The 55,946-nt window shown below is 73.8% G+C and carries 50 protein-coding genes, 1 rRNA gene and 2 pseudogenes (1 of these 53 running past the window's edge); 13 read left to right on the top strand and 40 right to left on the bottom strand.

Features of this window, described 5'->3' with window-relative positions; all coding sequences use genetic code 11:
* The 4 genes from AC067A_RS32725 to AC067A_RS32710 form a co-directional block, all read right to left on the bottom strand.
* Positions 1 to 530 carry the 5' portion of a helix-turn-helix transcriptional regulator gene (locus tag AC067A_RS32725; protein ID WP_479246582.1) on the bottom strand. It extends 457 nt beyond the left edge of the window, so only the first 530 of its 987 coding nucleotides appear in the window; the start codon lies at positions 528 to 530; its stop codon lies off the left edge, out of view.
* 74 nt (positions 531 to 604) lie between these two features.
* The gene (locus tag AC067A_RS32720; protein WP_479246580.1) at positions 605 to 1,879 is read right to left on the bottom strand and encodes a glycosyltransferase family 4 protein; all 1,275 of its coding nucleotides are present in this window, start codon (positions 1,877 to 1,879) and stop codon (positions 605 to 607) included.
* 73 nt (positions 1,880 to 1,952) lie between these two features.
* Positions 1,953 to 3,245, bottom strand: a complete 1,293-nt coding sequence (locus tag AC067A_RS32715; protein ID WP_479246579.1) for an ABC transporter substrate-binding protein — start codon at positions 3,243 to 3,245, stop codon at positions 1,953 to 1,955.
* Complete coding sequence (locus tag AC067A_RS32710) at positions 3,223 to 3,741, bottom strand: MTB12 C-terminal domain-containing protein (protein WP_479246578.1); 519 nt, start codon at positions 3,739 to 3,741, stop codon at positions 3,223 to 3,225. The genes AC067A_RS32715 and AC067A_RS32710 overlap by 23 nt, the downstream gene beginning before the upstream one ends.
* A 106-nt stretch (positions 3,742 to 3,847) precedes the next feature.
* On the opposite strand from AC067A_RS32710, the gene AC067A_RS32705 reads away from it, so the two are divergent.
* Genes AC067A_RS32705 through AC067A_RS32695 form a run of 3 tightly spaced genes read left to right on the top strand, consistent with a single transcriptional unit; the run spans position 3,848 to position 7,568 of the window.
* Entirely contained in the window at positions 3,848 to 4,249 is a 402-nt protein-coding gene (locus AC067A_RS32705) for a hypothetical protein (protein ID WP_479246577.1), read from the top strand.
* Positions 4,237 to 6,924: an ABC transporter permease subunit gene (locus AC067A_RS32700; protein WP_479246576.1), complete on the top strand. Its 2,688-nt coding sequence runs from the start codon at positions 4,237 to 4,239 to the stop codon at positions 6,922 to 6,924. The genes AC067A_RS32705 and AC067A_RS32700 overlap by 13 nt, the downstream gene beginning before the upstream one ends.
* Positions 6,921 to 7,568: an ABC transporter ATP-binding protein gene (locus AC067A_RS32695; protein WP_479246574.1), complete on the top strand. Its 648-nt coding sequence runs from the start codon at positions 6,921 to 6,923 to the stop codon at positions 7,566 to 7,568. Before AC067A_RS32700 ends, AC067A_RS32695 begins: the two co-directional genes overlap by 4 nt.
* A 16-nt stretch (positions 7,569 to 7,584) precedes the next feature.
* Here the strand turns inward: AC067A_RS32695 and AC067A_RS32690 are convergent, their stop codons facing one another.
* Positions 7,585 to 8,292 (bottom strand): LysM peptidoglycan-binding domain-containing protein, encoded by a 708-nt coding sequence (locus tag AC067A_RS32690; protein ID WP_479246572.1) that lies wholly within the window; start codon positions 8,290 to 8,292, stop codon positions 7,585 to 7,587.
* Between the two features lie 228 nt (positions 8,293 to 8,520).
* Here AC067A_RS32690 and AC067A_RS32685 point away from each other — a divergent pair, with 228 nt between their 5' ends.
* Entirely contained in the window at positions 8,521 to 9,303 is a 783-nt protein-coding gene (locus tag AC067A_RS32685) for a hypothetical protein (protein WP_479246570.1), read from the top strand.
* Positions 9,304 to 9,524: 221 nt separating this feature from the next.
* Positions 9,525 to 9,809, top strand: a complete 285-nt coding sequence (locus AC067A_RS32680) for a hypothetical protein (protein ID WP_479246569.1) — start codon at positions 9,525 to 9,527, stop codon at positions 9,807 to 9,809.
* A gap of 77 nt (positions 9,810 to 9,886) precedes the next feature.
* Here AC067A_RS32680 and der read toward each other — a convergent pair whose 3' ends face one another.
* From der to AC067A_RS32645, 7 genes and pseudogenes are all read right to left on the bottom strand, one after another.
* The gene (gene der, locus AC067A_RS32675) at positions 9,887 to 11,335 is read right to left on the bottom strand and encodes a ribosome biogenesis GTPase Der (protein ID WP_479246568.1); all 1,449 of its coding nucleotides are present in this window, start codon (positions 11,333 to 11,335) and stop codon (positions 9,887 to 9,889) included.
* 70 nt (positions 11,336 to 11,405) lie between these two features.
* Positions 11,406 to 12,050, bottom strand: coding sequence for a lysophospholipid acyltransferase family protein (locus AC067A_RS32670; protein WP_479246567.1), 645 nt, complete (start codon positions 12,048 to 12,050; stop codon positions 11,406 to 11,408).
* Positions 12,047 to 12,721 (bottom strand): (d)CMP kinase, encoded by a 675-nt coding sequence (gene cmk, locus AC067A_RS32665; protein ID WP_479246566.1) that lies wholly within the window; start codon positions 12,719 to 12,721, stop codon positions 12,047 to 12,049. Before cmk ends, AC067A_RS32670 begins: the two co-directional genes overlap by 4 nt.
* Before the next feature lie 960 nt (positions 12,722 to 13,681).
* On the bottom strand, positions 13,682 to 14,770 hold the full coding sequence (locus AC067A_RS32660) for a prephenate dehydrogenase (protein ID WP_479246564.1): 1,089 nt from the start codon (positions 14,768 to 14,770) through the stop codon (positions 13,682 to 13,684).
* Complete coding sequence (aroH, locus tag AC067A_RS32655) at positions 14,767 to 15,129, bottom strand: chorismate mutase (RefSeq protein ID WP_479246562.1); 363 nt, start codon at positions 15,127 to 15,129, stop codon at positions 14,767 to 14,769. The genes AC067A_RS32660 and aroH overlap by 4 nt, the downstream gene beginning before the upstream one ends.
* Positions 15,130 to 15,368: 239 nt before the next feature.
* Positions 15,369 to 15,473 (bottom strand): annotated as a pseudogene (locus AC067A_RS32650) (YidB family protein); the annotation flags it as partial.
* 101 nt (positions 15,474 to 15,574) lie between these two features.
* Entirely contained in the window at positions 15,575 to 15,787 is a 213-nt protein-coding gene (locus AC067A_RS32645) for a hypothetical protein (RefSeq protein WP_479246561.1), read from the bottom strand.
* Positions 15,788 to 15,917: 130 nt separating this feature from the next.
* Between AC067A_RS32645 and AC067A_RS32640 the strand changes: the two genes are divergently transcribed.
* The 3 genes from AC067A_RS32640 to AC067A_RS32630 are packed head-to-tail and all read left to right on the top strand — an operon-like array spanning position 15,918 to position 17,553.
* The gene (locus AC067A_RS32640) at positions 15,918 to 16,262 is read left to right on the top strand and encodes a DUF952 domain-containing protein (RefSeq protein ID WP_479246559.1); all 345 of its coding nucleotides are present in this window, start codon (positions 15,918 to 15,920) and stop codon (positions 16,260 to 16,262) included.
* 45 nt (positions 16,263 to 16,307) lie between these two features.
* Positions 16,308 to 16,793 carry a Rieske (2Fe-2S) protein gene (locus tag AC067A_RS32635; protein ID WP_479246558.1) on the top strand — a complete coding sequence of 162 codons (486 nt, stop codon included), beginning with the start codon at positions 16,308 to 16,310 and terminating at the stop codon, positions 16,791 to 16,793.
* A 10-nt stretch (positions 16,794 to 16,803) separates the two neighbouring features.
* The gene (locus AC067A_RS32630; protein ID WP_479246556.1) at positions 16,804 to 17,553 is read left to right on the top strand and encodes a nucleotidyltransferase domain-containing protein; all 750 of its coding nucleotides are present in this window, start codon (positions 16,804 to 16,806) and stop codon (positions 17,551 to 17,553) included.
* 12 nt (positions 17,554 to 17,565) lie between these two features.
* Here AC067A_RS32630 and AC067A_RS32625 read toward each other — a convergent pair whose 3' ends face one another.
* The 14 genes from AC067A_RS32625 to AC067A_RS32560 all read right to left on the bottom strand — a co-directional run bounded on the left by AC067A_RS32625 (position 17,566) and on the right by AC067A_RS32560 (position 34,052).
* A complete protein-coding gene (locus tag AC067A_RS32625) occupies positions 17,566 to 18,321 on the bottom strand; it encodes a nucleotidyltransferase domain-containing protein (RefSeq protein WP_479246554.1) in 756 nt (251 codons plus the stop codon).
* A 3-nt stretch (positions 18,322 to 18,324) separates the two neighbouring features.
* Positions 18,325 to 19,347: an ADP-ribosylglycohydrolase family protein gene (locus tag AC067A_RS32620; protein WP_479246553.1), complete on the bottom strand. Its 1,023-nt coding sequence runs from the start codon at positions 19,345 to 19,347 to the stop codon at positions 18,325 to 18,327.
* A complete protein-coding gene (locus AC067A_RS32615) occupies positions 19,344 to 20,081 on the bottom strand; it encodes an NUDIX hydrolase (protein WP_479246551.1) in 738 nt (245 codons plus the stop codon). Before AC067A_RS32615 ends, AC067A_RS32620 begins: the two co-directional genes overlap by 4 nt.
* Positions 20,078 to 21,157, bottom strand: coding sequence for an AAA family ATPase (locus AC067A_RS32610; RefSeq protein ID WP_479246549.1), 1,080 nt, complete (start codon positions 21,155 to 21,157; stop codon positions 20,078 to 20,080). The genes AC067A_RS32615 and AC067A_RS32610 overlap by 4 nt, the downstream gene beginning before the upstream one ends.
* Complete coding sequence (pnuC, locus tag AC067A_RS32605; protein ID WP_479246548.1) at positions 21,154 to 21,804, bottom strand: nicotinamide riboside transporter PnuC; 651 nt, start codon at positions 21,802 to 21,804, stop codon at positions 21,154 to 21,156. The genes AC067A_RS32610 and pnuC overlap by 4 nt, the downstream gene beginning before the upstream one ends.
* Before the next feature lie 137 nt (positions 21,805 to 21,941).
* Entirely contained in the window at positions 21,942 to 23,321 is a 1,380-nt protein-coding gene (locus AC067A_RS32600; RefSeq protein WP_479246546.1) for a pseudouridine synthase, read from the bottom strand.
* Positions 23,321 to 23,887 carry an SMC-Scp complex subunit ScpB gene (gene scpB / locus AC067A_RS32595; RefSeq protein ID WP_051034245.1) on the bottom strand — a complete coding sequence of 189 codons (567 nt, stop codon included), beginning with the start codon at positions 23,885 to 23,887 and terminating at the stop codon, positions 23,321 to 23,323. Before scpB ends, AC067A_RS32600 begins: the two co-directional genes overlap by 1 nt.
* Before the next feature lie 32 nt (positions 23,888 to 23,919).
* Complete coding sequence (locus AC067A_RS32590; protein WP_479246545.1) at positions 23,920 to 24,909, bottom strand: segregation and condensation protein A; 990 nt, start codon at positions 24,907 to 24,909, stop codon at positions 23,920 to 23,922.
* A 199-nt stretch (positions 24,910 to 25,108) separates the two neighbouring features.
* Positions 25,109 to 25,612, bottom strand: coding sequence for a hypothetical protein (locus tag AC067A_RS32585; protein WP_479246543.1), 504 nt, complete (start codon positions 25,610 to 25,612; stop codon positions 25,109 to 25,111).
* Positions 25,597 to 26,622 (bottom strand): ParA family protein, encoded by a 1,026-nt coding sequence (locus AC067A_RS32580; protein WP_030212665.1) that lies wholly within the window; start codon positions 26,620 to 26,622, stop codon positions 25,597 to 25,599. Before AC067A_RS32580 ends, AC067A_RS32585 begins: the two co-directional genes overlap by 16 nt.
* A 449-nt stretch (positions 26,623 to 27,071) precedes the next feature.
* A complete protein-coding gene (ald, locus tag AC067A_RS32575) occupies positions 27,072 to 28,187 on the bottom strand; it encodes an alanine dehydrogenase (protein WP_479246541.1) in 1,116 nt (371 codons plus the stop codon).
* Between the two features lie 146 nt (positions 28,188 to 28,333).
* Positions 28,334 to 30,319: an AAA family ATPase gene (locus tag AC067A_RS32570; RefSeq protein WP_479246540.1), complete on the bottom strand. Its 1,986-nt coding sequence runs from the start codon at positions 30,317 to 30,319 to the stop codon at positions 28,334 to 28,336.
* Between the two features lie 1,348 nt (positions 30,320 to 31,667).
* Positions 31,668 to 32,294, bottom strand: coding sequence for an NUDIX domain-containing protein (locus AC067A_RS32565; RefSeq protein WP_479246538.1), 627 nt, complete (start codon positions 32,292 to 32,294; stop codon positions 31,668 to 31,670).
* Between the two features lie 99 nt (positions 32,295 to 32,393).
* Entirely contained in the window at positions 32,394 to 34,052 is a 1,659-nt protein-coding gene (locus tag AC067A_RS32560; RefSeq protein ID WP_479246626.1) for a CTP synthase, read from the bottom strand.
* A gap of 541 nt (positions 34,053 to 34,593) precedes the next feature.
* On the opposite strand from AC067A_RS32560, the gene AC067A_RS32555 reads away from it, so the two are divergent.
* Both AC067A_RS32555 and AC067A_RS32550 read left to right on the top strand, forming a co-directional pair.
* The gene (locus AC067A_RS32555; protein WP_479246537.1) at positions 34,594 to 36,396 is read left to right on the top strand and encodes a glycoside hydrolase family 15 protein; all 1,803 of its coding nucleotides are present in this window, start codon (positions 34,594 to 34,596) and stop codon (positions 36,394 to 36,396) included.
* Between the two features lie 72 nt (positions 36,397 to 36,468).
* Entirely contained in the window at positions 36,469 to 37,851 is a 1,383-nt protein-coding gene (locus AC067A_RS32550; protein WP_479246536.1) for an FAD-binding oxidoreductase, read from the top strand.
* Here the strand turns inward: AC067A_RS32550 and AC067A_RS32545 are convergent, their stop codons facing one another.
* Together AC067A_RS32545 and AC067A_RS32540 are read right to left on the bottom strand one after the other, a co-directional pair.
* Positions 37,852 to 39,495, bottom strand: coding sequence for a flavin monoamine oxidase family protein (locus tag AC067A_RS32545; RefSeq protein ID WP_479246534.1), 1,644 nt, complete (start codon positions 39,493 to 39,495; stop codon positions 37,852 to 37,854). It abuts the gene before it with no gap.
* Positions 39,496 to 39,538: 43 nt separating this feature from the next.
* Entirely contained in the window at positions 39,539 to 41,053 is a 1,515-nt protein-coding gene (locus AC067A_RS32540) for an APC family permease (protein WP_479246532.1), read from the bottom strand.
* Between the two features lie 161 nt (positions 41,054 to 41,214).
* Between AC067A_RS32540 and AC067A_RS32535 the strand changes: the two genes are divergently transcribed.
* Complete coding sequence (locus tag AC067A_RS32535) at positions 41,215 to 42,843, top strand: PucR family transcriptional regulator (RefSeq protein WP_479246530.1); 1,629 nt, start codon at positions 41,215 to 41,217, stop codon at positions 42,841 to 42,843.
* A gap of 865 nt (positions 42,844 to 43,708) precedes the next feature.
* Here AC067A_RS32535 and AC067A_RS32530 read toward each other — a convergent pair.
* From AC067A_RS32530 to AC067A_RS32500, 7 genes are all read right to left on the bottom strand, one after another.
* Positions 43,709 to 44,806 (bottom strand): glycosyltransferase family 4 protein, encoded by a 1,098-nt coding sequence (locus AC067A_RS32530; protein WP_479246527.1) that lies wholly within the window; start codon positions 44,804 to 44,806, stop codon positions 43,709 to 43,711.
* A 137-nt stretch (positions 44,807 to 44,943) separates the two neighbouring features.
* The gene (locus tag AC067A_RS32525; protein WP_479246526.1) at positions 44,944 to 45,228 is read right to left on the bottom strand and encodes a hypothetical protein; all 285 of its coding nucleotides are present in this window, start codon (positions 45,226 to 45,228) and stop codon (positions 44,944 to 44,946) included.
* A gap of 8 nt (positions 45,229 to 45,236) precedes the next feature.
* Entirely contained in the window at positions 45,237 to 45,539 is a 303-nt protein-coding gene (locus AC067A_RS32520; protein ID WP_479246524.1) for a hypothetical protein, read from the bottom strand.
* Between the two features lie 118 nt (positions 45,540 to 45,657).
* Positions 45,658 to 47,409, bottom strand: a complete 1,752-nt coding sequence (gene recN / locus AC067A_RS32515; protein ID WP_479246522.1) for a DNA repair protein RecN — start codon at positions 47,407 to 47,409, stop codon at positions 45,658 to 45,660.
* An 86-nt stretch (positions 47,410 to 47,495) separates the two neighbouring features.
* Positions 47,496 to 48,419 (bottom strand): NAD kinase, encoded by a 924-nt coding sequence (locus AC067A_RS32510; RefSeq protein ID WP_479246521.1) that lies wholly within the window; start codon positions 48,417 to 48,419, stop codon positions 47,496 to 47,498.
* Complete coding sequence (locus tag AC067A_RS32505; RefSeq protein ID WP_479246519.1) at positions 48,416 to 49,231, bottom strand: TlyA family RNA methyltransferase; 816 nt, start codon at positions 49,229 to 49,231, stop codon at positions 48,416 to 48,418. Before AC067A_RS32505 ends, AC067A_RS32510 begins: the two co-directional genes overlap by 4 nt.
* A gap of 7 nt (positions 49,232 to 49,238) precedes the next feature.
* Positions 49,239 to 49,499 carry a hypothetical protein gene (locus tag AC067A_RS32500; protein WP_479246517.1) on the bottom strand — a complete coding sequence of 87 codons (261 nt, stop codon included), beginning with the start codon at positions 49,497 to 49,499 and terminating at the stop codon, positions 49,239 to 49,241.
* A gap of 42 nt (positions 49,500 to 49,541) precedes the next feature.
* On the opposite strand from AC067A_RS32500, the gene AC067A_RS32495 reads away from it, so the two are divergent.
* The gene (locus AC067A_RS32495) at positions 49,542 to 49,889 is read left to right on the top strand and encodes an SCP2 sterol-binding domain-containing protein (protein WP_479246515.1); all 348 of its coding nucleotides are present in this window, start codon (positions 49,542 to 49,544) and stop codon (positions 49,887 to 49,889) included.
* On the opposite strand, the gene AC067A_RS32490 is transcribed toward AC067A_RS32495, so the two are convergent.
* On the bottom strand, positions 49,878 to 50,741 hold the full coding sequence (locus tag AC067A_RS32490) for an ABC transporter ATP-binding protein (protein ID WP_479246513.1): 864 nt from the start codon (positions 50,739 to 50,741) through the stop codon (positions 49,878 to 49,880). The genes AC067A_RS32495 and AC067A_RS32490 overlap by 12 nt on opposite strands.
* A 95-nt stretch (positions 50,742 to 50,836) precedes the next feature.
* Positions 50,837 to 51,922, bottom strand: coding sequence for an HAD hydrolase-like protein (locus AC067A_RS32485; protein WP_479246511.1), 1,086 nt, complete (start codon positions 51,920 to 51,922; stop codon positions 50,837 to 50,839).
* A gap of 82 nt (positions 51,923 to 52,004) precedes the next feature.
* Between AC067A_RS32485 and AC067A_RS32480 the strand changes: the two genes are divergently transcribed.
* The gene (locus tag AC067A_RS32480; protein WP_479246509.1) at positions 52,005 to 53,300 is read left to right on the top strand and encodes a DUF1015 domain-containing protein; all 1,296 of its coding nucleotides are present in this window, start codon (positions 52,005 to 52,007) and stop codon (positions 53,298 to 53,300) included.
* 65 nt (positions 53,301 to 53,365) lie between these two features.
* On the opposite strand, the gene AC067A_RS32475 is transcribed toward AC067A_RS32480, so the two are convergent.
* From AC067A_RS32475 to rrf, 3 genes and pseudogenes are all read right to left on the bottom strand, one after another.
* Positions 53,366 to 54,205, bottom strand: a complete 840-nt coding sequence (locus AC067A_RS32475) for a tetratricopeptide repeat protein (protein ID WP_479246624.1) — start codon at positions 54,203 to 54,205, stop codon at positions 53,366 to 53,368.
* Between the two features lie 354 nt (positions 54,206 to 54,559).
* Positions 54,560 to 55,324: pseudogene (locus AC067A_RS32470) on the bottom strand (hypothetical protein); the annotation flags it as partial.
* A 531-nt stretch (positions 55,325 to 55,855) separates the two neighbouring features.
* A 5S ribosomal RNA gene (gene rrf / locus AC067A_RS32465) occupies positions 55,856 to 55,946 on the bottom strand; the annotation flags it as partial.

Genomic DNA, 55,946 nt, shown 5'->3' with positions numbered 1-55,946 from the left:
AGGCGGTGCGGCTCGACGGTCCTGCGGGTGCTCGCTCCGCCGTGGTCCCGATAGGCGAAGCGGAGCCGCTCACCGTCCCGGCAGGCGTTGGCCAGCTCGGTGAGGACCGCCGGGTCGACCCGGTCCTTCGGCGTGCGCATCATCGGGACCGTGAAGGTGTTGAGCGCCGAGATCCGCCGCCGCAACCGGCACGGCAGGACCTGCTCCAGCTTGGCCAGGGCGCGTACGGAGCTCTCGCCGATGCCCTCGACGCCCTGGCCCGCGGCGGCGCGCAGGCCGACCGCGACCGCCACGGCCTCCTCGTCGTCGAGGAGCAACGGCGGAAGCTCGGCCCCGGCGCCGAGCTGGTAGCCGCCGCCCGTGCCGGGAGTGGCGTGCACCGGGTAGCCCAGCTCGCGCAGCCGGTCGACGTCCCGCCGCACCGTGCGCGGGGTCACCCCGAGCCGGTCGGCGAGATCGGGCCCCGACCACTCCCGGTGGGCCTGGAGCAACGAGAGCAGGCGCAGCAGCCGCGCGGAGGTCTCCAACATGTCCCGAGTCTGTCAGCCCTCGCGGACAGCCACGGTCCGCGATGAGCCTCCCGCCCGCCGGGCGGGGGGCCGCGTCAGCGGAAGCGGCGGACGATCCGGCCGGCCCTCGCCTTCTGCGTGTAGACGGCGTCGACGACCCGGCCCACCGCCCGGTGGAGCGTCACCCGCCCCGCGGAGTACGTGCGCCGGCTCGCGCCCCGCTCGACGAGCTCCGACCAGAGCGCCTCGTGCCGGGCGGCGATCCGGCCCGGGTCGAAGCGCTCGGAGGCGGCCAGCGCCGCCCGCGCCGTCTTGGCGCGCAGTTCGTCGTCCTCGACGAGGCCGCGCAGCGCCCGCGCGAACGCGGCGACGTCGTCGACCGGCACCAGGCGCCCGTCGACCCCGTCCTCGATGATCTCGCGGGGCCCGTTCGGGCAGTCGGTGGAGACCACCGGAAGGCCGCAGCGCATCGCCTCCACGATCGTCATCCCGAAGGACTCCCGCTGCGAGGTCACCGCCGCGATCGAGCCCTTGGCCCACTCCGGTTCCATCGGGGTCACCGACCCCATGAGGAAGACCTGTTCGCCGAGGCCCCGCTCCTTGATCTGCCGGGCCAGCGGGCCCTTGAGGTCCTGGACGGCGTCGCCGGTGCCGTAGATCCGCAGCTTCCAGTCGGGGTGGTCGACGGCCACGTCCGCGAAGGCGTCGATCAGCACGTCGTACCGCTTGACCCGGGTCAGCCGGCCCGCCGCGACGACGATCTTCGCCGCCGGGTCGGCGGGCGGCACCGACGGCACGGGCACGCTGTTGGGCACGGACTCGACGCGTACACCCGGCAGGTCCAGCTTCCGGTAGGCGCGGGCGTCCGCCTCGGTGACGGTCGTGACGGCGTCGAGGAGCGCGTACTCGTGGGCGATGTCCCGGCGCAGCCGGTAGCTGTGGCCGTCGAGGATGAGGTGCTCCTGCCCCACGAGGACCGGCCCCCGCCGGGCCTGCCGGGCGAGGTGCACGTTGAGCCCGGGGCGGGTGCCGACGAGGACGTCGGCCTCGACCCCCCGCAGGTGTTCGCCGATCCGGGCGTCGGTCAGCGCGCTGTACTGCTTCCAGCGTCCGTCGCCGCGCGGGAAGACCTCGGCGGGGCGGTGGTGGTCGGGGTGGTCGCCGTCGTATCCGGGACCGTCCTCGCGCAGGTCGACGAGGTGGCGCAGTGTCACCCCCGCGGGCAGGCCCAGGAGTGGACGGTCGCGGTGGCGGAACACCGAGACGATCTCGACCTCGTGGCGTTCCGCCAGTTCCTCGGCGAGCGTGAACGTCGTCCGGATGGTGCCGCCGTAGTGGTAGCCGTTGTGGAGCAGGAAGGAGATACGCATGACGCCGCCGGTTCCCCCCGGTCAGTCGTTTCTTTCGGTCGCCCGACTGTACTGCCGGTACGGGGGGCCACCGTCACGGGCGATAGGGGAGCTGGGGCACGGTCGCGCAGTTCCGCGTCATCTCGCCCTGGCTCACCCAGCCCCGGCCGTCCTGCCAACGGGCCACGGACAGACAGGTGTTCCGGGTGGCCGGCGGCCGCTCCAGCCGCTCGAACCGGACGGGGAGCAGCAGTCCGCGCGCGGTGTACGGTTCCGGCCGGTTCATGAACTCCTCGACGCACGCGCGCGTGAGGCCGTCCCCGGCCAGGCAGGAGCGGGCCGCGTCGGTGAACCACATCGCCGCCGCCCATCCCTCCAGCTGCCACTGGGAGAGCGGCCGTTGCCCCATGCCCGTACGGAACTCGCGGACGGCGGGGTGGCCGGTGTCCATGTGGTTGCGGCTGGAGCCGGTCGCCCACAGGGCGCCCAGGCAGCCGGGGGCTCGGGCGTAGTCGCGGGCGACGGACGAGGACCAGTTCTGCACGTTGGTGACCTTGGCGGCGACCCGTACCCCGAGCGTCTCCATGGCCTCGCAGAGCCGCACGTTCCCGTGGGTGTCCATCGCGTCGAACAGGACGTCGACGTGCCGGTCGCGCAGATCGGCGGCGACCGCGCGGAAGTTGGGCAGCGCGAAGTCCACCTGCTCGTCGACGACCCGGTAGCCCTCGGCGCGCAGCCCGTCCGCGACCAGCCGGGCGTACGCGGCGGAGGCGGCCTGGTTGTACGAGACGACGGCGGCGGTCTTCGCCCCCTTCTCCCGCGCGAACCAGCGGTAGACCTCGGTCCCGCCGTACAGCGTCCCGTTCCAGCCGGGCTCGCCGCCGGTGCGCGGGGCGGAGCTGCCGTAGATCCCGTAGAGGTGCGGATACGTGTCGTACGCGGGTGTCAGGGGCTGACCACCGACGTCGGGGACCCCGGCCCGGGCGACGAGGGGCGCGCCCGCGTAGTGCAGGGCGGTGGTGGCGACGAGGGCGAAGACCCGGCGCTCGTCGACGAGCCGGTGCACGCACGCGTTGTTCCCGACTCCGCTGCCGCCGTCGTCGCAGGTCTCGACCTCGACGCGGCGCCCGTCGAGGCCGCCCCGTGCGTTGAGCGCGTCGAAGTAGGCGCGGGCTCCGTCGCGCGGGCCGGTGAACGCCTGGCCGCCGACCGGGCTGGTGGCGCTCGTGATGATCCCGACGCGGAGCGGCTCACCACCGGAGGGGGCGGCGGAGGGCCGCGTCTCGAAGGCGCGCTCGGGGAGCCGGCTGCCGCACGCCGTCAGGAGCGCGAGCAGCGCGGCCAGGAACAGCGCCGCGACCGCCTCAGCAGCCCGGGACGGTGACACCGCTCAGCTCGACCAGGCCGCACAGCGTCTTCACGGAGACCTTCCAGGTGCCGTCCTGGAGGACCGAGGTTCCTCGGGAGTCGGGGAGGGCGACGTTGCCGTCGACGAGCAGGTCGTAGGTGACGTTCGCCCCGCTGGGCGAGGTGAAGTCGACGTTGTCGACCTTCGCCGAGGTCGCGGCGGCGTTCTTGTCGCCCGCGAAGGCCGCGAGCACGGGCGCCATCTGTTCGCCGTTCTCCAGGAGCCCGGTCTTCTCCGCCGTCGGGGTGTCCGGGTCGAAGAAGGCCGTCCAGTTGTCGGTGATCTCGGCGCGCGCGGCGGCGGGGTCCTCCGGCTGGGCGGCGCCGCCGGGTGGCTCGGCCGTCTGCCCGGGCGGCGCCGTCGTGGTGGCCTGCTCCCCGGACGCGTTCCCGTCGTCCGAGCAGCTCGCGAGGGCGGGGGTCAGGGCCAGGACCGCGGCGGCCGCGAGTGCTGCCGCACGTCGACTGAGAACCATGTGGCTCACCACCGGGTGTCCGCGCAGGCCGGACGGCCTGATGATTCCAGGGTGGGACTATTCAGAACATAGCGCAAGAAAGAGGGCATCTCGCAGGGAGGCTGCCGTGGCGTCGACATCCCGGATCCTGCTGTGGGGCGGTCTCGCGGCGGCCGCCGCCGGCGCGGTGCTGTGCGCCCTCGGCTGGTACGGGATCTCCGGCGAACGCTTCGCGGAACGGCAGCTGCCCTACCTCGCCTCGTGCACGCTGCCCGGGGCGGCGCTGATCGTGGCGGGCGCGGTGCTCGCCGGGGCGGCCGCGCTGCTTCCCGTACGCCCCGGGGAGCCCTCCCCGCCCGCACCGGAGGAGCCTCCTCCGCCCTCCTCGGACGATCCGCCGCTGCGGGTGCCCGGCGGCACCCTCGCGCACCGCCCGGACTGCCCCCTGGTCGCGGGCAAGGCGGAGGCGACCGAGGCGGGGGCCGCCGCGCTCGACCCCTGTCCGGTGTGCGAGCCGTGGCCTCCCTGACGTACGAGCTGACGCTCGCCGGCCTCGCGGTCGGCAGCGCGGCCGCCCTCACCGGCATCGGCCTGGTCGTCACCCACCGCGCGACCGGGGTCCTCAACCTCGCCCACGGCGCCGTGGCGATGATCTGCGCGTACGTCCTGCGGCAGCTCGTGGTCGAGTGGGGCTGGCCGCTGCCCCTCGGCGCCCTCGTCACGCTCCTCGTGGTCGCGCCCGGCATCGGGCTCGCCCTGGACCGCGGGGTGTTCCGGCCCCTCGCCCTCCTCGGCCCGAACCCGGCGCGGACCCTGGTGGCCTCCCTCGGCGTCTTCGTGCTCCTGGTGGGCGCGGCCGTGCTGCTGTGGGGTCCCGGCGCACGGGACGACGCGCCCGTCCTGCTCGGCGACGACCCGTGGGCCCAGCTCGCGGCGGTGGTGGCGCTCGCCTGCCTGGTGGGGGCGGTGACCCGGTGGACCCGGTTCGGGCGTGAACTGCGGGCCGTGGTCGACAACCGGCCGCTCGCGGTGCTCTCGGGGATCGACGCGGACCGGGTGGCGGCGGCCGGCTGGGCGTTCGGCTCGTTCACGGCCGGGCTCACCGGGGTGCTCCTCGCCCCCTACGTACGGCTCGACCCGTACGGGATGCCGCTGCTCGTCATCGAGGTGATCGCGGTCGCGGTGATCGCCCGGATGCGGTCGCTGCCGGTCGCGGTGGCGGCGGCGCTCGCCATCGGCGTCGCCCAGGCCCAGCTGACCCGGCTGCACCCGGAGGGCTGGGCCGGACCGCTCGTGCAGGCCGTCGGGGCGAACCTGTTCGTGGTGGCGCTCCTGGTGGCGGCGCTCGTCCTGCCGGGCATCGGCGGCAAGGGCCGCGACGCGCTGCCGCCGCCGGTCCGCGAGGCACGCGTGCCCGGCGGTCTGTGGGTCGTGGTGGGCGTCCTGTTCCTCCTCCCCCTCGGCCTCGCCGGCTCCGACCTGCACACGGCGGTCCAGGTCCCGGCGCTCGCCGTGATCCTGCTGTCCCTCGTCGTGGTGGCGGGCCGGGGCGGCCAGATCGCGCTCGGCCAGGCGGCGTACGCGGGCCTCGGCGCCCTGTTCACGGCCCTGCTCGCGACGGGCGGGGTGCCGGCCCTGGTCGCCCTGGGCCTCGCGGTGCCGATGGTGGCCGCCGTGGGCCTGGTGACGGGCCGGCCGGCGATCCGGCGGCACGGCCTCGCCCTGGCCCTCGCGACCCTCGCCGTCGGGGTGGCCGTCAGCCGCTTCGTCCTCACCCAGCCGTACGCGACGGCGGGCCTCTCCCTCGGCCGCCCGGCGGGCTTCTCCGACGACCGCGCCTTCTACGCCCTGGAGCTGGGCGTCCTGGCCTGCTGCCTGGCCCTCGTGGCCGCCCTGCGCCGGGGCCGCACGGGCCGCGCCCTCGCCGCGCTCCGCGACCACGAACCGGGCGCCGAGGCGGCGGGCGTCCCCGTGCCCGGCCTCAAGCTCCTCGCCTTCGTCCTGGGCTCCGCCCTCGCCGCCCTCGGCGGCGGCCTCCTCGGCATGGGCCTGCGCGCCTTCGACCCCGAGGCGTACGACCCCGTCCGCGGCCTCCTCTGGTTCGCCGCCGTCCTCGCCCTCGGCGCCGACAGCCTCCTCACCCCCCTGGCCGGCGCCGCCCTCCTCGTCACCCTCGACGCCGGCCCCCACGCCGGCGTCGCCGCCGTCCTCATCGGCCTCCTGGCCATGCTCACGGGCCGGATCCCCCCGCTGACGACCCTCCTGCCCGCCGGCCCGCCGACCCGCCCCCGGCCACGCCGGACGCTCGCGAAGGGGACCCGCCGGAGGGCGGTCGCGACCCCCGCGACACCGCCGACGACACCGCCGCCCACCGGCGCCACGCCCCGGCGGCCCCCCGCCGACGGGACCCGCCGGACGCCGGTGGCGGGCCCGGTGGCACCGCCGACGGAGCCGCCGGCCCCCGGTGCCACGGCCCGGCGGATCCCCGCCGACAAGAGCCGCCGGACGCCGGGCGCCGACGGCCCCGTGCGCCCCGCGAGGGACTCCGCGCCCGCGCCGCGGCTGCGCGCGCACGACCTCACGCTCACCTACCCCGGCGGGACCACCGCCCTGTCGCACGTCACCCTCGGCCTCGGCCCCGGGCGCGTGACCGCCCTGGTGGGGCCCAACGGGGCGGGCAAGAGCACCCTCTTCGACTGCCTCGCCGGAACACTCCGGCCCCGCGAGGGCCGGATCACGCTCGACGGCGCCGACATCACGGCCCGCTCCGCCCACGCCAGGACCCGCCTCGGCATCGCCCGCACGTTCCAGCGGCTGGCGGTCTTCCCGTCGCTCACCGTGGAGGAGAACGTCCGGCTGGGCGAGGAGCGGGGCCATGTGCGGGGCGGCCCGGCGGCGGTGGAGCGCAGCCTGCGGCTGGTCGGACTCGCCGGTGCCGTACGGCACCGGGCGGCGGCGGACCTGCCCACCGGGACCCTGCGCCGGGTGGAGCTGGCCCGCGCGCTGGCGGGGCAGCCGCACACGCTGCTCCTGGACGAACCGGCGGCCGGCCTCGACGCCACCGAGACGGCGGCGCTCGCGCGGATCCTCGCCGCCCTCGCCGCGGACGGCCTGACGGTCCTGGTGGTGGAGCACGACCCGGACCTCGTCCGGGGGATCGCCCACACGGTGCACACCATGGAGGGGGGCCGGATCGTGTCATGAGCGTCGAGATCGCGCTCCGCGCCGCCCGGGTCCGCTACGGCCCCCTGGAAGCCCTGCACGGGGTCGACCTGCCCGTGCCGGCCGGGGCGGTGACCGTGCTCCTCGGCCGGAACGGCGCCGGCCGGACCACCGCCCTGCGCGCCCTCGCCGGCACGGTGCGGCTCTCCGCGGGCCGGGTGCTGTGGCGTGGCGCCGACGTGACGCGGCTCCCCGCGCACGAGCGGGCCCGCCGCGGGCTGTGCTTCGTACCGGACCTGCGGGCGGTGTACGAAGGCCTCACGGTCGCCGAGAACCTCGCGCTCACCTCCCCCGGCCCCGCCTCCCCCGACCCGTACCCCGAGCTCCTCCCCCTGCTGTCCCGCACCGCGGGAACGCTCTCGGGCGGGGAGCGCCGGATGCTGGCGCTCTCACGCGCCCTGACGGCGCCCGCGCGCGTGGTGCTGGTCGACGAGCCGTCCCTCGGCCTGGCCCCGGCGATCGCGGCCCGTACGTACCGGCTGTTCGCCGCGCTCGCCGTACGGCACGGCGCGGCGGTGGTGCTCGCCGAGCAGCACGTGCCGGACGCCCTTCCGCCGGGCTCGCTCGTCCACGAGCTGCGGCGCGGCTCCCTCGCGTGGAGCGGGGAGCCGGCCGAGCTCGCCTGACGCCGGCCCCGGGACGTCAGAGCGGTGCGATCCGCAGCATGGTGCCGACGACGATCCGGTTCGGGTCGGGCCCGATCAGGCTCCGGTTCGCCGCGTACAGCGCCTGCCAGCCGCCCTTGATCGCGAACCGGCGGGCGATCGAGCCGAGGGTGTCCCCGACCTGCACGGTGTGGACGCGCCCGCTCAGCCCGTACCGCTTGGAGCAGACGGGCCAGGCGCTCCACCCCTGGGTGCGCAGCACCTCCTCCGCGACCGTGATCTGCTGCGACCGGGTCGCCAGGTCGGCGCGCGGGGCGTACCGCAGTCCGCCGTGCTCGACCCAGGTCGGCTGCCAGAACTGGAGGCCGCCGTAGAAGCCGTTGCCGGTGTTGGCGTCCCACTGCCCGCTGGACTCGCACGCGGCGACGCAGCCCCACGGCCACTGGTCCTTGGCGCAGGCGTAGGACGGCACCGAGGCGGCGCCCCGGAGCGCGTCCGACACCTCCAGGAGGACGGCGGCGGCCTCCCGGGCGGCGACGGAGGCCTCCCGGGCCGCGTCGGGCACGTCCCGGAGGCCGCCGGGCCCGTCCCCGACCGCCTCGGCCCCGGCCGCGACCGCCTCGGACCGGATCCCGGCCGTCTCGGGCCCGTCCTGGGCCCGGGCGGACGCCGGGGCCGGCGTCAGGAGCGCGACCGCGGACGCCGCCACGAGGGAACCGGCTGTCCAAAATCGGATCTTCGACATCGCCGCAGGCTAGGCAGCCGCCCGGCACCCCCGGTCCGTGCCGCGCGGAACACTGTTCACACCCCACCCGGTCGGAGGCACCGGCCTCCCGGAGGCCGCCCCGCCGGAGCAGGCGGCAAGTTGCCTCGCTTCCACGCGTGACCCCGGCCGAGCCTGACCCGTTGAAGTCGTCATGAGGCGCCCGGGAACGGCCCGGCGTCCCCCCGTACCGAGTCCAGGGAGCCCCCCGTGCCGCGCATGCTCGACGTCAGCGAGGACGTACGCGCCGAGATCGGCGACGAAGAAGCGGACCGGCTGCTCGCCGGCGACAACGCCCCGGGCAGCTACGACTGCACCTCCTGCCGCACGCCGGGCGACTCCGACCAGGAGCGCACCAGCACGGTGCTGTTCGTCGGCGACGAGACCGCGGTCCTGGCGTTCGCCCACGCCAGTTGCATTCCGTCGCAGGTCGTCCGGGTCGCCGAGGAGCAGCTCCAGGGCGCCGTCGCCTCCATCACGGCCTCGGACACCGCCGACGCGCTGAGCGCCGCCCACCCCGAGCAGGCCGTGCTCGGCGTCACCAGCGGCCTCGTCCTGATCGACGGCGAGCTGCACCCGGCGCTGGTCGTGGAGCCGACCGCGCCGGTGGCCCGTCCGGGTTCGGACGGCCTCACCGACGAGTTCCTGCCGCTCCTGGCCGACCAGGGCTTCCAGCAGGTCATGGACCTCCACGAGAAGCCCGCCGTGCTGCCGGGCTGGTCGGTGCTGGTCGCCATGGGCCAGCTGCACTCCGTGCTCCAGCCGGGGCCGGGCGGCGCCGGTCAGGCCGCCTGGTGGCAGGCGCACCAGCCGCTCCAGGTCACCGACGGCTGGCGCGCGGCGGCCAACAAGTCGCACACGGTCCTCGTCTTCGCCGCCCCGGTCGGCTCGATCGGCCAGCAGCCGCGCGAGGACCTGCTGCGCGACGCCCTGGAGAAGGCGGCGGCGAACGGCCGCCTGGTGGCCGCCGCCATGCCGCTGGCCGGAACCTGATGGAGGACGGCCGGGCGGCCATAGGGCGGGCACGGGTGCCCGGCCCATCGACGGGTCCGGCGGGCACCGGCCCGACGGGGGCCGGGAGCCCCATCGTGCCGCGCCCCCGGCGGGCGCCTCTTTCGGAGAGCCGCCCGCATCCGACGGGCGGCAGGGTCGTTGGCACGTACGTGCACGCATACGACCCCTTCCTCCAGCCGCATCCGAGTCAGATCCCGGCCATGCGCCCCGCGCAGGACGTCACGGCGGGCGCTTCGCCCACGCCGATCTACGACGCCCTGTACTCGGAGTACCGCAGGTCGTTCCGCACGCTGCCGGGTGACCGCAGCGGCGAGGAGGAGCTGACCTTCCGGGCCTTCGGCGCGGGCGGGTACGGGCACGGGCAGGGCCACCGCCCCGCGTCGGCGCATCCGACGGCCTGGTCGGCGCAGCATCCGCAGCCGTACCCCCAGGGACTCGCACACCCGCAGGCGGCGCTGCCACCAGGCCCGCGCAGGGGCCTGTAGGGGCGGGGCCGGTGGGAACGGCGGAGGGCCGGGGCTTGTCGAAGCCCCGGCCCTCCGCCGTTCCCACCGCGTGGGTGCTACTTCTTGCGGCCGCGCTTCTCGCGCACCCGGACCGAGATGTGGATCGGAGTGCCCTCGAAGCCGAACTCCTCGCGCAGGCGGCGCTCGATGAAGCGGCGGTAGCCGGCCTCCAGGAAGCCCGAGGCGAAGAGCACGAAGCGCGGCGGCTTGGTGCCGGCCTGCGTGCCGAAGAGGATGCGGGGCTGCTTGCCGCCGCGGACCGGGTGCGGGTGGGACGCGACGATCTCACCCAGGAAGGAGTTGAGCCGGCCGGTGGGGACGCGGGTCTCCCAGCCGGCGAGGGCGGTCTCGATGGCCGGGACCAGCTTCTCCATGTGGCGGCCGGTCTTGGCGGAGACGTTCACCCGGGGCGCCCAGGCGACCTGCTGCATCTCGGTCTCGATCTCGCGCTCGAGGTAGTAGCGGCGCTCCTCGTCGAGCTCGTCCCACTTGTTGTAGGCGATGACGATCGCGCGGCCCGACTCCACGGCCGTCGTGATGATGCGCTGGTCCTGGACCGAGATGTTGTCGGTGGTGTCGATGAGGATGACGGCCACCTCCGCCTTCTCGATGGCGGCCGCGGTCCGCAGCGAGGCGTAGTAGTCGGCGCCCGCCTGGAGGTGGACCTTCTTGCGGATGCCGGCGGTGTCGACGAACTTCCACGTCACGCCGCCGAGCTCGATGAGCTCGTCGACCGGGTCACGGGTGGTGCCCGCCAGCTCGTTGACGACGACGCGGTCCTCGCCCGCCACCTTGTTGAGCAGGGAGGACTTGCCGACGTTCGGGCGGCCGATGAGGGCGATGCGGCGGGGGCCGCCCACCGCGGTGCCGAAGCGCTGCTCGGGGGCCTCGGGCAGCTTGCGCAGGACCTCGTCGAGGAGGTCGCCGGTGCCGCGGCCGTGCAGCGAGGAGACGGGGAACGGCTCGCCGAGGCCCAGGGACCACAGCATCGCGGCGTCGGCCTCGCCGGACTGGCCGTCGACCTTGTTCGCGGCCAGGACGACCGGCTTGCCGGCGCGGCGGAGCAGTTTGACGACGGCCTCGTCGGTGTCGGTGGCGCCGACGGTGGCGTCCACGACGAAGAGGCAGGCGTCGGCCGCTTCGATGGCGTACTCGGCCTGGGCCGCGACGGAGGCGTCGATGCCGAGGACGTCCTGCTCCCAGCCGCCGGTGTCGACGACCTTGAAGCGGCGGCCGGCCCACTCGGCCTCGTAGGTCACGCGGTCGCGGGTGACGCCCGGCTTGTCCTCGACGACGGCCTCGCGGCGGCCGATGATGCGGTTCACCAGGGTCGACTTGCCGACGTTCGGGCGGCCGACGACGGCGAGGACGGGAAGCGGGCCGTGGCCGGCCTCCTCGATCGCGCCCTCGACCTCGTCGACGTCGAAGCCCTCTTCCGCGGCGAGCTCCATGAACTCCGCGTACTCGGCGTCGCCAAGTGCCCCGTGGTCGTGCTGGTCGTTCATGAAGTCCGTTCCTTGATCATTCGTGGTCGGTGGGTCCCCGGGCCGCGGGGCCCACTACTGAAAGTCTCGCTCAGCGCCCGGTGAGGCGCCTGGCGTTTTCCAGGTGAGCGGTGAGCCGGTCCTGGATCCGCAGGGTGGCCTCGTCGAGGGCCTTGCGGGTGCGGCGGCCGGAGCCGTCGCCCGCCTCGAACGCGTCGCCGAAGACGACGTCGACGCGGCCGCGCAGCGGAGGCAGTGCCTTGATCAACCGTCCCCGGCGCTCGGTGCTTCCCAGGACGGCGACCGGGACGATCGGCGCGCCGCTGCGGACGGCGAAGTAGGCGAGGCCGGCGCGCAGCGAGGCGAAGTCGCCGTCCCCCCGGGTGCCCTCGGGGAAGATCCCGAGGACGCCGCCCTGCTCCAGCACGCCGAGCGCGTTGCCTATCGCGTTGCGGTCGGTGCCGTCCCGGTCGACCTTGAGCTGCCCGATGCCCTCCAGGAAGCTGCCGAGCGGGCCGACGAACGCCTCCTTCTTGATGAGGAAGTGCACGGGCCGCGGGGCGGTGCCCATGAGCATGGGGCCGTCGATGTTGTGCGCGTGGTTGACGGCGAAGATGACGGGACCGGAGGCCGGCACCCGCCAGGCGCCGAGGACGCGCGGCTTCCAGAAGCCGTACATCAGGCCGATGCCGATGCGACGGCCGACGGCGGCGCCCTTCCCGGAGGGCAAGGTCACTTGGCGGCCGCCCGCTTCTCGTCCACCAGGGTGACGACGCACTCGATGACCTGGTCGAGCGTGAGGTCCGTGGTGTCGACCTCCACGGCGTCCTCCGCCTTGGCCAGCGGGGACGTCTTGCGGCTGGAGTCGGCCGCGTCCCGCTTGATCAGGGCTTCCTTCGTCGCGTGTACGTCGACGCCCTTGAGCTCGCCGGAGCGGCGGGCGGCACGGGCCTCGGGCGAGGCGGTCAGGAAGATCTTCAGGTCGGCGTCGGGCAGGACGGTGGTGCCGATGTCCCGGCCCTCCACGACGATCCCGTGCTCGGCGTCCTTCGCGATCGTCCGCTGCAGCTCGGTGATGAGCCGCCGCACCTCGGGGACCGCGCTCACGGCGCTGACCTTCGAGGTGACCTCCTCGGTACGGATCGGGCCGGCCGCGTCGGCACCGTCGACCGTGATGGTCGGCCGGGCCGGGTCCGTGCCGGAGACGATGACCGGCTTCGCGGCGGCGTTCGCGACGGCGTCGGCGTCGTGCACGTCCACCCCGTTGCTGATCATCCACCACGTGATCGCCCGGTACTGCGCCCCCGTGTCCAGATAGCTCAGCCCCAGCTTGGCGGCGACCGCCTTCGAAGTGCTCGACTTGCCCGTGCCGGAGGGCCCGTCGATGGCGACGATCACGGATTCCACGGTGGGAACACCTTCCTGGGGGTGAGTGGCGGGGCCCTGCGGTGTGCGGGCACCCCCACAAGGTTACCGAGTCCCCGACCCCCTCCCGTCCGACCCCGCCCCCACACCCCGCCACACCCCGCCCTCCGGGCCCGCGCCCACCGCCGTGCGGCCCCGCACCCGCCGTGCGGCCCCGCACCCCGCCGTTCGGGCCCGCGCCCCGTCGTCCGGGCCCGCGCCTGCCGTGGGGGCCCGCGTCCGCTGCCGTGGGGGCCCGCGCCCACCCGGGCTGTCACCCGCCGCACCTCGTGTGCGGACCCGCCCGCTGGGCTGTCGGCCGCCGCGCCTCGTGTGGGGCCCCGGCCCGCTGGGGCTGTCGGCCGCCGCGCTCGCTGCCGTGGGGGCCCGCGCCCGCTGTCGCGTGGGCCTGCGCCCGTCGCCGTGTGCGCCCTCGCCCGCCCGCCGTGTGGGCAATCGTCCCGCTGGGCGGGACGGGTGGGCACACGGGACGGCGCCCTTGGCGGCGCCTCCGGCCCCTGTGCCTGGACCCGCACCCACAGTCCGGTGCGCACCGGGTGCGGGTGCAAGCGCGGAAGCCTGGGCCCGGCACGGGGCGCCGTCCGTTGTGCCCACCCGTTCCGCCCCAGCGGAACGATTGCCCACAACGCGGTGGACGGGGCCCGCCCCGGCGGAACGATCGCCCACAACGCAGGGCGCGGAGGGTGAGCACCGCCCAGCGAAACGAGGGCCCACAACGGGGTGGGCGGAGGCGCGGGGGCGGGCACCGCCCCGGCAGAACGAGGGCCCGCAACGCGCGGGGCGCGGGCGCCCGCCCAGCGGGACGGGGGCCCACAACGCGGGGCGCGGGGGTGGGCGCCGTCCCGGCGGAATGAGGGCGCCAGGACGGGCGGGGCGCAGCCCGCGGCGTGGGGGTGGGCACCGCGCCGGTGGAGCGAGGGCGCGGAGCGCGACGCGGTGGGGTCAGGTGGTGCGGAGGGACCAGCCGTGGTCTTGGAGGGCGGCGGCGAGAACGGCCGCGGCGGCCGGCTCGACCATGAGCTGCACAAGCCCCGCCTGCTGCCCCGTCGCGTGCTCGATGCGGACGTCCTCGATGTTGACCCCCGCCCGCCCCGCGTCGGCGAAGATGCGGGCCAGCTCGCCGGGCCGGTCGCTGATGAGGACGGCGACGGTCTCGTAGACGGTGGGGGCGGCGCCGTGCTTGCCGGGGACGCGGGCCCGCCCGGCGTTCCCGCGGCGCAGGACGTCGGCGACGCCCGCGGCCCCGTCCCGGCGCTTCTCCTCGTCGGCGGACTGGAGGGACCGCAGGGCGCGGACCGTCTCGTCGAGGTCGGCGGCGACGCCGGAGAGGACGTCGGCGACGGGGCCGGGGTTGGCGGAGAGGATGTCGATCCACATGCGCGGGTCGGAGGCGGCGATGCGGGTGACGTCCCGGATGCCCTGTCCGCAGAGGCGTACGGCCGACTCGTCGGCTTCCTCGAGGCGCGCGGCGACCATGGACGACACCAGCTGGGGGGTGTGGGAGACCAGGGCGACGGCGCGGTCGTGGGCGTCGGCGTCCATGACGACGGGGACGGCCCGGCAGAGGGCGACGAGCTCGAGGGCGAGGTTGAGGACCTCGGTGTCGGTGTCCCGGGTGGGGGTGAGGACCCACGGCCGCCCCTCGAAGAGGTCCGGGGTGGCGGCGAGGGGGCCGGAGCGCTCCTTGCCGGACATCGGGTGCGACCCGATGTACGGGGTGAGGTCGAGACCCAGCGCCTCCAGTTCCCGCCTCGGCCCGCCCTTGACGCTCGCGACGTCGAGGTAGCCGCGGGCGAGCCCGGCGGTCATGGCCTCGGCGAGGGTGGCGGCGACGTGCGCCGGGGGGACGGCGACGATGGCGAGGTCGACGGGGCCCTCGGGCTCCTCGTCGGTGCCCGCGCCGAGCGCGGCGGCGGTGCTGGCGCGCGCGGGGTCGTGGTCGCGGAGGTGGACCGTGACACCCCGACCCGCGAGGGCGATGGCGGCGGAGGTGCCGATCAGTCCGGTGCCGATGACGAGCGCTGTTCTCACTGGGCGATGTCCTTGCGCAGGGCGGCCGCGGCGCCGAGGTAGACGTGCGCGATCGCGGACTTGGGCAGTTCGGTCTCGACGTGGGCGAGGAGCCGTACGACCCTCGGCATCGCCCCCTCGATGTCGAGCTCCTGTGCGCAGATCAGGGGGACGTCGACGATCCCGACGTGGCGGGCCGCGGCGGCGGGGAAGTCGCTGTGGAGATCGGGCGTGGCCGTGAACCAGATGCTGATGAGGTCGTCCTGGGTGAGCCCGTTGCGCGAGAGGACGGCGGTGAGCAGCTCCTCGACCTGCTCGCGCATGTGGCCGGCCTCGTCCCGTTCCAGCTGGACGGCTCCTCGGACCGCTCGTACCGCCACGTCGTGCTCCTTCGCCTGCGTCAAGTGCTCCGTTCAGCCTAGTCAGCGGTGGGGTCGGCGCGTCGCGGCGCCCGCCTTCCGAGACGGACCGGGACGGATCCCGGGCGGACCTGGGCGGACCTGGGCGGGGCCGGACAGCTCCGGAACGGCCCGGCGCGCTCCGGAGCTGTCCAGCGCGCTCCAGCGCGCTCCAGCGCGCTCCAGCGCGCTCCAGCGCGGAAAACGGATGCCGGCGGCGGTCAGAACTGCTGTCGGCGGATGATGTCCTCCAGGGAGCCGCCCTGGGGCAGTGAGCCGTCCGGGGTGAGCTTGTCCACGGCCTGCGGGAGCGAGCGGGCGATCTCGTCGGCGGCCTCCTGCGGGCTGACGCGGGCCTCCGCCGCGGGCTTCCGGAGGGCGCCGTCGGGGAGGCCTCGGCGATCTGGCGCCGCTCACGGACTGGTTCTCACCGGTGCCGCCCCAGGACTGGGCCTGGGTCGGCGAGGCCGGACTCGGTCAGCATGTCGAGGAGGCCGCCGAGCGGGTTCGAGCCGTTCGCGCCTCCGCCGCTCCCGCCGCCCGCGAGGGAGCCGAGGAGGCCGCCCGCTCCTCCGGCGCCGCTCGGCCCGCCGCCTCCGAGGAGGCCGCCGAGGAGACTGCCGAGGTCGTTTCCCGCCATGGTCGCTCTGCCTTTCGTCCGGTGCGGAACACGCCCGATGTCACCTGAACCGGGGTGTTCCGCGACTCGGTGTGCACGCGGGCGTCCGGCACCCGCACACGTCCGGGCGGTAGAGCGGTAGAAAGACCGGATGCTGCTGCACGTCGTACCGCTGGCCGACTGGTCCGCCGCCCCCGAGGCGCCCGATGCCCCCTACGCCCCGCCGTCGCTCGCCGCCGAGGGCTTCGTCCACTGCTCCGCGGACGAGGCCGCGGCCCTGGCGGTCGCCGACGCGCGCTACCGGGACGTGCCCGGGCCGCTCCTGGTGCTCGTGATCGACGAGGCCGGTCTCGGGGGCGAGGTCCGCTGGGAGGGCTCGGGGGACGTGCTCTTCCCGCACGTGTACGGGCCGGTCGAGCGGGCCGCGGTGACGTCGGTCCTCGAGGTGCGGCGGGACGCGGACGGCCGTGCGAGGGAGCTCGTGCCCCGGGCGTAGGCGTGTTGCGGGCCCCGGGACCGCCCCGGCACCAAGCTGGCCGGTATGACTTCACGCGCCACGAACCGCCGTACCGTCCTGTTCGCCGCCGCGGCCCTGACGACGGGCTGCGGCTCGGACGGCGGGGGTGGGGGCGACGGCGGTACGGACACGAGTACCGGCGCCCCGGTCACGCCGTCCCAGCCGGCCGCCACCGGCGCCACGCGCTCCACTCCGGCCGGCACGGCCTCTCCGAGCGGGGGAGGGACGCCACTTGCCACGACGTCGGAGATCCCGGTGGGCGGGGGGAAGGTCTTCGCCGCGAAGAAGGTGGTCGTCACCCAGCCCGTGGCCGGTGAGTTCAAGGCGTTCTCCGCGGTCTGCACCCACCAGGGCTGTCTCGTGAACAAGGTCGCGGCCGGCACCATCGACTGTCCCTGCCACGGCTCCAAGTACCGGATCGCCGACGGCTCGGTGGCGGCGGGACCGGCCCCCCGCCCGTTGCCGGCCGAGCAGATCACCGTCTCGGGGGAAACGATCACCCTCGCGTAATCTGCCGGGCATGACTCCGGACGAGCTGGTGCGCGAGCACACGATCTACTCCTGCGTGATGGGCTCGCGCGCCTTCGGTCTCGCGACCGAGGGCAGCGACACGGACGTCCGGGGCGTCTATCTCGCCCCGACGCCGCTCTTCTGGCACTTCGACAAGCCCCCCGCCCATGTGGAGGGGCCCGCCGAGGAGCAGTTCAGCTGGGAGCTGGAGCGCTTCTGCGAACTCGCCCTGCGCAACAACCCGAACGTCCTGGAGTGCCTGCACTCCCCCGTGGTCGAGCACGTCGACGACCTCGGCCGCGAGCTCCTCTCGCTGCGGGCCGCCTTCCTCTCCCGCCGGGCCCACCGGACGTTCGTCCGGTACGCGGGCGGTCAGCGCCGCAAGCTCGACGCGGACGTCCGCCAGTACGGCCACCCGCGCTGGAAGCACGCCATGCACCTGCTCCGGCTCCTGACCAGCTGCCGCGACCTCCTGCGCACCGGCGAACTCCGCATCGACGTCGGCGAGGAACGCGACCGGCTCCTCGCGGTCAAGCGCGGCGAGCTCTCGTGGGCCGAGGTCGAGTCCTGGATGAACCGTCTCCAGGACGAGGCCGACCGCGCCCACGACACGACGCCCCTCCCCGACGCCCCCGACCACGCGCGCGTGCAGGACTTCCTGATCCGCGCGCGCCGGTCCTCGGCCCTCACCGAGCTCCAGGGGTGTCCTGCCGATCAGGCCGGGCTCGCGGCGCCCGGCACGCGCGCTGATCCGGCCTGATCGGCAGGACCGCTAGAAGCCCTGCAGCCGTGCCCGTACGACCAGGTCGTGCAGCGCGTCGTGGACGCGCGCCGACTCCGGGAGCGCCGAGGAGGCCTGGGCCTCGTCCAGGACCGCGTGCAGGGCCTCCGTCTCGGCCCGCACGTCCGCGACGGCCACCTCCGCGCGCCCGTGCTCGGCCTCGGTCTTCGCCGCGACGAGGCCGGGCAGCCGGGCGGGCGCCTCGGGCACCTCGCCCGCCAGGGTGGGCAGATGGGCCTGCACCTGGCCCGAACGCATCAGGTGGATGCCGGTGAGCAGCGCCCGGTAGGTGTAGAGCAACGGCTTGAGTTCCCCGCTGCTCTCGAAGAGCCGCCACTGCGTCCCCGCGAAGCCCCGGTAGTGGTGCGCGTGGTGGCGGGTGAGCAGTCCGGGTACGAGGGAGACCAGCTCGGCGTGGGTGTCCGTGGTGTGGGCCACGAGCGGGGAGGTGAGCTGCTCCAGGACGTAGCCGTTGCGGCGCAGCATCAGCCGGGCGAACTTCCGCAGGTCGTGGGTGACGAGGTCCATCTCGACGCCGTCCCGGTCCCACATTCGGCTGCGGGTCTCCTCCGGCTCGCGCAGGCCTATGAGGGCGTCCACGGGGAGCAGGTGCGCGCCGCGCAGGTCCACGTCCGAGTCGCGGGACGGGAATCCGTACAGGTGCGCGCCGGAGACCGTGGCGAAGAGCAGCGGGTCGGGTTGTTCCGCGACGACGGCGGAGAGGTCCAGGTCCAGGGTGAGCGTCATGGGTCAAGCGTCCCAGAGCGCGCCGAAGGTCAGCAGGTCACTGCGGTACTCGACGCTCTCCGCCCACTCCTTGGGCCACGCGTCGGCACCGAGGTGGGCGCCGGCGAAGGCGCCCGCGAGGGCGGCGATCGAGTCGGAGTCGCCGCGGGTGCAGGCGGCCCGGCGCAGGGCGGTGAGGGGCTCGTCGGGGAAGAGCAGGAAGCAGAGCAGCCCGGTCGCGAGGGCCTCCTCGGCGATCCAGCCGTCGCCGGTGTACTCGCACGGGTCGAGCTCCGGGTCGGCCGTCCGCTGGACGACGTCGAGCCGCTCCAGGACGGCCAGGCACTCGTCCCAGCCGCGCTGGACGAAGTGGAGGGCGGACGGGTCCTGGGAGCGGGTCCAGAGGTCCCCGAGCCAGTGCTCGTGGTGGCGGGAGCGGTTCTCGTACGCGTACGAGCGGAGCTGTCCGACGAGCCCCGCCGGGTCGACGCCCTGCGCGAGCAGGTACACGGCACGGGCGGTGAGGTCGGAGGCGGCGAGCGCCGTGGGGTGGCCGTGGGTCAGGGCCGCCTGGAGCTGCGCGGCGCCCGCCCGCTGCTCCTCGCTCAGCCCGGGGACGAGCCCGATGGGCGCGACCCGCATGTTGGCTCCACAGCCCTTGGAGTGGATCTGGCTGGCGTCCTGCCAGGGCCGGTCGCCGTCGAGGAGTGCGCAGGCGGTCAGGCAGGTGTCGCCGGGGGCCCTGTTGTTCTCCGGGGAGTGGTACCAGTCGACGAACTCGTCGCGGACGGGCCCCGCGAGCGCGTGCGGGGAGAGCACCTCCCGGTCCATGGCCGTGCGGATGCCGCGGGCGAAGGCGAGGGTCATCTGGGTGTCGTCGGTGACGCGGCCGCCGTCGGGAAGGGTCATCTGCCGCCATGGCCCGTACCAGCTGATGATCAGCGGCACGTCGCTGAACTCCGTGTGGCGGCCCAGCGCGTCGCCGAGGGCCAGTCCGATCAGGGAGCCGGTCGCGGCCTGCTTGGTGGCGTGTCGTGCGTGGTTCATGCGGGGCGTCCTTCCGGTCGCAGGAGGGGCGGGTGGAGGGTGGTGGCGTCGCCCGCCCGGTAGAGGGCGGCCGGTTTCCCCCGTCCGCCGGTGAGGCGCGGCGGCCCTGCCACGGCCTGGACGAAGCCGGGCGTGGCGAGGACCTTGCGCCGGAAGTTGGGGCGGTCGAGTTCGACGCCCCAGACCGTCTCGTAGACGTGCCGCAGCTCGCCGAGGGTGAACTCCGGCGGGCAGAAGGCGGTGGCGAGGCAGGTGTACTCCAGCTTGGCGCCGACCCGGTCGTGGGCGTCGGCGAGGATCCGGTCGTGGTCGAAGGCGAGCGGGCCGTGGGTCCCGTAGGGCACCCACCGCGCCTGTGCCGCGTCGCCGCCGCCGCGCGGTTCCGGCGGGTCGGGCACGAGGGCGGTGAAGGCCACGGAGACGATCCGCATCCTCGGGTCGCGGTCCGGTTCGCTGTAGGTGCGGAGCTGTTCGAGGTGGAGGCCGGCGACGGTGTCGCCGGAGAGTCCGGTCTCCTCGGCCAGTTCGCGGCGGGCGGCCTGTTCGGCGGACTCGCGGGGCAGTACGAAGCCGCCCGGCAGGGCCCAGGATCCGGCGTACGGCGACTCGCCGCGCTCGACGAGGAGGACGTGGAGGCGCTCCTCGCGGACGGTGAGGACGGCGAGGTCGACGGTGACGGCGAACGGCTCGAAGGCGCGGGGGTCGTAGCCCTCGGGAGCCCGGTGGGCGGTCATCGGCGCTCCGGTAGCGGGTCGGCGAGCCGGCAGCCCTCGGCGAGGAGGGCGTCGACGGCGGCGACGGCGGCGGCGAGCCGCTCCTCGTGGGGTCCGGTGAGGACCGCCGTGCGCCGGCCCGTGTGGGCGAGCTGGGTGAGGAACCGGGCGGTCATCCAGGGCCGCAGGTGCTCCCCGTCGCGCAGTCCGTCGTCCTCGAAGTCGACGCCCCGGTGGTCGGTGAGCAGCCAGAGGTGCTGGCGGCCGCGGGCGGCGATCTCTCCGGTGTCGGGGCTGGTGGTGCCCATGTACCGCTCGTGCCAGATGGTGGTGGCGAAGGCGTCGGTGTCGCAGAAGAGGACGGGCGAGCCGTCCCTGGCGGCCTCCTCCTCCAGCTCGGCCTGGCGCTGGGCGATGACGGGGAAGTCGGAGGAGCGGAAGGTCACCTCGGACCAGTCGGCGCCGGGGCGTTCGGCGCGGAGTTCGGCGAGCTTGAGCTCGCTGTACTCGCGCCCGTACTCCGGTACGTACCGGGTGCGGGCCCAGACGCCGCCGCGCCGCCGGTAGTGGTCGGCCAGCGCGAGGGCCATGGTGGTGGTGCCGGTGGACTCGGCGCCCAGGACGACGATCCGGCGGGTGAGGGCGGCCCGTACGGGCGGCTCCAGGAAGTCCCAGCAGCCGGCGGGGTCGGCGCGGACGGCGGTGCCGGAGACGGGGAAGCGGGTGCGTTCCCGGTCGACGAGGACGGACTCGGCGCCGAAGCGGCGGCCGAGCTCCTCCCCGTACGGCTCGGAGGTGAAGACGGCGTCGACGCGTTCGGGCACGGCGGCCCGGAAGACGGCCATGTGGGCGGCCCACACGTCGGGGTCGTGGAGGTCCACGGGGGTGTCGTCGACGGCTCCGACGACGAGGACGTCGGGGTGGATCTCGCGCATCCAGGCGACCCGGTCCTCCAGCGGGATGCTCTCGACGGAGGAGGCGCAGACGAGCACGGTGAGGCGCTCGCAGCGGTCGCGTGCGGTGCGGACGAGGTGGTGGTGGCCGGCGTGCGGCGGGTAGAACTTGCCGAGGACGAGGCCGTGGCCGTAGCGCTTCACGCCGCCTCCGCCACGGTTCGGCCGGTGCCGGCGACGTCCCTGGTCCAGCCGCGCAGGCCGATGACGCAGAGCGTCATGAAGCCGACGTACAGCAGGGAGGTCAGATACAGCTCCTTGTACGCGTACAGGGGTACGTAGACGACGTCGGCGGCGATCCAGAGCCACCAGGACTCCAGGCGCTTGCGGCACTGGCCGTAGGTCGCCATGAGGGAGAGCGCGGTCGTGAGCGCGTCCCAGAAGGGGACGGTGGAGTCGGTGACGCGGTCGAGCAGCACGGTGAGCGCGAGGGTCCCCACCACCCCCGCCGCGAGCAGCCACGTCCACTCGGTGCGTGTGGTGCGGCGCACCGGGAGGTCGTCGGAGCCTGGTCCACCCCCGTGGGTCCAGGTCCACCAGCCGTAGACGGCGAGGGTGATGAAGACGATCTGGAGGCCGGCGTCGGCGTAGAGGCCGGCCTGTGCGAAGAGCAGGACGAAGAAGAGGTTGTTGGCGATGCCGACGGGCCAGTTGGCCACGTGCTGTCGGGCGACGAGCCAGACGCACAGCGCACCGCTGCCGAATCCGAGTACCTCGGTCCAGCTGACCGGGGTGTCCAGGACGGTGAGGAGCGGTTGCTGCAGGGGTTCGAGGATGTCCGCGAGGCTCACGCCCGCCTCCTTAAGAGTCATGTTGACTATAAAGGTCGGCGGACCCCGACCACAAGCCCGGTTCCGCGGCAGGACACGGAGAAGCCCGTGACCGCCGGACGGTCACGGGCTTCCTCGTGGGACGGGGCCGTGGGGCCCTACATGCCGACTTCCTTCATCAGCATGCCGACCTCGGTGTTGGTGAGGCGGCGCAGCCAGCCCGACTTCTGGTCGCCCAGCGCGATCGGACCGAAGGCGGTGCGGACCAGCTTCTCGACCGGGAAGCCGGCCTCGGCCAGCATGCGGCGCACGATGTGCTTGCGGCCCTCGTGCAGGGTGACCTCGACGAGGTAGTTCTTGCCGGTCTGCTCGACCACGCGGAAGTGGTCGGCGCGGGCGTAGCCGTCCTCCAGCTGGATGCCGTCCTTGAGCCGCTTGCCGACCTCGCGGGGCAGCGGGCCGGTGATGGCGGCCAGGTAGGTCTTCTTCACGCCGTACTTCGGGTGCGTGAGGCGGTGGGCCAGCTCACCGTGGTTGGTGAGCAGGATGATGCCCTCGGTCTCCGTGTCGAGCCGGCCGACGTGGAACAGCCGGGTCTCGCGGTTGGTGACGTAGTCGCCGAGGCACTGGCGGCCGTCCGGGTCCTCCATGGTGGAGACGACGCCGGCCGGCTTGTTCAGCGCGAAGAACAGGTACGACTGGGTGGCGACGGTCAGGCCGTCCACCTTGATCTCGTCGTTCTCCGGGTCGACCCGCTTGCCCTGTTCCAGGACGATCTCGCCGTTGACCTCGACGCGGGCCTGCTCGATGAGCTCCTCGCAGGCGCGTCGCGAGCCCATGCCGGCGCGGGCGAGGACCTTCTGCAGGCGCTCGCCCTCCTGCTCGGCGCCGGGGAAGGTCTTCGGGGTCTTGATCTCCGGCCGGTTCTCGTACCGCTCCCGGTTGCGCTGCTCGATCTTGGCGTCGAGCTCCCGCGAGCGGGCCGGGGCCTGCCGCTGCCCGTGCGGGCCGCGGCGGGGCGGAGTGCCGCCCTGGGGGGCCTTGGGGCCGCCCTTGGCGCCACCGCGGGCCGCGGCGCCGCGGCCCTTCTTCGGGGCCTCGGAGGGGCCGCTCACGTCGTAGGAGCGCTCCTCGGGGCGCGGCCGACGCGTGTTGCTCGGGCGCTGATCGCCGCGGCCGCCACCGCCGCCGCCCTGGTACCCGCCGCCGGAGCCGCCCTGGTACCCGCCGCCACCGCCGCCGCCCTGGTACCCGCCGCCGGAGCCGCCCTGGTACCCGCCGCCACCGCCGCCGCCCCGGTGGCCACCGCCACCCGAGCCGCTGCCGCCGGAGCCACCCCGGTAGCCGCCACCGCCGGAGCCGCTGCCGCTGCCACCGGAGCCCCGGTAACCGCCGCCGCCTCCGGAGCCGCTGCCACCACGGCCGCCGGAGCCGCTGCCACCACGGCCGCCGCCGCTGCTGCCGCCGCGGCCGCCGCTGTTGCCACCACGGCTCCCGCCGTTGTTTCCGCTGCTGTTCCTGCCGCTGCTGCTTCGCATCAAACTTCCGTCTTGTCGTCGTCCTCACGATCCGGTGCATCCGGATCGAACGACGGGACCCCTTCCAACGAGTCCGGCTCGACCGCCTCCGCCTCGGGGAGGAAGGGCGCCAGCTCGGGGAGCTCGTCCAGGCCGCGCAGGCCCATCCGCTCCAGGAAGTAGTTCGTCGTCCTGTACAGGATCGCACCTGTTTCGGGTTCCGCGCCCGCCTCCTCCACCAGACCGCGCTGGAGGAGGGTCCGCATCACCCCGTCGCAGTTCACTCCGCGGACCGCGGAGACCCGGGAACGGCTGACCGGCTGGCGGTACGCGACGACCGCGAGGGTCTCCAGGGCCGCCTGGGTGAGCCGGGCCTGCTGCCCGTCGAGCACGAAGGCCTCGACGGCGGCGGCGTGGGAGGCCCGGGAGTAGTACCGCCAGCCGCCGGCCACCCGCCGCAGCTCGAAGCCGCGGCCCTGGACGGTGTACTCGTCGGCCAGCTCGTGCAGCGCGTCGGCCACCTCGCGCGGGGTGCGCTCCAGGACCTTGGCGAGATGGGCCTCGGTGGCGGGCTCGTCGACGACCATGAGGACGGCTTCGAGGGCGGGCTTGAGGTCGCTCACGCGGTGGCCTCCTGGTCGAATTCGTCGGTCACGGCCCCGGACGGGTCCGTCTCGCCGCCGGTCCAGGAGACCGTGAGGTCCCCGAGGGCGGTCTCCTGGTCGAGGGCGACGGCCTTCTCCCGGTAGAGCTCCAGGAGGGCGAGGAAGCGGGCCACGACGGTGAGGGTGTCGCCGGCGTCCTCGATCAGCTCGCGGAAGACCGCCGTCCCGCGCTCGCGGAGCAGGGCGACGACCACGGCGGCCTGCTCGCGGACGCTGACCAGCGGCGCGTGGATGTGGTCGACGTACACCTGGGGCTCGGGCTTGGGCCGCATGGCCTTCACGGCCAGCTTGGCGAAGCCCTCGGCGCCGATGGAGATGACGACCTCGGGCAGCAGCTCGGCGTGGTGCGGTTCGAGCCCGACGGTACGGGGATGGCGGCGGCCCTCGGCCTCCCAGCGCTCCTCGAGGATCGCCGCGATGCGCTTGTACGCGCGGTACTGGAGGAGCCGGGCGAACAGCAGGTCGCGGGCCTCCAGGAGCGCGAGGTCCGCCTCGTCCTCCACCTCGGCGGCGGGCAGCAGCCGGGCGGCCTTGAGGTCGAGCAGCGTGGCGGCGACGACGAGGAACTCGGTGGTCTGGTCGAGGTCCCCGTCGGGCCCCAGCGCCCGCAGATGCGCCATGAACTCGTCGGTCACCTGCGAGAGCGCCACTTCGGTCACGTCGAGCTTGTGCTTGGTGATCAGCTGGAGGAGCAGGTCGAACGGCCCCTCGAAGTTCGCCAGCCGCACCGTGAACCGCCCGTCCCCGGCCTCGGCGGCCTCGGCGGACTTGCCGGACTCGGCAAACCCGACGGGCTCCCTGGCCTCGGCGGACCCGACGGACCCGACGGATTCGACGGACCCGACGGACTCAGCTTCGAAGGATTCGACGGCATCGACGGCATCGACGGGAACGGCACGGGCGGGTTCCAGGACCTCCGGCGCCCCGGCCGGTGAGGACCCCACGACTCCGGACCGAGGCTCCGCCACGGGGACGGCCCGCGGGTGCTCCGGCTCCCGCTCCGCCACGGGTTCCACGGGTGCGGGCTCCGGCTCGCCCGGGCCGCGGCCCAGGGGGCGGCGGCGCGGCGGGCGGGACGTTTCGTCAGAGGCGTGGTGCATGGGATCCAGGGAGAACGGGAGCGCGGCAGCCCGCAGGCTACCGTCAGCGGCCGCGCAGGCGGCGGACGAGGATGCTCGCGTCGCCGCGGGATTCCAGGTCCGCCAGGACGACCGCGACGGCCTCCCGGACGATCCGGCCCCGGTCGACGGCGAGACCGTGCTCGCCGCGGAGCACCAGCCGGGCGTGCTCCAGGTCCATCAGCTCCTCGGCGGAGACGTAGACCGTGATCTTCTCGTCGTGGCGCTCGCGGCCGCTGGGCCGCCGGTTCGGGGTACGGCCGCCGCGCCGCCGGACGGCCGCCGGGGCGGGTACCGCGGCGGAGGGCGCGGCCTTCGGAGCGGCGCTCTCGGGCTCCGCGGTCCGGACGCGCGGTTCGGCCGCCTCGGAGTCCGCCGCCGTGTGCTCCGCGGGGCCCTCGGCCGCCGCCGTGTCGCTCTCGCCCGCCGGGGCCGGGACGGCCCGGCGGGGTGAGGACGACTGGAGCGCCGTCCCCCCGGTCGTACGGAAGAGTTCGTCGGCGCCGGGCAGACTCACTCGGCGTGACACCGGGCGAGCACCTCCCTGGCGAGCTGGCGGTAGGCGGCGGCGCCCACGGAGTTGGAGGCGTACGTGGTGATGGGCTCGCCGGCGACCGTGGTCTCCGGGAAGCGCACGGTCCGCCCGATGACCGTGTGGTACACGTGGTCGTCGAAGGCCTCGACGACGCGCGCGAGGACCTCACGGCTGTGCACGGTGCGGGAGTCGTACATCGTGGCGAGGATGCCGTCGAGCTCCAGCTCGGGGTTGAGCCGCTCCTGGACCTTCTCGATGGTCTCGGTGAGCAGCGCGACTCCGCGGAGCGCGAAGAACTCGCATTCCAGCGGCACGATCACCTTGTGAGCCGCCGTCAGGGCGTTGACGGTCAGCAGGCCGAGCGAGGGCTGACAGTCGATCACGATGTAGTCGTAGTCGTTCATCAGCGGCTTCAGGGCGCGCTGCAGCGTGGACTCGCGCGCGACCTCGCTGACCAGCTGGACTTCGGCGGCCGAGAGGTCGATGTTGCTCGGCAGCAGGTCCATGTTGGGCACGGCGGTCTTGAGGAGGACCTCGTCCGCCGACATGCCCCGCTCCATGAGCAGGTTGTAGACGGTGAGGTCGAGCTCCATCGGGTTCACGCCGAGGCCGACCGACAGGGCTCCCTGCGGGTCGAAGTCGACGAGCAGTACCCGTCGTCCGTACTCCGCGAGCGCGGCACCCAGGTTGATGGTCGACGTGGTCTTGCCGACGCCGCCCTTCTGGTTGCACATCGCGATGATCTTCGCGGGTCCGTGGTCGGTCAGGGGACCCGGGATCGGGAAGTACGGCAGGGGCCGTCCGGTGGGGCCGATCCGCTCGCGGCGCTGGCGGGCAGCGTCGGGTGCGAGGGTGGCCGCGTACTCCGGGTCGGGCTCGTACTCGGCGTCGGGGTCGTAGAAGTGCCCCTCGGGCACCTCGTCGTAGGCGGCGAAGTGGGTGGACTCTCGGCCCATCTCGTTGCCGGCCGTGGCGTTCACGTGTAGGCCGTCCATCGTCTTCATCGTGTGGGCTGTCGTCATGGGCTGGTGCGTCGCGAAGGTCCGCACCGCGACGGAGCCGATCGGAGCACCTGGCGCACCGCTCCCGGGAGTAATTGTCGACTCATTCACAAGTCGTCTTACCTCCTTGGATGTCACCAGGAACATTTATCGATAGGTCAGCGTGGCACCATGCCGACGGTTGGCGACTCTATGGCGTGTCACCACTCCGCAGCAACACAATCCGCCGGACCCGGCCCGATGTGTCGGCAACCGAACACCTCTCTGTCAAGGGTGCGCAGCCACGCATCCACACGTTTCAGGGGTGTGCGAAACGGTTAAAGGGTTACGTTCGAGGCGAGTTGCCCGAACGTTTCGGCGTGGCCGGAGACACAGCCGGCCGGACCTTGTCGAACAAGGTCCGGCCGGGGGTGCGGCATTGACGGCACGCGTTGACGGCGGTGCCGCGCGGGTCAGCCCAGGAGGGTGTTCAGCTCGACGTGGTCGAGGCCGTGCGCCTCCGCGACCTCCTTGTAAACCACCTTGCCGTCATGGGTGTTGAGGCCCAGGGCGAGCGCGGCGTCGCGGCGCAGCGCCTCGACCCAGCCGTTGTTCGCCAGCGACACGATGTAGGGCAGCGTGGCGTTGGTGAGGGCGTAGGTGGAGGTGTTCGGGACCGCGCCGGGCATGTTGGCGACGCAGTAGAAGACCGAGTTGTGGACCTGGAAGGTCGGCTCGGCGTGGGTGGTCGCGTGCGAGTCCTCGAAGCAGCCGCCCTGGTCGATCGCAATGTCGACAAGGACACTTCCGGGCTTCATCTTGGCGACGAGCTCGTTGGTGACCAGCTTCGGGGCCTTGGCGCCCGGGATGAGGACCGCGCCGATGACGAGGTCGGCCTCGACGACGGCCTTCTCCAGCTCGAAGGCGTTGGAGACGATCGTCTTCACCTTGGTGCCGAAGATCTTGTCGGCCTCGCGGAGCTTGTTGATGTCACGGTCGAGCAGGGTCACGTGGAAGCCCATGCCGACGGCGATCTGGGTGGCGTTCCAGCCGGAGACGCCGCCGCCGATGACGACGCACTCGCCGGCGTGGGTGCCGGGGACGCCGCCGGGGAGGACACCGCGGCCGCCGACGGAGCGCATCAGGTGGTACGCGCCGACCTGGGGGGCCAGGCGGCCCGCGACCTCGGACATCGGGGCGAGCAGCGGCAGCGCGCGGTTGGCGGTCTCGACGGTCTCGTACGCGATGGCGGTGGTGCCGGACTCGAGCAGCGCGTCCGTGCACTCGCGGGAGGCGGCCAGGTGCAGGTAGGTGAAGAGGGTCTGGTCCTTGCGGAGACGGTGGTACTCCTCCGCGATCGGCTCCTTGACCTTGAGCAGCAGGTCGGCGGTGGCCCAGACCTCGTCGGCGGTGGCGAGGATCTCGGCGCCGGCGGCGACGTACTCCTCGTCGGTGATCGACGAGCCGACACCGGCGTTCTGCTCGATGAAGACCTGGTGGCCGTTACGGACGAGCTCGTGGACACCGGCAGGGGTGATGGCCACGCGGAACTCGTTGTTCTTGACCTCGCGGGGGATGCCGACCTTCATCGTCGATCACGGTCCTTGAATCAGGGGGATACATGGGGCACTGCGATACATACCCGGATGCACTGCGGCGCACCGGGGCAGACCACGTTCGAACGCGGCGCACCCAGTCTAATGAAGGAGTTCCCGGTGTCTAGCCTTTCAAAGTACTAATCTTTCTCGGAGCCACTGCGGATTTCGTAGGCCACGGCTTCCGATTCCAGCAATCTGTCCGCCGCCGCCCGGTGCAGCCCGGCGGCGGCCGGGTCGCCGAGCCGGTCGAGGGTGTCGGCCAGCCGCAGCTGGAGCGCCGCCTGGAGCCGGGTGTCCTGGGCCCGGCGGGCCCACTCCACCGCTTCCTCGCAGGTCCGCAGCGACTCCTCGGGCCGTCCGGCGTACTCCTGGACCCGGGCCGCCTCGCTCAACGCCCTTGCGTGGCCCGGGAGATCCGCGAGCCTCCGGTAGCCGGCCGCGGCCGCCCGCCAGTTCCGCAGGGCCTCGCCGTACCGCCCCGCATAGGTCTGCACGGCGCCGAGGCGGGCGTACAGCCGGGCCTGGTCGCCGCGCTCGTCCCGGGCGAGGCGCTGCGCGAGCGCCCGCCCGTACCAGTCGCCCGCCCGCTGCCAGTCCCCCAGCTCCTGATACGCCCCACCTACGGATTCCATTGCGCGGCCGGTCGCGTACGGGTCATTTGCTTCGCGTCCGGCATCCAAAGCCAACCGATATCGCAGCAGAGCGTCCTTCGTCCTCCCGGTCCTGGCATCCAGATCGGCCAGGTTCAGCAGGGCGGCGGCCCGCTCCCGGTGCAGTCCGCGCCGCTCGGCCACGTCGAGGACCAGCCGGTGCAGGCCGTACAGCTCGGGCGCCGCCGCCTCCGCCCCCCGGTGCGCGGCCAGCGCCCTGACCAGGGAGGCGACCAGCCGGCGGGCCAGCGTGTCGAGCTCGCCGTCGGCGACGGCGAGCCGGGCGGAGGCGAGGAGGACGGGCTGCCGGGAGTCCAGCCAGGCTGCCCCGGCGGCCGCGTTCGGGAAGCGCAGGGCGCGCGGGAGCCCGGCCAGCTTCCGGCGGGCGGACGAGCCCTCGGGTTCGGTGACCGCACGGCACGACTGGAGGAGCCGTACGGTCCGCTCCAGCATCCGGGCCCGGGCGAGCTGCACCTCGGCGGGCCGGTCGCGCTCCTCCAGCTCGGCGCGGAGCAGGGGCACGAGGTGCCCGGGCACCTCGTACTGACCGTCCTCACCGACGGAGACGAGCCCCAGGGCGGCGAAGTCGGCGAGCGTCGTGGCCGCCGCCGAGACCGAGCAGCCGGCCAGCGCGGAAGCCGTGTGCGCGTCGGCCCGCCCGAGCGGCGCCAGCGACAGGAACCGCAGTATCCGCGCGGCGGGCCGGTCCAGCCCCTCGTGGGCGAGGTGGAAGGCGCGGGAGATCGGATCACCGCTCAGCGCGCGAAGCCTCTTGGCCAGATCGGCGACGGACGCCTTCGGCCGGGCCGACAGCCAGCTGCCGGCCAGCACCACCGCCCCGGGCAGCCCGCCGCACTCCTCCACCAGCGTCTCCGCCGCCTGCGGGTCGACGGTGATCCGCACCGAGCCGGTGAAGGCGGTGAGCAGTTCGATGGCCGACTTCGGGTCCAGGCCGCCCAGCGTGCAGGGCCGTACGTCCGGGATGCCGGTGAGCGGTCCGCGGGCGACCCCCACCACCAGCGCGTCCGGGTTGTCCGGGATCAGCGGATCGGCCTGCTCCGCGTCCACGGCGTCGTCGAGCACCAGCACGGCGCGGCGCGTGCCGAGTGCCCCGCGCACCAGTTCCGTCAGCTCGTCCTCGCCCGCGCCCGGAGGTTCGGCGACCCCGAGCGCCGCGAGCAGCCCCTGGGCCGCCCGCCCCGTCGGCACGGGCTCCCCTCCCGGCTCCGTCAGCCGGGCCCGGAACACCCCGTCGGGGTACCGGTCCCCCAGCCCCGCCGCCAGTTCCTCCGCCAGTGCGGTACGGCCGGAGCCGGGCTTGCCCGCGATCAGCAGCACCCGGGCCCGGGGGGCCTTCCGCCCCGTCAGCGTGTCCAGACCGGTCCGTTCGATGTCGGCGCGCAGAGCCTTCAACTCCCGCTGCCGGCCGAAGAACTGCCGGCTGCCCGGCGCCGCCACCGCCTGATCCGTCACGGGCCACGCTCCCGTCCACCTGCACACGAGCCGATCCCGCGGGGGGCTCCGCACGGGCGATCCCGAGCGTAGTTCCTCCCCCTCCCCCACCCCCTCCCACCACTCCCCACCGGTCCCCCGATCAGATCAACCGATCGTCACACCACTCACCCCGCTACGGCCCCCCGCTCCCCTGCCACGGCCCCCACCCGTTGTGAGCCCTCGTTCCGCCGGGACGGCGCCCACCCCCGCGCTCCGCCCGCCCTCCGTTGTGGACCCTCGTTCCGCCGGGACGTGCCCACCCCCGCGCCTCCGCCCACCGCGTTGTGGGCAATCGCCCTGCTGAGGCGGTGCCCACCGGCAACCGCCGGTGCCCCCGTCGTGGGCGATCGTCCCGCTGGGGCGGTGCCCAGCTTCGCGCCTCCGCCCCGCGCGTTGTGGACCCTCGTTCCGTCGGGGCGGTGCCCGCCCCCGCGCCCACCGCGTTGTGGGCAACCGTTCCGCCGGGGCGATGCCCACCCCCGTGCCTTCGCCCACCCCGTTGTGGGCCCTCGTTTCGCTGGGCGGTGCTCATCCCCCGCGCCCCGCGCGTTGTGGGCGATCGTTCCGCCGGGGCGGGCCCCGCCCACCCCCGTTGTGGGCAATCGTTCCGCTGGGGCGGAACGGGTGGGCACAACGGACGGCGCCCCCTGCCGGGCCCAGGCTTCCGGGCCCGAACCCGCACCCGGTGCGCACCGGACTGTGAGTGCGGGCCAGGGCACAAGGGGCGGAGGCGCCGCCAAGGGCGCCGTCCCGTGTGCCCACCCGTCCCGCCCAGCGGGACGATTGCCCACACTGCGGGCGGGCGAGGGCGCACACGGCGACGGGCGCAGGCTCACACGGCAGCGGGCGCGGGCCCCCACGGCAGCGAGCGCGGCGGCCGACAGCCCCAGCGGGCGGGGCCCCACACGAGGCGCGGCGGCCGACAGCCCAGCGGGCGGGTCCGCACACGAGGTGCGGCGGGTGACAGCCCGGGTGGGCGCGGGCCCAACCTGCGGCGGGTGCCAGCCCACACGCACCGCCGCACCCATGGCCGCAAGGCCGAGGAGCCCAGGCGCGCGCGGCCTGCGAAAGGCAAGGGGCCGGGCCCATAAGGCGAGGGGCGAGGGCCCGGGCCGGGACGGCGTAAAGGCCGAAGGGCCCGGCCCCAAACGGCGTAAAGGCCAAGGCCCCCGGGCCCGGACGGCGTAAAGGCCGAAGGACCCGGGCCCGGAGGGCGTAAAGGTCAAGGGCCCCGGGCCCGGAAGGCGTAAAGAACGCGGAGCCCGGCGCGGGCCCGCTGGAAGCGAGGGGCCCGCGGGGCGCGGGGGGCGAGGGGCCCCGGGAGGGGTCAGGCCTCGAAGGGGCGGGCGGGCCAGGGGGCGGTGGGAGGCCGCAGGGAGTCCATCCCGTCCCCCGCCCGCACCGCCGCGAGGGAGAGGACCCCCACCACGAGGCACGTGTTGTGGAGGTCCCCCGCGAGCACCCCCCGCACGAGCTCGGCGAGCGGCACCCGCGCCAGCTCCATGTCGGCCTCCTCGTCGGAGACCTCGTAGCGCTCGCCCTCCACGTCGGCGAGATCGCGGGCGAGGAAGATCCGGAGGGCCTCGTCGGTGCCGCCCGGGGAGGTGTAGACGTCGGTGAGAACCCGCCAGTCCGCCGCCTTGACGTGGGCCTCCTCGTACAGCTCGCGCTGGGCGGCGTGGAGGGGGTTCTCGCCGGGGACGTCGAGCAGTCCGGCGGGGATCTCCCAGAGCTTCTGCCGGACGGGGTGCCGGTACTGCTTGATCAGCAGGACCCTGTCCTGCTCGTCGAGGGCGAGGACGGCCACCGAGCCGGGGTGGACCTGGTAGTCGCGGCGGGCGACCGTGCCGTCCCGCATGACGACGTCGTCGGTGCGGACACTCGTCTTCTTTCCCTGGAAGGGGGTCGCCGTCGCCGCGACCGGCCATTCCTCCGGGGTGTCCTGCAAGTCCATCTGGGTCCTCCCACGTGCGAACCGCATACGAAAGCCGGGGCACGGGCCCGTGAGGACCCGTACCCCGGCAACGTTAACGCCGACCGACGACAGCGCCGGTCACTTCGCCGGCTTGCCGGTCTTCCGCTCGACGGCCGCCTTGACGAGGCCCGCGAAGAGCGGGTGCGGGCGGGTCGGGCGCGAGCGCAGCTCCGGGTGCGCCTGGGTGGCGACCAGGTAGGGGTGGACGTCGCGCGGGTACTCGACGTACTCGACGAGCTTGTTGTCCGGGGAGGTGCCGGAGAAGACCAGACCGGCCTTCTTCTCCAGCTCCGCGCGGTAGGAGTTGTTGACCTCGTAGCGGTGGCGGTGACGCTCGTCGATGTACGGCTGGTCGCCGTAGACCTCGCGGACGATCGAGCCCTCGGCGAGCTTCGCCGGGTAGAGGCCCAGGCGCATCGTTCCGCCCAGGTCGCCGGCGCCCTCGACGTACGCCAGCTGCTCCTCCATCGTGGAGACGACGGGGTGCGCGGTGGCGGGGTCGAACTCGGTGGAGTTGGCGTCCGGGATGTCCGCCAGGTTCCGCGCGGCCTCGATGACGATGCACTGCAGGCCCAGGCAGATGCCGAGCAGCGGCACCTTGTTCTCGCGGGCGTACTGGATGGCGCCGATCTTGCCGTTCACACCGCGGTCGCCGAAGCCGCCGGGGATCAGGACCGCGTCGACGTCGCCGAGCTGCTTCTGCGCGCCCGCCGGGGTCTTGCAGTCGTCGGAGGTGACCCACTTGACCTTGACGCGGGCCTTGTTGGCGAAGCCGCCGGCACGCATGGCCTCGGTGATCGAGAGGTACGCGTCGGGCAGGTCGATGTACTTGCCGACGAGCGCGACCGTGACCTCGTGCTCCGGGTTGTGGACGCGGTCGAGCAGGTCGTCCCAGGTGGACCAGTCCACGTCGCGGAACGGCAGGTCGAGCTTGCGGACGACGTAGGCGTCCAGGCCCTCGGTGTGCAGCACCTTCGGGATGTCGTAGATCGACTTGGCGTCGATGGCGGCGACCACCGCGGCCTCGTCGACGTCGCACATCAGCGAGATCTTGCGCTTGATGGCGGTCGGGACCTCGCGGTCGGCGCGGAGCACGATGGCGTCCGGCTGGATGCCGATGTTGCGCAGGGCGGCGACGGAGTGCTGGGTCGGCTTGGTCTTCAGCTCGCCGGAGGGACCGATGTAGGGCAGCAGCGAGATGTGCACGACGAAGACGTTGTCGCGGCCGACCTCGTGGCGGACCTGGCGGACGGTCTCCAGGAACGGCAGGGACTCGATGTCGCCGACCGTGCCGCCGACCTCGGTGATGACGACGTCCACGTCGTCGGTCGCCATGCGGCGGATCCGGGACTTGATCTCGTTGGTGATGTGCGGGATGACCTGCACGGTGTCGCCGAGGTACTCGCCGCGCCGCTCCTTGGCGATGACCTGCGAGTAGACCTGGCCGGTGGTGACGTTGGCCGAGCCGTCCAGGTCGACGTCGAGGAAGCGCTCGTAGTGGCCGATGTCCAGGTCGGTCTCGGCGCCGTCGTTGGTGACGAACACCTCGCCGTGCTGGAAGGGGTTCATCGTGCCCGGGTCGACGTTCAGGTACGGGTCGAGCTTCTGCATCGTGACCCGAAGGCCGCGGGCCTTGAGGAGCGCACCCAGGCTGGAGGCGGTCAGGCCCTTGCCGAGGGAGGAGGCGACACCCCCGGTGACGAAGATGTGCTTGGTCGTCGTGGTGTTGGGCGGCATCGCCAAGAGGGGGCTCCCGTGGTCGCGTTCTGGAGGTGCGTACCGGCGTGCCCTCCGGAAGAATCGGGGGGTGCCGTCGCTGCGGTTGCGGGGTCCTCGGCTGTCGCCGTTTCCCACCGGTCCACGGGGTACCAGGGTATCAGCGACATCGGGAGACCGCTTCCGGCCACACGCGGCAGTCGGGTGTTCACGCACGGCGACGCGGGCGGCCGGGCGGACGGCGGTACGAGCCTGGGGCGACCCGCCCACCAGGGGAAAGGGGGCGTCGGGCCAAGCCGCCCAGGAGGAGACGGGGGCCGTTAACCTGATCGGAGCAACGCCTTTGACCGGCGTGATCACCGGGTCACTAGGGTGCGACGTATCCTGCTCGGACATGGACCGCCGAGCCGGCCGGCCAACGGCACCACCCCGCCCGTCATCCGGACCAAGAGCTCGTCGACGACCCTTGACCGCTGACCCACAGACCCGGCTGGAACCCAGCCGGCGCATCTGAGCAAGCGCCCCGCGGGGCGGACATGGCCGTTCGACTGGAGTGAAGCACGTGGCCGGGCGCATCGAGGATTACGCACTCATCGGAGACATGCAGACCGCCGCCCTGGTCTGCCGGGACGGCAGCGTCGACTGGCTGTGCCTCCCACGCTTCGACTCGCACGCGGTCTTCGCCGGACTGCTCGGCACCGAGGACCACGGATTCTGGCGGGTGGCCCCCGCGGGTCCGGCGGACGCCGAGCCGGCCCCCGCCGACCGGCGCCGCTACCAGGGCGACTCGCTGATCCTGGAGTCCGAGTGGGACACCCCGCGCGGCACGGTCCGGGTGACCGACTTCATGCCGCCGCGTGACGGCGCGCCGCAGCTGATCCGGATCGTCGAGGGCGTCTCCGGCCGGGTGCGGATGCGCTCGGCGCTGCGCATGCGGTTCAGCTACGGCCGGATCGTGCCCTGGGTCCACAAGGTCGGGGAGCGCACGGTCGCGGTCGCGGGGCCCGACTCGGTGTGGCTGGACACCGACGCCGAGTCCCACGGCGAGAACCTGACGACGTACTCGGACTTCACGGTCACCCCCGGCGAGCGGATCACGCTCACGCTGTCGTGGCAGCCCTCCCACAAGGAGCCGCCGGCCCTGCCGGACCCCGAGGGCTCCCTGGAGGCGACCGCCGAGTTCTGGCGCGAGTGGGTCGAGCACTGCACGTACCACGGCCCCTACCGGGAGGCGGTGGTCCGTTCGCTGATCACCCTGAAGGCGCTGACGTACGCGCCGACCGGCGGGATCGTGGCCGCGCCGACCACGTCCCTGCCCGAGGAGATCGGCGGCGTACGGAACTGGGACTACCGCTACACCTGGCTGCGTGACGCGGCGATCACCCTGTCGTCGATGCTGCGCACCGGCTACCGCGAGGAGGCCCGCGCCTGGCGGGACTGGCTGCTCCGGGCGGTCGCGGGCGACCCGGAGAACCTCCAGATCATGTACGGCATCGCCGGCGAGCGGGAGCTCGGCGAGGCGGAGCTGGACTGGCTGCCGGGATACGAGAACTCGGGCCCGGTCCGGGTCGGCAACGGCGCGGCCAACCAGCTCCAGCTGGACGTCTACGGCGAGGTCACCGAGGCCCTCCACCTGGCGCACATGACGGGCCTGTCCCGCAACGACTACGCCTCCCTGCTCCAGATCAAGCTGATCAACTACCTGGAGAAGCACTGGGACCAGCCCGACGAGGGCATCTGGGAGGTCCGCGGCCCGCGCCGCCACTTCGTCCACTCCAAGGTGATGGCCTGGGTGGCGGTGGACCGCACGATCAAGCTCATCGAGTCCGGGGACGCCGACGGCCCGCTGGAGCGCTGGCAGGAGCTGCGCGACGAGATCCACCGGGACGTCTGCGAGAAGGGCTACGACAAGGAGCGGAACACGTTCACGCAGTCGTACGGCTCCAAGGAGCTGGACGCCTCGCTGCTGCTGATCCCGCAGATGGGCTTCCTGCCGCCGGACGACAAGCGGGTGATCGGCACGATCGAGGCGATCCAGCGTGAGCTGTCCACGGAGGACGGCTTCGTCCTGCGCTACCCCACGGCCGGCGAGGAGGCCGGCGTCGACGGCCTGGAGGGCGACGAGGGCGCGTTCCTCGCGTGCTCGTTCTGGCTGGCCGACGACCTGGCGATGATCGGCCGGGTCGACGAGGCGCGCACGCTCTTCGAGAAGCTCCTCGGGCTCCGCAACGACCTCGGGCTGCTCGCCGAGGAGTGGGACCCGCGGCTCCAGCGCCAGGTGGGCAACTTCCCGCAGGCGTTCAGCCACGTCCCGCTGATCGACACGGCGCTGCGGCTGACGGCGAGCGGGGCGTACGGCGGCTGAGTCCCGCGCGGGGGACGGCACCCGGACCTACGATGGGAAGGTCCCGTCCCCCCGCAGGAAAAGGGGGCTCCCATGGCTCCCCACGTCTCCGAAAGCGCCCTGGCCGGACTGGTCGAGGACCTGGCCGGCGAGGTGATCGTCCCCGGCCATCCGGGCTACGACGAGGCGCGTGCCCTGCACAACGGCATGATCGACCGGCGTCCTTCGGTGATCGCCCAGTGTGCCACCCAGGCCGACGTGTCCAACGCGATCCTGTTCGGCCGCGAGGCCGAGCTGCCGATCGCGGTGCGCGGCGGCGGGCACAGCGTCGCCGGGACCTCCATGATCGACGGCGCGCTGATCGTCGACCTCCGCCGGATGCACGGCGTCGTCGTGGACCCGGAGGCCATGACGGTCCGGATCGACGGCGGGGCGACGATGGCCCACCTGGACCACGCGTGCCAGCCCTTCCACGTGGCGACCACCGGCGGCCGGGTGTCCACCACCGGCGTCGGCGGCTTCGTGCTGGGCGGCGGTTCGGGCTGGCTGGAGCGGAAGTTCGGCCTCGCCAGCGACAACCTGCTGGCCGCGGACCTGGTCACCGCCGAGGGCAAGCACGTCCGCACGGACGCGGAGGAGAACCCGGACCTGTTCTGGGCGCTGCACGGCGGCGGCGGCAACTTCGGGGTGGCGACCTCGCTGACGATGCGCCTGCACCCGCTGCCCCGGATGAGCGTCGCCATGCTGCTGTTCCTGCCCGAGGTCGCGCCCGAGGTGGTGCGCACCTACCGCGACCTCGGCAGCGGGGCGCCCGACGACATCGGCGGCGGCGCCATCTACATGCCCGCGCCGGCGGAGCCGTTCGTCCCGGAGGAGCTGGTCGGCAAGCTGGTCTGCGGGGCGCTGTTCACGTACGCCGGGCCGGTCGGCGAGCTCCGCGAGTTCGCGGCGCCGCTGTTCGCGCTGAAGCCGGCGGTCGAGGTCGTCGCGGACATCCCGTACGTGGACCTGCAGACGATGCTCGACGACCCGCCGGGCCTGCGGAACTACTGGTCGGCCGAGTACCTGCGGGACTTCCCCGACGAGGCCGTGGACGTCTTCTGCGACCGCGGCGCGCGCATCCCGGCCGGGACGGCCACCCAGCACGTGCTGTTCCTGATGGGCGGGGCGGTGGCGGCGGGGCCCTCCGGGTATCCGCAGCCGTGGCGCACCGCTCCTTGGGCGGTGCACCCGTTCGCGACCTGGGAGGACCCCGCGTACGACGAGCAGGCGAGGCAGTGGGTGCACGACGTGCGGGCCGACGCGCGGCCGTGGGCCCTCGACGCCACGTATCTGAACTTCGTCGGCGCCGAGGGCGAGCAGCGGATCGTCTCCTCCTTCGGGGAGGAGAACCACCGCCGGCTCGCCGCCGTGAAGGCGGTGTACGACCCCGACAACGTGTTCCGCTTCAACCAGAACATCGTGCCGGCCGGCTGATCACCTCAGGACGGCGATCACCTCCCTGGCGGCCCGTTCGCCCTCGGTGGCGCCGCCTTCCATGAAGCCCTGGAAGTCGTACGAACAGTGCTCGCCGCCGATGTGGACGTTGCCCTGCGCGGTCCCCTCGTAGGTGGCGTACCGGTGGAGGTAGCCGACGGGCCAGCAGGAGTACGCGCCGAGCGTGTACGGGTTCTTGTGCCAGGCGGAGAGCTGGGCGCGGCCGGTGTACGCCCGTGAGGCGCCGGGGAAGAAGGCGTCGATGCCGGCCAGGTAGCGGGTGACCAGGTTCCGTACGTACGGGTCGGACTCGGTGGAGAAGGGGCCCGCCGGGTTCAGGTTCCGGGCCAGGCTTCCGCCGCCGTACTGGAGGAGGATGCCGCCCGTTCCGCCCTGGATCTTGGTGGTGTCCCAGGTCTGCTGGACCTCGGTGTCGGTGAAGCAGTCACCCGCGGAGACCCCGGGCCAGGGGCCGGTGCCGCGCCAGGGACGGGTGCCGAACTGCATGTTGAGCTTGGTGCAGTAGCCCATCCGGGCGTCCCGCAGCAGGTTCCGCATGCGCGGGTCGAACCCGGCCTGGGAGAGGTCCAGTTGCTGGAGGATCGGCAGCGGGACGCACAGGATGGTGTGGTCCGCGGTGACGGTCCGGGTGGCGCCGGCCTCGGTGAAGGTCAGCGTCTGGGTGCCGTCGGCGTTGGCGCGTACGGCGGTCAGGGACCAGCCCATGCGCAGGGTGCCGGGCGCGAGGGCTCCCGCGACGGCGTTCGGCAGCCGGTCGTTGCCGCCGACGATGTGGTACCGCTCGTTGGACAGGCCCCAGATGTTGAAGTTGCCCGGATTGGTCTGATAGCCCATCAGCAGGACGAGGGCGAGCGAGGACTGCTCGGTGGTGTCGGCGCCGTACTCGACGTTGTAGGCGACGTCGATGAACCGGCCGAGCCGCGAGGAGTGCCCGCCGGGGACCCGGCTCTCGATCCACTCGTACACCGACATGTTGTCGAGCGCGGTGCCGGTGGGGGTGGTCTGGTTCCAGGTGACCTCGCCCGACTCGGAGAGGTCACGGCGCAGCGCCTGGTAGACCGCGTTGAAGTCCTCGTCGGCCTGGCTGCGGGGGTAGTAGGCGCCGCCGAACCAGAGGACCTCCTCGGCGCCGTTGGGTCCGCCGCCGAGGAAGTCCTCGGTGGCCAGGTCGAAGCGGCGGCAGAGTTCCAGGATCTTCTTGTGGCTGGTGTCGATCAGCTCGCCGCCGATCTCGGAGGTCTGCCCGTACGCCCAGTGGGCCCGCTGGGTCCACATGCGGCCGCCGACCCTGGACGGGTTCGCCTCGTAGAGCACCGGGCTCAGGCCGGCGTCCTGGAGGGTGAGGGCGGCGGTGAGGCCGGAGATCCCGGCGCCGACGACGGCGATCCGGGCGGTGCTGCCGACCGGCGGGGTCGTGGTGGCGGCCGCGGCGGGGGCGACGGTGGCCGCCGTGCCCGCGCCGACCGCGATCCCGGCGGCGGCCGCGTACTTGAGGAGGGAGCGGCGGCCGAGGGCGTCGGCCCGCATGCCGCGGAGCTCGTCGACGGGCAGGCCGAGCCGTCGGGCGTCGGCGTGCTCGGCGGCGAGGTGCTTCAGGAGGTGCATCGGGTTGGTGCGTGCCATGGGGCGCTCCTGGAGAAGAGGGGACGGAACCCGGGGAGGGGGGTCAGCTCTGGGGCACGGGGGCGGGCGCGGGCGCCTCTTCGGCGGGGCGCTCGGTGGCGTCCTCCAGGACGATCCGGCCGATGATCTCGTACCGCTCCGGTCGCTTGGCCTTGAGGTAGAGGCCGAGGCCGAGGCCGCCGAAGAAGACCACGCCGACGATCCACGGGATCGCCTTGAAGAAGAGGGAGTCGGCGGCGAGCCCGGCCGCGGTCTCCATGTTCATGATCAGCAGCACGACGACGGCGATCATGCCGACGCCGCCGAGGAGCGGGGCGGTGAGGGTCCTGAACCAGTGCCGGTCCTCGGGGTGGTTCTTGCGGAAGTAGCCGATGACGGCGAAGGAGCAGAGGGTCTGGACGATGAGGATCGCCATGGTGCCGAGGATCGCGAGCAGGGTGTAGAGGTGGATGTAGGGGTCCTGGCCGGTCAGCCAGAAGGCGGCCACGAGGGCCACGGCGATCGCGCTCTGCACGTACGAGGCGATGTACGGCGAGCCGTGCCGGGCGTGGGTGCGGCCGAGGGCCGGGTGCAGGAAGCCCTCGCGGCCGATGGCGTAGAGGTAGCGCGAGGCACACTGGTGGAACGCCATCCCGCAGGCGAAGGAACCGGTGAGCAGCAGCCACTGGAAGGCGTCGACGGCCCAGGCGCCGATGAAGGTCCGGGTCGGCGCGAAGAACAGGTCGAGCGGGCCGGCGGAGGCCGACAGCTCCACCGAGCCGGTCAGTCCGTTCCCGGCGATCGTCATCCACGACACGTAGATGTAGAAGAGGCCGACGCCGATGACGGAGATCAGGGTGGCGCGCGGGATGACCCGCTTGGGGTCGCGGGACTCCTCTCCGTACATCGCGGTCGACTCGAAGCCGACCCAGGACCAGAAGGCGAAGAAGAGGCCGAGTCCGGCGGAGGTGCCGGTGAAGGCGTTCTTCGGGTTGATCGGCTCGACCGGGATGCCGTCCGGGCCGCCGCCGGCGATCAGGACGGCGGTGGCGACCGCGAAGAGGACCGCGATCTCGGCCACCAGCATCACGCCGAGCGCCTTCGCCGTCAGGTTGATGTCGAAGTACGAGAGGACCGCGGTGACCGCCAGCATGACCGCCGCGTACAGGATCCAGGGAAGGTCGACGCCGAGCTGGTCGGCGACGGTCGTCTTGGCGAAGTACGCGAAGACGCCGACGATCGAGGCCTCGAAGACGACGTACGCGAGGACCGCGAGCATGCCGGACGCCATGCCGGCGATCCGGCCGAGACCGTGCGAGATGTATCCGTAGAAGGCGCCGGCGGCCGTGATCCGCTTGGCCATGGCCACGTAGCCGACCGAGAAGACGGTCAGGACGAGCGTCGCGAAGAGGTATCCGGCGGGCGCGCCGGTGCCGTTGCCGAAGCCGACGGCGATGGGGAGGTTTCCGGTCATCGCGGTGATCGGGGCCGCGGTGGCCACGGCCATGAAGACGACGCCGACGAGACCGACCGAATTCGCCTTCAGCCGGTGGACCTCTGGGGTGGAGTTCTCTGCCATGGCGCGAGAGCATCCTCGCGTGTGACACAGGCCACAATCGACATGCGGTCATACAATTCCCGCCACGACACGACGAGTTGTCGCCCTGGCGTACGAACTGTCCGGCCCCGTGACCGTGGGGTGATGTCGCCGAAACACGGACGCGGGTAGCGTCCGGGCCCATGGACAGTCAGGGCGGGATCACCGTGCAGCGGGCACTCGAACTTCCGGGCCTGCGCGGCGGGCTCCCGGAGGTCGTCGCCGGCGCCGACCGGCTGCACCGCACCGTGCGCTGGGTGCACGCGGGCGAGGTGCCGAACATCGCTTCGCTGCTCAAGGGCGGGGAACTGCTGCTCACCACCGGCCTCGGCCTGGGCACCCGCCCGGCCGAACAGCGGGCCTTCGTCCGCCGGCTCGCCGACCGGGGCATCGCGGCGCTCGTCGTGGAGCTGGGCCCTCGCTTCGCCCGCCTCCCCGCGACGATAGTGGAGACCGCCCGCACGGCCGGCCTGCCCCTCGTCCAGCTCCACCGCGAGGTGCCGTTCGTCGCCGTCACGGAGGAGATCCACACCGAGATCGTCAACGGCCACTACGCGCTCCTCCGCCAGGCCGAAGAGGTCCACCGGCAGTGCACGGAGGCCCTGCTCGGCGGCGGCGGGGTCCCCCAGGTCCTCCGCATCCTCTCCGACTTCGCCGCCAACCCGGTCTTCCTGGAGACCGCCGACGGCCAGCTCCTGTACGCGGCCGGCACCGAGTCCGCCCCCGCCGACCCGCTCCAGGTCTGGGACGGACTGCGCGGCCAGCGGGCCGCCCGCGAATCCGGCCCGCCCACCGGCACCGTCCTCGTCGACGTGCCCGGCGGCGGACCCGGTACGTCGTCCGTACGGGCCCGGCTCGTCCTCCTGGCGGTGTCCGGCGCCCTCTCCCCCGTCCACCGGATGGCCGCCGAGCGGGCCGCCGGCCTCCTCGCCGTCGTCCTCATGCAGGCCCGCCAGGAGGAGGAACTCGCCGCCCGCGGCCGCGGCGACTTCCTGACCGACCTCGCCGAGGGCCGCATCACCGCCGAGGCCGCACCCGCCCAGGCCCGCGTCCTCGGCTTCAAACCGGGCGACGGCCCGCTCCTCCCCGTGGTCATGCGCCTGGCCTCGGAACTCTCCCCCTCGGGCAACTGGGCCCTGCTCGCCCGCGCGGTCCTCGAAGAGCTCTCCTCCGTCGGCGTTCCCGTCCTCCTCGGCGTCCGGCCCGTGGAAGGCCGGGTGCCCCTGCTCCTCGGCCTGCGCTCGGAGTCGGAGCGCACGGCGGTCGCGGACCGCGTCGCCGCGGCACTGCGCGCCGGAGTGGAACGCGCCGGCCTCGAACGCGCCGGGGCCCACCCGCCGATCGTCGTCGTCGGCGTCGCCGGCGGCTGGGCGGCGGCCTCGGCGGGCCTACGGCACGCGGCCGAGACCGCGACGGCCGCGCAGGGCCTCTCGGACCTCCCCTGGTACGACGCCCGGCGCCTCGACATCGACCTGCTCCTCTGGCGCCTCCACTACCACGGGGACACCGTCCTCCCCGCGTTCGTCGACCGCGCCATCGGTCCCCTCCGCGACCACGACCGCACCTCCCGGCCGCCGCTCCTCCCCACCCTCGAGACGTACCTGGCCCACGCGGGCCGCAAGGCGGAGACCGCGCGCGAGCTCCACCTCAACCGCCAGACCCTCTACAACCGCCTCGCCCGCATCTCCGAACTCCTCGGCACCGACCTCGACGACCCCCAGACCGTCCTCGCCCTCTCCCTGGCCCTCCGAGCCCGCCGCCACACCCCCTGACCCCGCGGTCAACCACCCCACCAGAGCGACCCCCCACGCCCTGCCCGTTGTCGGCAACCGCCCCGCTGGGGCAGTGCCCACCCCCGCGCCCCGCGTGGTAGGCGATCGTTCCGCTGGGGCGGTGCCCACCCCGCGCCTCCGCCCACCCCGCTGTCGGCCATCGTTCCGCCGGGGCGATGCCCCCCGCCCCCCGCGTTGTGGGCAATCGTTCCGCTGGGGCGGGCCCACCCACCCCCGTGGCGGGCCATCGTTCCGTCGGGGCGATGGCCACCCCCGCGCCCCACCCCGTTGTGGGCAATCGTTCCGCTGGGGCGGAACGGGTGGGCACAACGGACGGCGCCCTTTGCCGGGCCCAGGCTTCCGCGCCCGGGCCCGCACCCCGTTGTGCGACGCCGTATGGGTGCGGGCCCAGGCACGAGGGGCGGACGCGCCACCAAGGGCGCCGTCCCGTGTGCCCACCCGTCCCGCCCCAGCGGGACGATTGCCCACACGGCAGGTGGGCGAGGGCGCAGCCCAGGCGGAGGGGCCCACGGCGAGGGCGACAGCCCAGACGGGCGCGGGCACGCACGGGCCGGGGGTAAAGGCCCACGCGGCAGCGGGCAAAGGCCCACGCGACGGTGGGGTGCGGGGCCACGCAGCGACGGGCACGGGGGCCCACGGCGGTGGGCGCGGGCGGCAGCCCAGGCGGACGCGGGCCCACCCGGCGCGGGCGGCAGCCCAGACGGGCCCGGGGGCACCCGGCGCGGGCGGCAGCCCAGACGGACGCGGGCCCACCCGACGCGGGCGGCAGCCCAGCCAGGCGCAGACCCACCCGGCAGGGGCGGCAGCCCAGGCGGGTGGCGGGCCCGCGAAGGCCGCCGGGGGGTCACCCCGTAGGCCCCCCGCGCCGCCCCGCCAGTTCGTCGTACACGCTCAGGACGTGCGCCACCGTCTCGTCCTCCGTGGGCCAGGCCCCCGCCTGCACCCTCCCCGCCGCCCCGAGGTCCATGCGCCGCTCGACGTCCTCGAGCAGCCCGCGGACCGCGTGCGCGAGCGCGGCGGAGTCACCGTACGGAACCAGTTCCGCCGCGTCGCCGACGAGTTCCGGGATGCCGCCGACGGCCGTGGCGACGAGGGGCACGCCGAGCCGGAGGGCCTCCTGCGCGAGGAGGGAGCGGGCTTCCCAGCGGGAGGGGAGGACGGCGATGTCGGCCGCGGCGAGGAGCTCGGCGACGTCTTCGCGACGCCCGATGAGCCGGACGGCGAGCCCCTCGGCAGTGATCCGCCGCTGGAGGTAGGCCCGTTCGCGTCCTTCTCCGGCGATGACGAGCAGCGGCTGAGGGTCGAGGCCACGCCATTCCCGCGCCGCGTCGAGCAGCGTGCGGTATCCCCGGCCTCGTTCGAGCGCGCCGACGGCCATGAGCAGGGGCCGGTCGACGGCGCCGAGTTCGGCGCGGGCCTTGCCGTCGTGGAGGCAGACGGGGCGGCGTGCGGCGGGCACGGTGACGGGGGCGAGGCGGGCGTCGCGGGCTCCGCGCCGCCGGGCCCGGTCGACGAGTTCGGAGGAGGTGGCGAGGACGACGGCGGCGGCGCGGACGGTGCGGCGTTCCAGGAGCCGCTGCAATCCGCCCTGCGCTCCGTCGAGGTGACTGCGGCTGTGCCAGGTGGTGACGAGGGGGGCGCGGCCGTCACCGGTCAGCGCGAGCGCGGCCCGTACGGACGCCTGCAACCCGTGCGCGTGGACGACGTCGGCGCCGATGGAGGCGTTGCGGAGCGTGGTGACGGCGGCGGGGTCGCCGAGGCGGGGCAGCGGCACGAAGTGCGCGCCGGCGCCGAGGTAGTCGTAGACGCGGTCGTGTCCGGCAGGGGCGCACACGGTCACCCGCACACCCCTCGCCACCAGCCCCGAGGCAAGTGATCGGACGTGCGCGCTGCTGCCCGCGCTGCCGCCACCCAGCACTTGGACCGTACGGAGCTGTGTCACGCGCCCAAGGATGCCAGTACGCGCCCCTGACCGTACGCACGTTCCGGCACCGAAGTGGCGTCGGTCCCTTGGGCGGAACGCGTCCGGCGTACGGCCCCGCCCCACGGGTTCACCCACTCGGGTGAGCGCGCGGAGATTTACCCCGCGCCCCCTGCGCGCATCTCCCCCCACACGGCGGCCGCGACCGGCCCGGCGGCGTGCGCGGCGAGCCCGAGCCGCCCGTTGCCGGCGGCGATGGCACCGCCGACGGCGGCGCCGGGGGCGTGCGCTCCGGTGTCGCCGAGCATGGTGACCTCGCCGAGGTCGTCGCCGAGGACCGCCGCGGCCGCACCCATCGGCGCGGCGGCGGTCGCCCGGCGCGGCAGTCCGGGGGCGCCGAGCGCCGGCCCGGTCGGACCTGCGCGCGCCGGTCGTACGTCCACGAGGCCGATCAGGTGCGCGGTGCCGGCGATGACGACGCCGACAAGGACCTTGTGACGGGCTTCTCCTCGAGGAGCGCGCCGGCGAGGAGGGACCCGGCGCCGATGCCGACGAGCTCGACGGCCCCGCCGACGACCTCGTCCTCCCGCGGCGCCGCCGGATGCGACCGGAAGCCGCGCCGGTGGTCGCCGCGCAGGTCGTCGTACCGGCCGCACACGGCCGCCGCGGCGACGGCCAGGGCCGCCGCCGGCGACGCGGGCAGCACGGCGGCGGCCGAACCGAACGCGGTGGCCGGACCGGCCTGGCGGAACACCTGCCGGCCGGCGTGGTGGGTCCGCTGCCGGCCGTGCGGGTGCCCCGGCGGCCGGCCCCTCAGCTGCCCGTACGTGAAACGGGTCGCGCCGAAGGTGCCGATCCGCCCGGGCCACGCGTCACGCGTCCGCCCGGGCGGTCGCGAGCAGCTCCTCGGCGTGCGCCCTGGCCGTCTCGGAGTCCTCCTGGCCGGCGAGCATCCGGGACAGCTCCCGCACCCGCTCCTCGCCCTCCAGGACGGTGACGCCGGAGCGGGTGACGGAGCCGTCGTGGGTCTTCTCGACGAGCAACTGCCGGTCCGCGAAGGCCGCGACCTGCGGGAGGTGGGTGACGACCACGACCTGCGCGGTCCTGGCCAGTTTGGCGAGGCGGCGGCCGATCTCGACGGCCGCCTTGCCGCCGACGCCCGCGTCGACCTCGTCGAAGAGGTACGTGGGCACCGGGTCGACCCCGGCGAAGACGACCTCGACGGCGAGCATCACCCGGGACAGCTCGCCACCGGACGCGCCCTTGGCGATCGGGCGCGGCGGGGCTCCGGGGTGCGGGGCGAGCAGCAGCTCGACCTCGTCGGCGCCGGAGGGCCCGTAGGCGACCCGGCGGCCGCCGACCTCGACGCCTTCCGGGTCCTCGGTCTGGCCGATGGCGAACGAGACGCGCGCGTGCGGCATGGCGAGCGAGGCGAGCTCCGCGGTGACCGCGTCGGCGAACCGGTCGGCGGCCTCCGTGCGGGCGTCGGTGAGCCGCTGGGCGAGGACGGACAGCTCGTCCCGGAGCCGGTCCCGCTCGGCGGTCAGCTCCTCGACGCGGTCCTCGTCCCCGTCGAGTTCGCCGAGCCTGCCCGCGCTCTCCTCCGCCCAGGCCAGCACGGCGGCCGTGCCCTCGCCGTCCCTGCCGTACTTCCGGATGAGCTGTGTGAGGGCGGCGCGCCGCTCCTCGACGGCGGCGAGCCGCAGCGGGTCGGCGTCCAGGTCGTCGGCGTACCCGGCGAGTTCGGTGGCCACGTCGCCGAGGAGGATGGAGATCTCCCCCATCCGGTCGGCGAGCGCGGCGAGGGCCGGATCGTGCGACCGTACGGCTTCCAGGGCCCGGCCGGCGCCCGCGACCAGCGTGGTGGCGTCGACGGACTCGGGGTCCTCGGGGTTGCCGGCCAGCGCGCCGTGCGCGAGCGCGGCGGCGGAGGCGAGGGCCTCGGCGTGCCCCAGCCGCTCGGCCTCGGCGGCGAGTTCTGCGTCCTCACCGGGCAGCGGGGCGACGGCTTCGATCTCGCCGAGCCCGAAGCGCAGCAGATCGGCCTCCTGGGCGCGTTCCCTGGCCCGGGTGGTGATCTCCTCCAGCTCGACGGTGACGGCCCTCAGCCGCTTGTACGCGTCCCCGTAGGCGCCGAGCGGTGCGGAGACGGCCTCGCCCGCGTACCGGTCGAGCGCGCCGCGCTGCCGGGCCGGCTTGAGCAGGCCCTGCTGGTCGGTCTGGCCGTGGACGGCGACGAGTTCGTCGGCGAGTTCGGCGAGCAGCCCGACGGGCACGGAGCGCCCGCCGAGGTGGGCGCGTGAGCGTCCCTCGGCGGAGACGGTGCGGCTGACGAGCAGCACGCCCTCGTCGAGCTCGGCCCCGGCCTCCTCGGCGCGTACGGCGGCGGGCGCGCCCGCGGGCACGCTGATCCGCCCCTCGACGACGGCCGACGCCGCGCCGATCCGCACCAGGGCCGGATCGGCCCGGCCCCCCAGCAGCAGCCCCAGGCTGGTCACGACCATGGTCTTGCCCGCACCGGTCTCACCGGTCACCGCGGTGAAGCCGGGCGACAGCTCGACCACCGCGTCGTCGATGACCCCGAGCGACCGTATCCGCATCTCCTCCAGCACGCCCCAGACCATACGAGGTTTCCCCGGTCCGACGCGACATCGCCCCCGCGCGTGACTCTCCGGCGCGCCGGTCGTTCGGCGTCCCGGAACGCGTCAGGTCAGTGCGGCGCGCCCCGCCAGCCCGAGACCGGCAGGGCGAACTTGGCGACGAGCCGGTCCGTGAAGGAGGCGTGGTGCAGCCGGGCCAGCCGGACGGGCACGGCGCCCCGCCGCACCTCGACGCGCGCGCCCGCGGGGAGCTCCACGGTCCGCCGCCCGTCGCACCACAGCACTCCGTGGGGCGTGTGCGGCTCGACCTCGACCGCGAGCACCGACTCGGGGGTGGTGATCAGCGGCTTGGCGAAGAGCGCGTGGGCGCCGATCGGGACCATGAGCAGGGCCTCGACCTCGGGCCACACGACGGGCCCGCCCGCCGAGAAGGCGTAGGCGGTGGATCCCGTCGGTGTCGCGCAGATCACCCCGTCGCAGCCGAAGCCGGTGACCGGGCGTCCGTCGATCGCGAGGATGACCTCCAGCATCCGCTCCGGGGAGACCTTCTGCACGGCCGCCTCGTTGAGCGCCCAGTCGCGGTGCAGCACGTCGCCGTTCTCGTACACGACGACGTCGAGGGTCATCCGCTCCTCGACCTCGTAGGCCTTGGTCACGACCCGGTCGACGACCTTGTCGAGGTCGTCGCGCTCGGCCTCCGCGAGGAAGCCGACGCGCCCCAGGTTGACCCCGAGCATCGGCACCCCGGAGGCGCGGGAGAACTCGGCGCCGCGCAGCAGCGTGCCGTCCCCGCCGAGGACGACGAGGAGTTCACAGCCGTCGAGGGCGTCGGAGCAGGCCTCCGGCACTCTCTCCACGGACGGCGGCAGGGGCAGGTCCGAGGCCTCGGCCTCCAGGACGCGGACGCCGATGCCGCAGCGCAGCAGCCCCAGGACGACCAGTTCGGCGCTGCGCACCGCGGCCGGCCGGCCGGTGTGCGCGAGCAGGAAGACGGTACGGGTTGTTGCCTCTGAGGGTGCTGCCGTTGAGCTCAACGAGGTCCTTCCGCCACGGCGCGGTCGACATCCGCCGGATCCAGCGCGGGCGCACCCGCCCGCAGCCACAGAAAGTACTCGACGTTGCCGGAGGGACCGGGCAGGGGGCTGGCGGTGACGCCCAGGACGCCGAGCCCGAGTTCGGCGGCCCGCCGGGCCACGTTCTTCACCGCGTCGGCGCGGAGTTCGGCGCTCCGCACGACTCCACCGGTGCCGAGCCGCTCCTTGCCCACCTCGAACTGCGGCTTCACCATGAGGACGAGGTCGGCGTCGGGCGCCGTGCACGCCGCGAGCGCGGGCAGGACGAGGCCGAGGGGGATGAACGACAGGTCACCGACGACGAGGTCGACCGGGACTCCGTCGATCGCGTCGAGCGTCAACTCGCGTACGTTCGTGCGGTCCTTCACGGTGACGCGCTCGTCGCTCTGCAGCGACCAGGCGAGCTGTCCGTAGCCGACGTCGACGGCGACGACATGGGCGGCGCCGGCGCGCAGCAGGACGTCCGTGAAGCCGCCGGTGGAGGCTCCCGCGTCCAGCGCCCGCCGGCCCTCGACCCGCAGCCCCTGCGGCACGAAGGCCGCGAAGGCCCCGGCGAGCTTGTGGCCGCCGCGCGAGACGTAGTCGGGATCGGAGTCGTCCTGGACGACGACGATGGCCGCGGCGGTCTCCACCTGGGTGGCGGGCTTGGTGGCGACGGTCTTGCCGACGGTCACCCGGCCCGCGGCGATCAGCTGGCTGGCGTGCTCGCGCGAGCGCGCGAGCTTGCGCCGGACCAGCTCGGCGTCGAGACGGCGGCGTGCCACTCCTGCCACGTTCGGTTCAGCTCCTGTTGTCGTACGGACGGGGGGCGGGGTGCGCGTCGAGCGAGGTCAGCTCCGCGCGCAGCCCACGGTGTACATCCTCGTACACCTCCAGGTGTCCGTCCGCCGGGAGGTGGTCCACCTCCGCGAGACGCGCCAGGTGGGCGTCGACGGGGGCGTGCCCGGTGAGCTCCCGGTCCACGCCGAGCGGCGCGGGTTCGGCGGGCGCGTACGGCTCCTCGGCGGCCCGGTCGGCGGGGTCCGGCATCTCGTCGCTCATGCCCCGACGCTACCGCGTGGCCCTGGGGTACCGTCGACGTCGATGGCGACGATCACGGAGTGCCGCGGCGCACTGGACAGACTTTCGGACAACCTCGCGCGGGCGGACGCCGGCGTGCGGGGCGCGGCCGCGCTCGACCGCACCCTGAGCTGCCACGTCACGGACCTCGACACCACCTTCACGGGCCGCCTCGCGGACGGCCGGATCGAGGTGCTGGACACCGTGCAGGGCCCGCCTCCGGCCAAGGCGCAGATCCGGCTCGCGATGTCCGGCGACGACCTGGTGGCGATGGTGGGCGGCGAGCTGAACTTCGCGAAGGCCTGGGCCTCCGGCCGGGTCAGGCTGGAGGCAGGCTTCCGTGACCTGATCCGGCTCCGCTCACTTCTGTAGCGCGGGCTCCTGGGCCGTCGGCTCCTGCCCCTGCGGCACCACGTGCCGGGCGCGCGCCTTCCGCCCGGCCGGCACGACCAGCGGCGTACCGGTCTCCGGGTCGTCGATGACCTGGCAGCGCAGCCCGAAGACCCGCTCGACGAGTTCGGCGGTCACGATCTCGGACGGCGGGCCCTCGGCGACCACCTCGCCGCCCCGGACCGCGATGAGGTGGGTCGCGTACCGCGCCGCGTGGTTGAGGTCGTGCAGGACGGCGACGAGCGTCCGGCCCTGTGTCTCGTGCAGCTCGGCGCACAGGTCGAGGACGTCGATCTGGTGCTGGATGTCGAGGTACGTCGTCGGCTCGTCGAGCAGCAGCAGCGGGGTCTGCTGGGCGAGCGCCATGGCGATCCAGACGCGTTGCCGCTGGCCGCCGGACAGCTCGTCGACGTACCGGTCGGCCAGTTCGGCCACGCCGGTCGCCTCCATCGACTCACGGGTGATCCGCTCGTCCTCCGGGGACCACTGGCGCAGCAGGCCCTGATGGGGGTAGCGGCCGCGGGCCACCAGGTCGGCGACGGTGATGCCGTCGGGGGCCACGGACGACTGCGGGAGCAGACCGAGGGTCTTGGCCACCTTCTTGGCGGGCATCGTCTGGATGGACTGCCCGTCGAGCAGGACCCGGCCCGTGCTGGGCTTCAGCATCCGGGAGAGGGCGCGCAGCAGGGTGGACTTGCCGCAGGCGTTCGGCCCGACGATCACCGTGAAGGAGTGGTCGGGGATCTCCACGGACAGGTCACGGGCGATGACCCGCTGCTCGTACGCGAGGGTGACCGATTCCGCGCTCAGCCGCTGCCCCTGCCGACCGTCCATGCCCGTGCTCCTGATGTCCGTCAAACCCGGAAAGAGTTAGGTTAGCCTATCCAACTTTCCGCGCTGTCTGCCCTCCCCGACTTCCCCCCACCGGCTCACACCCCCAGCCGCGCCAGCACCTTCCCCGCGTCCGGCACACCCGCCCCCGGCAGGTCCGCCGCCGACCACGCGGCCCCGCACAGCGCCCGTACGGCGTCCATCACGTCCGTGCCCTCCGGCACCCCGGCGCCCACCGCCTGCAGGGCCAGCTCACCGCCGCCGACCGACGCCCGCCACCCCCCGCACACGAAGCCGCCGTCCGCGTCCACGACCACCTCGGGCTGCCCCACGAGAAGCCCCCGCAGATCGGCCGCGACGTACGTCGGCCGGTGCTCCGGCACCGCCGCGAGAAGCTGCGCCACGTCCGTCACCCCGGTCAGGACGAGCAGCGAGTCCACCCCTCCGTTGAACGCGCCCTCGATGTCCGTGTCCAGCCGGTCCCCGACCACCAGCGGCCGCTTCGCCCCCGTCCGCAGCACCGTCTCCCGGTGCATCGGCGGCAGCGGCTTCCCCGCGACCTTCGGCTCGGCCCGACCGCCCGTCGCGATCCGCACGACCTCCACCGCGGCCCCGTTCCCCGGCCCGATCCCCCGCGCCCCGGGAATCGTCAGATCCGTGTTCGACGCGTACCACGGCACCCCGCGCCCCACCGCGTACGCCGCCTCCGCGAACCGCGCCCACGGCATCCCCGGACCGCCGTACCCCTGCACGACCGCCACCGGCTCGTCGTCCGCCGACTCCACCGGCACCAGGCCCCGCTCCCGCAGCGCCACCCGCAGCCCCTCGCCACCGACGACGAGCACCCGGGACCCCGGCGGCACGTCGTCCGCGATCAGCCGCGCCACCGCCTGCGCGGAGGTCACCACGTCCCCGGCCTCCGCCGGCACCCCGAGCTCGGTCAGGTGCGCCGCGACCTCATCCGGGGTCCGCAGCGCGTTGTTCGTGACGTACGCCAGGTGCATGCCACCGCCCCGGGCCACGCCGAGCGCCTCCACGGCGTACGGCACGGCCTCGCCGCCCGCGTACACGACACCGTCGAGATCAAGGAGCGCCGTGTCGTACGCCTCGCTCAACGGCACCGCGCTGCCGCCCGGACGACCTCCGCCGCCGTCGCGCTGTCCCTGGCCGATCCGCACCGTCACCACTCACTCCTCACGTCGCCGGGTGAAATTCCCCCGCTCCCCCGATCATCGCTCATGGCCACCGCCCACATACGATGACGAGATGAACACCTCAGGTCACGCGGCCGCCGACGTCCGCGACGACGCCGGAGGGCTGCGCCTGGCCCCGTTCCGCGGACTGCGTTACGTCCCCGAGCGGGTCGGCAGCCTCGCCGCCGTGACGTCCCCTCCCTACGACGTCGTCGTACGACCTGACGGGCTGCTCCATCTGGAGTCGGCGGACCCCCACAACATCGTCCGCCTGATCCTCCCCCAGGCCATCACCGCCGGCACCCGCCACCGCAAGGCCGCCGTCACCCTCGACCGCTGGCTCGCCGACGGCATCCTCGCCCCGGACCCCGAGCCCGCGCTCTACGTGTACGAACAGCACGGCGACGGCATCCTCCAGCGCGGCGTCATCGGCGCCCTGGAGCTCTCCACCCCGGACGCGGGCATCGTGCTGCCCCACGAGGACGTCATGCCGCACGTCGTCGAGGACCGCGCCGCCCTCATGCGGACCACCGCCGCCAACCTGGAGCCGCTGCTCCTCACCTACGTCGGGGACGACGACGGCGGCGCCGACGCGGTCATCGAACGCACCGTCCTGCGCGACCCCCTGCTCGCCACCACCACCGAGGACGGCTTCCGGCACCGCCTCTGGTCCGTCACCGACCCCGCCGAGCTCGCCGCCATCGCCGGCGAGCTCGCCCGGCACCAGGCCCTCATCGCCGACGGTCACCACCGCTGGGCGACCTATCTGCGCCTGCGCGAGGAGCACACCGCCCCCGGCCCCTGGAACTACGGCCTGGTCCTCCTCATCGACACGGCCCGCTACCCGCTCCGGGTCCGCGCCATCCACCGCCTCCTCAACCGCCTCCCGGTCGGCGACGCCCTCGCGGCCCTCGGCGACTCGTTCCGGATCCGCCGCATCGAGCAGCCCCTCCCGGTCGCCATGGCGACCCTGGAGGCCGCCACGGCCGACGGCAACGCCTTCCTCCTCGCGGGCGACGGCGCCTTCCACCTCGTCGACCGCCCCGACCCCGCACTCCTCGAGCGCACCGTCCGCACCGACCGGCCCCACGCCTGGCGCACGCTCGACGCGACCGTCCTCCACTCCACCCTCCTGGAGAACGTCTGGCACATCCCGGACGCCCCCGAGGACATCGCCTACATCCACGACACCGAGGCCGCCGTCGCCCAGGCGGAGCGCCGGGGCGGCACCGCCGTCCTCATGCACCCGGTACCCGAGGACGTCGTCCGCGACCTCGCCCGACAGGGCGTCACCATGCCCCGCAAGTCCACCTCCTTCGGCCCGAAGCCCGCCACCGGCCTGGTCCTGCGCAGCCTCGCCCTGGACTGACACCCCCACGACGACGAAAGGGCGGCACCCCCACGGGGTGCCGCCCTTCTCATCGCTCGACCAGGTCAGCCCTGGTCGCCACCACGCTCGACGTCGTCCTCGTCCTCGTCCTCGTCGAGCTCGTCGAGCTCGACATCCTCGACACCGACACCGGCCGACTCCTGAACGCCGCCGTCCTGAACGTCGCCGTCCTGGTCGTCGTCCTCGTCCTGGTCCTCGTCCTGGTCCTCGTCCTCGTAGAGGTCAGCGGACTCGTCGAGGTCGTCGGACTCGTCGAACGCGTCGACGAACTCGACCCCGTCCATTTCGGCGAGGCGGTCCGACGCGTCCGTGGCGCCGTCCTTGTCGGACTCCAGGGCCTTGGCGAACCACTCCCGCGCCTCGTTCTCGCGGCCGGCGGCGAGCAGCGCGTCGGCGTACGCGTAGCGCAGGCGCGCGGTCCACGGGTGCACGGCGCTGGAGGCGAGCTCCGGGCTCTGCAGCGTCACGATCGCCGCGTCGATCTGGTCCATGTCCCGGCGGGCGCCGGCGGCCACGAGCCGCATCTCGACCTGACCGGCCTTGTCCAGCTTCTGCACCTCGGGCTCGCCGGCCATCGCCAGCGCACGCTCGGGCCGGCCGAGACCGCGCTCGCAGTCGGCCATGACGGGCCACAGCTCGACACCACCGCTCATCCGCCGCGCGGCCCGGAACTCGGCCAGCGCCTCGGAGTACTTCTGCGTGGCGTACGCGGCGAACCCGGCCGCCTCACGCACGGCCGCCACACGCGACGCGAGCCGGAGCGCGACCCTGGAGTACCCGTAGGCCTGCTCCGGGTCCTCGTCGATCAGCTGCGCGACCATGACGAGGTTGCGCGAGACCTCCTCCGCCAGACCCTTCGGCAGGCTCATCAGCTCCTGCCGCACGTCCGGGTCGATCTCCTCACCGGTGACCTCCGGCGGGATCGGCAGCCGCTTGATCGGCGCCCTGTCACTCCGCTCCCGGTCGAAGTCCCGACCCCCACGGTCGTACCCACCCCGGTCGTCCCGCCCACGGAACCCACCACGGCTGTCCCCACCGCGGTCGTCCCGACGGAAGCCGCCACCACGGCTGTCGCCGCCACGGTCATCGCGGCGGAAGCCACCGCCACGGCTGTCCCCGCCACGGCTGTCGCCACCACGGTCATCGCGGCGGAAGCCGCCACCGCGGTTGTCGTCCCGACGGTCATCGCGCTGGTACGAAGGCCGCTCGTCCCGACGGAACGCCGGACGGTCCCCACCACGGTCGTCCCGACGGAAGCCGCCACCACGGTTGTCCCCGCCACGGCTGTCGCCACCACGGTCATCACGACGGAAACCACCGCCACGGTTGTCACCGCCGCGGTCGTCCCGACGGAAGCCGCCGCGGTTGTCGTCCCGACGGTCATCGCGCTGGTACGAAGGCCGCTCGTCCCGACGGAACGCCGGACGGTCCCCACCACGGTCGTCCCGACGGAAGCCACCGCCACGGTTGTCGTCCCGCGAGAAGCCCGGACGGTCCCCACCGCGGTCATCGCGACGGAAGCCGCCACCACGGTTGTCCCCGCCACGGCTGTCGCCACCACGGTCATCACGACGGAAGCCGCCACCGCGGTTGTCGTCCCGACGGTCATCGCGCTGGTACGAAGGCCGCTCATCGCGACGGAACGCCGGACGGTCCCCACCACGGTCGTCCCGACGGAAGCCGCCACCACGGTTGTCCCCGCCACGGCTGTCGCCACCACGGTCATCACGACGGAAACCACCGCCACGGTTGTCACCGCCGCGGTCGTCCCGACGGAAGCCACCACCGCGGTTGTCGCCACCGCGGTCATCGCGACGGAAGCCACCGCCACGGCTGTCGCCACCGCGGTCGTCACGGCGGAAGCCGCCACCGCGGTTGTCGCCAGCACGGTCATCGCGGCGGAAGCCACCGCTGCGGTTGTCGCCACCACGGTCATCGCGACGGAAACCACCGCCACGGTTGTCGCCGCCACGGTTGTCCCCGCCACGGTCGTCACGGCGGAAGCCGCCGCCACGGTTGTCATCCCGCGAGAAGCTCGGACGGTCCCCGCGGTCATCGCGACGGAAGCCGCCACCGCGGTTGTCGCCACCGCGGTCGTCACGGCGGAAGCCACCGCTGCGGTTGTCCCCGCCACGGTCATCACGACGGAAACCACCGCCACGGTTGTCGCCACCGCGGTCGTCACGACGGAAACCACCGCCACGGTTGTCCCCGCCACGGCTGTCGCCACCGCGGTTGTCCCCGCCACGGTCATCGCGACGGAAGCCGCCACCACGGTTGTCCCCACCACGGCTGTCTTCGCGGCGAGGCCCGCGGAAGCCACCCCGGTCGCCGGCGCCACCGTCCCTGCGACGCGGCTCGCGCTCCGGACGGTCGTCGGGAGAGTTGGTGGGCATGGTCGTGACTCCTGTCTTCGGGTACTGCAGTCATTCTCGCGCAGCCGGCACTCAGCCGCGCATCGGAAAAAGTCAAGCGAAAAACAAAAGGACCCCTGGTCCCAGCGTGAACGCTGGGACCAGGGGTCCTGAAGAATTGTTCGGCGGTGTCCTACTCTCCCACAGGGTCCCCCCTGCAGTACCATCGGCGCTGAAAGGCTTAGCTTCCGGGTTCGGAATGTAACCGGGC

Source organism: Streptomyces sp. NPDC043176 (assembly GCF_056436715.1).
Note: the sequence above shows the minus strand (reverse complement) of the source record. Positions and strands in the feature narration are given on the sequence as shown.

What these genes read in the sequence shown, in the direction of transcription:
- AC067A_RS32720 (WP_479246580.1), bottom strand. Translation starts at nt 1,879, where the DNA reads ATGCGTATCTCCTTCCTGCTCCACAACGGCTACCACTACGGCGGCACC.
- AC067A_RS32710 (WP_479246578.1), bottom strand. Translation starts at nt 3,741, where the DNA reads ATGGTTCTCAGTCGACGTGCGGCAGCACTCGCGGCCGCCGCGGTCCTG.
- AC067A_RS32695 (WP_479246574.1), top strand. Translation starts at nt 6,921, where the DNA reads ATGAGCGTCGAGATCGCGCTCCGCGCCGCCCGGGTCCGCTACGGCCCC.
- AC067A_RS32690 (WP_479246572.1), bottom strand. Translation starts at nt 8,292, where the DNA reads ATGTCGAAGATCCGATTTTGGACAGCCGGTTCCCTCGTGGCGGCGTCC.
- AC067A_RS32680 (WP_479246569.1), top strand. Translation starts at nt 9,525, where the DNA reads ATGCGCCCCGCGCAGGACGTCACGGCGGGCGCTTCGCCCACGCCGATC.
- der (WP_479246568.1), bottom strand. Translation starts at nt 11,335, where the DNA reads ATGAACGACCAGCACGACCACGGGGCACTTGGCGACGCCGAGTACGCG.
- AC067A_RS32645 (WP_479246561.1), bottom strand. Translation starts at nt 15,787, where the DNA reads ATGGCGGGAAACGACCTCGGCAGTCTCCTCGGCGGCCTCCTCGGAGGC.
- AC067A_RS32640 (WP_479246559.1), top strand. Translation starts at nt 15,918, where the DNA reads ATGCTGCTGCACGTCGTACCGCTGGCCGACTGGTCCGCCGCCCCCGAG.
- AC067A_RS32635 (WP_479246558.1), top strand. Translation starts at nt 16,308, where the DNA reads ATGACTTCACGCGCCACGAACCGCCGTACCGTCCTGTTCGCCGCCGCG.
- AC067A_RS32630 (WP_479246556.1), top strand. Translation starts at nt 16,804, where the DNA reads ATGACTCCGGACGAGCTGGTGCGCGAGCACACGATCTACTCCTGCGTG.
- AC067A_RS32625 (WP_479246554.1), bottom strand. Translation starts at nt 18,321, where the DNA reads ATGACGCTCACCCTGGACCTGGACCTCTCCGCCGTCGTCGCGGAACAA.
- AC067A_RS32620 (WP_479246553.1), bottom strand. Translation starts at nt 19,347, where the DNA reads ATGAACCACGCACGACACGCCACCAAGCAGGCCGCGACCGGCTCCCTG.
- AC067A_RS32615 (WP_479246551.1), bottom strand. Translation starts at nt 20,081, where the DNA reads ATGACCGCCCACCGGGCTCCCGAGGGCTACGACCCCCGCGCCTTCGAG.
- AC067A_RS32600 (WP_479246546.1), bottom strand. Translation starts at nt 23,321, where the DNA reads ATGCGAAGCAGCAGCGGCAGGAACAGCAGCGGAAACAACGGCGGGAGC.
- scpB (WP_051034245.1), bottom strand. Translation starts at nt 23,887, where the DNA reads ATGGTCGTCGACGAGCCCGCCACCGAGGCCCATCTCGCCAAGGTCCTG.
- AC067A_RS32580 (WP_030212665.1), bottom strand. Translation starts at nt 26,622, where the DNA reads ATGAAGACGATGGACGGCCTACACGTGAACGCCACGGCCGGCAACGAG.
- ald (WP_479246541.1), bottom strand. Translation starts at nt 28,187, where the DNA reads ATGAAGGTCGGCATCCCCCGCGAGGTCAAGAACAACGAGTTCCGCGTG.
- AC067A_RS32565 (WP_479246538.1), bottom strand. Translation starts at nt 32,294, where the DNA reads ATGGACTTGCAGGACACCCCGGAGGAATGGCCGGTCGCGGCGACGGCG.
- AC067A_RS32560 (WP_479246626.1), bottom strand. Translation starts at nt 34,052, where the DNA reads ATGCCGCCCAACACCACGACGACCAAGCACATCTTCGTCACCGGGGGT.
- AC067A_RS32550 (WP_479246536.1), top strand. Translation starts at nt 36,469, where the DNA reads ATGGCTCCCCACGTCTCCGAAAGCGCCCTGGCCGGACTGGTCGAGGAC.
- AC067A_RS32545 (WP_479246534.1), bottom strand. Translation starts at nt 39,495, where the DNA reads ATGGCACGCACCAACCCGATGCACCTCCTGAAGCACCTCGCCGCCGAG.
- AC067A_RS32540 (WP_479246532.1), bottom strand. Translation starts at nt 41,053, where the DNA reads ATGGCAGAGAACTCCACCCCAGAGGTCCACCGGCTGAAGGCGAATTCG.
- AC067A_RS32535 (WP_479246530.1), top strand. Translation starts at nt 41,215, where the DNA reads ATGGACAGTCAGGGCGGGATCACCGTGCAGCGGGCACTCGAACTTCCG.
- recN (WP_479246522.1), bottom strand. Translation starts at nt 47,409, where the DNA reads ATGGTCTGGGGCGTGCTGGAGGAGATGCGGATACGGTCGCTCGGGGTC.
- AC067A_RS32500 (WP_479246517.1), bottom strand. Translation starts at nt 49,499, where the DNA reads ATGAGCGACGAGATGCCGGACCCCGCCGACCGGGCCGCCGAGGAGCCG.
- AC067A_RS32495 (WP_479246515.1), top strand. Translation starts at nt 49,542, where the DNA reads ATGGCGACGATCACGGAGTGCCGCGGCGCACTGGACAGACTTTCGGAC.
- AC067A_RS32490 (WP_479246513.1), bottom strand. Translation starts at nt 50,741, where the DNA reads ATGGACGGTCGGCAGGGGCAGCGGCTGAGCGCGGAATCGGTCACCCTC.
- AC067A_RS32480 (WP_479246509.1), top strand. Translation starts at nt 52,005, where the DNA reads ATGAACACCTCAGGTCACGCGGCCGCCGACGTCCGCGACGACGCCGGA.